Raw genomic sequence first — 41,644 nt, 5'->3', positions numbered from 1 at the left:
TTGGGCTATAGCCAAGCGGTAAGGCAACGGATTTTGATTCCGTCATGCGCTGGTTCGAATCCAGCTAGCCCAGCCATTTTGCGGGTGTAGTTTAGTGGTAAAACCTCAGCCTTCCAAGCTGATGTCGTGGGTTCGATTCCCATCACCCGCTCCATTACATAATTTTAATTAAGACTTTTCCAAGAATGGAAAACGTGGTATACTAACTTTCAGTTATCGTATCACACATACTACCATGCGCCTTTAGCTCAGCTGGATAGAGCAACAGCCTTCTAAGCTGTGGGTCAGAGGTTCGAATCCTCTAAGGCGCGTATCTCAAAACCTCTGAGTGGTTACACCACTCGGAGGTTTTATTTTGTGAGTGAAGATAATGACGAGGAGTTCAAAAAGGCGAACATTCGCGTGAAAAATCAACCCATTATTAATTTTTGCGTATATTCGCACTCGTATCTCTTGATTTTCCCGCTTAATATGCTACTATATCCGTAGAAACCTTATTGCAGTAACTGACGACAAATGTGGAAGTAACCACAAGGGAGCTGTAATGAATAAAGCCGGTCGTCTGGGCGAAGAAATAGTGATATTTCTTAACACTGTCTAGGAGGAATCAGTTCATGTCAGAATCCAAATTATTAGATGGAAAAGCAGTTGCAAATCGTGTGAAAGAACAGCTTAAAGAAAGAGTGGAAGCACTTAAAACACAAGGTGTTACGCCCAGCCTCGCAACGATTCTTGTTGGAGATGATCCTTCCTCTGAAACGTACGTGCGTATGAAGGGAAATGCATGTGAACGTATAGGGATCGTATCAAAGAAGATTCATCTGCCAGAGGAAACAACCACCGAAACGTTGCTTGAAACCATAGAAGGACTGAACCGCGATGATGCTGTCCATGGTATTTTGCTTCAGCATCCTGTGCCGTCTCAAATCGACGAACGCCTTGCATTTGAGACGATCGCCATCGAGAAAGACGTCGATGGGGTGACGAGTGAAGGGTACGGACAGACTGCTCTAGGGTTTGGTACATACCCATCTTGTACACCTGCAGCAATTATGAAGATTATGGAAGACTATGACATTAATCCTGAAGGTAAGCATGCGGTCGTTGTAGGAAGAAGTCCTATTCTTGGAAAGCCCGTTGGTGCACTTCTTTTAAATGAAAATGCTACAGTCACGACGTGTCATTCGAGAACTGTTAATTTGGCAACTCATGTTAGTCAAGCTGACATCGTAGTTGCCGCTGTAGGAAAGCCAGAGTTCATCAAGGGTGAATGGATCAAAGAAGGAGCAATCGTCCTCGATGCTGGTTACAATAAAGGCAATATCGGTGATGTCGAATACGAAACAGCAAAAGATAAGGCGTCAGCGATTACTCCTGTTCCAGGAGGCGTTGGACCTGTTACGATCGCGATGTTATTAAAACATACGGTAGATGCTGCAGAAAAATCTGTAACTAACTAACGAAAAACTCGGGTATGATCCCGAGTTTTTTTATGTAGGAAAGCACATTTCATGAGCATTTTACTAATTGGTTTGGGAATACTGTGTTAGTCTCGTAATGAAAGATCATTAGTGAAGGGAGCATGAATAATGAAACTAGAAGGTAAAGTTGTACTCGTTACAGGCGCAAGCAGCGGAATAGGTGAAGCGATCGCACGCCATATAGCTGATGAAGGAGCTAACGTGGTACTTGCTGCACGTCGAGAAGAGAAGTTAACTGATCTCGCTCAGTCTTTAAATGATCAATCGAACGGAAAAGCGCTCGTAGTGAAAACGGATGTAACCAAAAAAGAAGACATGGAAAACTTGGTTAAAGAGGCGAAAGATACATACGGCAAAGTTGATATGATCATTAACAATGCTGGTGTTATGCTACTTTCGTTCATGAAAAATGATGAAGTGGATCAGTGGACTCAGATGGTAGACGTAAACATTAACGGTGTTCTTCACGGTGTTCACGCAGTCTTACCTGACATGCTGAAGCAGGAGAGCGGCCACATCGTCAATGTTTCAAGTGTTGCTGGACACGAAGTATTTCCTTCTAGCAGCGTCTATAGTGCAACAAAATACGCTGTTCGTGCACTATCGATGGGACTCGAAAAAGAACTTTCGAAAACAGGAGTCCGCGTAACAAACATCTCACCTGGTGCAGTGGAATCTGAACTTACAAACCATATTACTGACGACGAAGTGCTAGAAATGTTTAAAGATCGAGCAGCTTCGATGAAGAAGCTTCAAGCTGATGATATCGCACGTGCTGTCGTTTATGCACTAACACAGCCTGATTACGTTAACGTTAATGAAGTGGTTGTTCGACCGATGCAGTAATAGACTGGCGAACGTAAGCTTGAACCCAATGAGAATCATTGGGTTCTTTTTTTGTTTCCGAAAACTTCCAAAAAAACCCTTGGAACATCGAATATCAATAATAATGGCTATCCGAATCCCGCTTTAATCCAAATATATCAAAATTAGACGAAAAAATTTAGGTGCTCGATCGCTTGATATAAATAGGTTTTAAAGAAAAGGTTAGATTTCCTCTCACTTAATTTTCTGAAAAATACTTTAATAATTACAGAAAGTGCGTTAGTGTAATTATTAACGGAATAAATAAGGAATATGTCCGAAAATAAAGAGGGGGAATGGCCTTGAGCTTTAATGACCAGAAAGATAGCTATGAAGTTGAAAAGAAATCGATCGTTTCAAAGGTACTTGATGGCGTGGAGCGAGCAGGTAATAAGCTGCCTCATCCATTTATGTTGTTCGTTTATTTATCAGTTGGAATTATCTTATTGTCGTTCGTTGTAAGTATGTTCGATGTGGAAGTGGTCCATCCAGGTACGAAAGAAGAAGTGGCGATCAAAAGCCTCATGTCTGGCGAGGGTCTTACGTATATCCTGACTTCCATGTTATCGAACTTTACTGAGTTTAAGCCGCTTGGGCTCGTGCTAGGAATGATGCTCGGAATAGGATTGGCTCAAAAAGTCGGCTTAATTCAGACGTTTATGAAAAAAACGATTATCAATGCACCACCACGTTTTGTAACATATGCGGTTATCTTTACAGGGGTATTAGGAAACCTTGCCTCAGATGCAGCTTTTATTATCGTACCGCCGATAGCAGCGATGGTGTTTTTAACGCTTGGGAGGCACCCGATAGCAGGTCTCGCTGCTGGATTTGCAGGAGTTGGTGCTGGTTTTACAGCAAATATTATTATCGCTGGTACAGATGCTTTACTCTCTGGTATCTCAACAGAAGTTGCCAAAAATATCAGTGATGACCTTGTCGTGACACCAGTAGATAACTGGTACTTCATGTCGTTCTCAGTCATCATGCTGATGGTTGTAGGTGCTTGGGTCACGGAGAAAATAGTTGAACCAAAACTAGGAAAATACGAAGGAGAAGTAACAAAAGAGTTAGAGAAAGTAACGGACGTCGAATCGAAAGCATTAAGGAATGCAGGGATTGCTGGTGGAATTTTTCTTACTATCCTAGCGTTAGCAACTTTCTTACCAGGCGCTCCATTAAGTAATGAAGACGGCGGATTGATTCCTTCACCATTCTTAGATGGTATTGTTCCGATCATCTTATTTATGTTTATCACAGTTTCGGTTGCCTATGGCGTTACTGTTGGCAAGATAAAAGGAACAAGCGATGTTCCACGCTTCATGGGTGAATCTATGAAAGATATGTCTGGATTCATCGTGCTTATTTTCGCGGCAGCGCAGTTTATTGCCTACTTTAATTGGAGCAATATCGGTGTTTGGATTGCGGTATCAGGAGCAGAATTCCTACAAAGTATCAATATGACAGGATTACCTGTTATCGTAGGCTTTATTTTCTTAACAGCCATTTTGAATCTATTTATATTCAGCGGATCTGCTCAGTGGGCGTTGATGGCACCCGTATTTATACCGATGTTTGCCTTACTAGACTTCAACCCAGCGTTCGTACAACTTGCCTATCGAATCGCCGATTCTTCAACGAATATCATTACGCCGTTAAATCCTTATGTACCAATGGTCCTTGCATTTATGAAAGAATACGATAAGAAAGCAGGGTTCGGTACGCTGTTCTCTGTCATGCTACCGTATACAGTCGTATTTCTTATCATATGGACAGCGATCTTTATTGTGTGGACACTACTTGGACTTCCGATTGGACCAGGAATTCACATGAAACTATAATTACTACTTGGAGTTGATGGTATGAATTTTGAACTGAGCAACAACCGTATACAAGAAATCATTGAAATGAGAAGACATCTTCACAGAAACCCTGAAGTTAGTGGAGAAGAACGAAATACTGCAACGTTTATATGTAATAAATTGAGTGAATATGGCATCCCCTTCGTCTCAGGAATCGCTGGGAATGGTATCAAAGGTATTATAGATGGAGGGAAGTCCGGTCCAACTGTAGCATTAAGAGCTGATATCGATGCACTTCCAATCGATGAGAAAACCTCTTGTGAATTTACGTCTACTACCGATGGTGTTATGCATGCATGTGGACATGATGCCCATACCGCTATGTTACTTGGAGCTGCGAAACTATTAGTCGAACGAAAAGAAGAGATAAGCGGCAAGATCTTATTAGTGTTTCAACCTTCAGAGGAAGATGCGCCAGTTGGAGGATCGCAGCCGATGATGGACGATGGCTTGTTTGAAGATGATGAGCCTGATGTTATATTCGGACAGCACGTTTGGCCAGACCTTCCTGTTGGGCAAATCGGTATATCTGATCGAGAGATGATGGGGGCATCTGATCGGTTTAAAGTTACGTTTAGAGGAAAGGGCGGGCATGCTAGTATGCCGCATCAAACGACTGATGCCATTATGATCGCTAACACTGCAATCATGCAATTGCAGTCGATCGTTAGTCGAAACATCGATCCTCTTCAATCAGCTGTATTGACAGTGGGGAAGATCGAAGCGGGGTATCGCTATAATGTTATAGCAGATACAGCTGTGATAGAGGGCACGATTCGCACGTTTGATCCATCTGTGAGGAAACAAATGAAAGAGCGTTTTTATCAAGTGATCGAAAGCAGCTCCGCTTCGATGGGTGGAGAAGCGATAATCGATTATGTTGAAGGATATCCAGCTACCATTAATCATGAGCGTTGGGCGAAACGAGTAAGGGAAACGGCAAGAAAACATTATGGAGAAGAAGCTGTTCCTTCTGTTAACCCATCTCTTGGAGGAGAGGACTTTAGCAGGTATTTACACCGGTATCCAGGAGCGTTCTTTTGGTTAGGAGTTATGCCGGACAGTGGGAAGCCGTTTCCACTTCACGATCCATATTTCGAATTGAATGAAAAAGCTCTATCGATAGGCGTAAAGATGCTTGCTAACGTTGCAGTCGATGCACTAGAGGAGCTGAAAGTAACGTGAGTAATACGTCTACTATCGAATTGAGTAAAAGGGAAGAGAGTAACCTGGTTTCATTACGCAGGGATTTTCATTCATACCCTGAATTAGGTTGGACTGAATACGTAACAACTTGGAAAATTGCAAGTGCTCTTAATAACCTTTCGTTTTCTTTGTATATCGGTCATGAATCACTCGAGCATAGTGCGAGAATGGGTCTTCCAACACCTGAACAAATCGTCTTTGAAGAAGAACGAGCGAGAGCATATGGTGTCCCAGATGACATGATGAAAAAAATGGCTGACGGCTGTACTGGATTAGCAGCTGTGCTGGATACCGGGAAGGATGGACCGCACATAGCTCTTCGATTCGATATCGATGCTTTACCGATTCAAGAAGATCGTTCAACTGATCACTTTCCCGTTCATCAAGGCTTTGCATCTACTCGAGACGATGTGATGCATGCGTGTGGCCACGATGGTCATACAGCAGTCGGAGTTTTTCTTGCTAAGTACCTAGATGATATAAAAGATCAACTGAATGGTAAAATCACAATCTTGTTTCAACCTGCAGAAGAAGGCGTTCGAGGTGCCAAAGCGATGGTTGAAAAAGGATTGCTTGATGAAGTTGATTATTTTTTAACAGGCCATCTTGGAATCATAGAGGGACGGAAAACAGGAGAAGTAACCACTTGTACGGGAGGCTTCCTTTCTACTTCAAAATTTGATATCGAATTTAGTGGAAAGAGTGCACATGCTGGAAAAGAACCTGAAGCAGGGAACAATGCGCTCTTAGCAGCAGCTTCAGCAGCACTTCATCTTCACGGAATATCCAGGCACAGTGATGGTGCCACAAGAATAAACGTGGGGACGCTAAATGCTGGCCGGGGAAGGAATGCAATACCTGATCGAGCAAATATGGAAGTGGAAACAAGAGGTGAATCTTCAAACCTAAATGACTATATGGCAAGAGAATTGGAACGAATCGTTCACGGAGCTGCTCACATGTATAACGTTAACGTTACTAGTAAATTGATGGGGCACGCATCTTCTGCTGATAGCGATTCAACATTGTCCGAAGTGGTACAAACTGTTTTGAGACACTCGAATTGCGTTCATACGGTACATGATTTCGGAGAACTAGGTGCTTCTGAAGATGCTACGCTCATGATGGATAAAGTGAGAAAAGGCGGAGGAAAAGCGGCTTATCTGTTATTTGGAGCAGAATTAACCGAAGGACACCATCACCCATCATTCGATTATGATGAATCCGCATTAAGGATTGCATTTGAAACATATCTTAACACGATTTTGAAACTTCAGGGGGAGTATAGATGTTAAAGGTCGATGAACAGTGGTTATCTGATATTACTTATCAGGTAAATTGTACAGATACCTTGCTTAAAGAAGAAGGATTCACAAGGCTTGGGTTCAGTAAAGAAGAAGAAAAAGCGATTCAGCAGTTTACAGAAATCTCAACGAACTTAGGGTTGCATACTAGACAAGATGAGGCGGGGAATGTGATTGCGAAATGGGAAGGTTCTGATTCTAAAGATGCTCCCATTGCGATCGGCTCACACCTTGATACAGTAAAACATGGTGGTGGCTTTGATGGAGCTGCTGGTGTCATTTGTGCTCTAAGTGCAATCAAAACCCTTAAAGATAGCGGTTTTACACCATCAATCCCAATCGAAGTAATTTGCTTTAGGTCTGAAGAGTCGTCAAGGTTTGGCGTCTCGACAATCGGTAGTAAAGCAATGGCTGGACTCCTTGATAAAGAGGCGATCAAGGATGTGAAGGATGAGGATGGAACATCGGTTCAAAAAGCTGTAGAAGAAGTTGGGTTAACGTGGAGCAACTTTGAGAAAGCCGAACGAATGAAATCAGAGTTAAAGCAATTTATTGAACTTCACATCGAGCAGGGGACGAGAATTGAACAAGCTGGCTCTTCGTTTGGAATTGCACGAGCAATTGCTTGTCCAGTAAGGTTGTCCATTGAACTTTCAGGAAAAGCGGGTCATACCGGAACGACTCCGATGGATAATAGACGAGATGCTCTATGTGCAGCTGCCCCTTTAATTTCTTACGTTTCTGAAGAGGCAAGTAGACGTTCTGAAGCAAGTGATTATCCTGTAGTGGCAACAGTTAGTACGTTAACTGTTGAACCGAACGTGATGACCGTAATACCTGACACTGTTCAGTTAGGAATCGATATAAGAAGCGTTGATGATGAGCTAAAGAGAGAGCTCGCAGAAGCTATTGAGAAGAAAATCATTTCACTTGCAAATGAAAGCAGGGTAGAATGCCGTGTTGAAACTCTAGTTGATGACGATTCAGTATTTCTTGATCCAGAGACGTTAGCAAGCTTAAAACGAGTGGGCGAAAATCTTGGATACAAAGGATTTGATATGGAAAGTGGAGCTGGTCACGATATTATGAATATGGCACACAAATGGCCGACCGGACTTCTTTTCATTCCGTGTAAAGACGGGGTGAGCCATCATCCTTCAGAATTTGCCAGCCAAGAGGATATGGTTATGGGTGCTGAAATCATCGCCCATTATTTAAAAAATGAAGCATAAGATCAACCCCTTCTAAGAGGAAGGGGTTTTTTCTAGTATAGAAATCTTTGGTATAGTAAAAGAAAAGGTGTTGGAGGGTGTGCGATGAGAACGAAGCTTGGAATTCTCGGACCGGAAGATTCGATCATGAGAATTAAAGAAGTAGCAGAAAAAATGACAGACCTTGACGTACTCTATTTTCCTTATGAGCACGCCGCACAGTCAGAATCGATCATAAGGGAAAATAATCATAAGATCGATCACTGGTTTCTGTCTGGACCTGCCTTGTATCACTACTTATTAAGAAAAAACTTGATTAATGAAGAGAATGCCAGCTTTCCAGACCTTTATGGAGCAAGTTTGATGGGCTCTATCGTTGAAATGATGACTACATCCCACACCTCGATCAAACGGGTAAGTCTAGATACCATTCAAAAGGCTGAAATGGAGAGGGTAAGAAGCGAGTTTGCTATCGAAAAAATAGCTTTCACTTTATATGGACAGCAAGAATTTCTGCCTGCTGAAGATGTAATTGCTTTCCATAAAGATCTTTATGAACAAGGTAAAGTAGATGCGGTGATGACGTGCATAAAAACCGTTCATCTTAAAATGAAAGAACTTGGGATACCGTGTTTTCGAATTTCACCTTCTCGACTTAGTATCGAGTTAGAACTCAGATACATAAGGGAGTATGGTCAGGCGAACTGGTATAGGAAATCTTCTCTTGGTATTGTTGGTGTAGAAGTAAATGCCAAAAGCCTTCACCAAGAACAACAATTTTATTCCTATAAGATCAAACAGCAGATTTTAGACCTTAAACGATTACTATTAAATTTCTCTGAGCAAGTTCAAGGCTCATTCGTTGAAGTTGGAGATGGCTTGTTTTTTATCTATTCTACAAGAGGAGAGCTTGAAGTCAGAGATGATCATTTCTTACCAGCAGTCGTTCTAGATGATATGGAAAAACAAACAGGATTGTCTGTTCATCTTGGTATCGGTTATGGCATGACTGCATGGGGCGCCGAACAAAATGTAAGACATGCCCTTAGATTATCGAGTAATGATGAGGAAAAACAAGCTGTCCTCGTTGATGAAGAGAAGAAAGTAACGCTCTATAAGAACGATGAACGTGTTAGCTACCAAGAACGAATTCTCGGAGACGAATGGAATGAGAAACTAAAAGAAGCAAAGCTCAGTCCTGCAGTCGTGTCGAAACTTTCTTCCTATTACCGTCACTACGGTAGAGAAGCTGTTACGGCAAATGATATAGCAGGATGGTTGAAGAGCTCCGATCGAAATGCGCGTAGAATCTTAATGGAATTAGAACGGTTAAACTTAGCAGCAGTAAAAGGTGAAGAGGCTGCCGGTCAGAGAGGCCGGCCAAAGAAGGTTTACGAGCTTTACATATAAAGAAAAGCCAGCAAATGCTGGCTTTTAAGATTCATTCTCACTCTTTTTATAGATTCGCTCCACGACTTCCTGAAGCGAATCGGGCTTATGAAACTCGATTGGAGAGAAGCCTTTTTCAAACGTAATCGAATCGGCTTCGATTGCAAGTACGTATTTTCCGTTCACTTTCGCTAAGTGAATACTTTCTCCAAAATCAGACAGCATCGCTTTAACAGAAACATGATCGAGCTTAAGCTTCCATTCTACGTCAGGAGATTGTTCCACGATCTGCGAAGTAGCTTCCACTACTTGCTCTGTGGTAAAGTGCTCTTGTAACTCTCTCTTAGGACTCGCCGCCCATTCTTCCATCACCTGTTCGAACTGTTCTTTTTCTTCGCTTTCTGGTTGGAACGTTTCTTGAATGTGGTCCTGAACGATATCCATGGTTTGTGTTTTCACGATTTCAGGCATCGATTTTTCATATTCGACCCACTTCAAGAAGTCTTCGAAGTATCTTGCGTGTGAGGACTGGTGAACTTTAACTTCGGCGCTATCGATCATGCCCTCTTCTGGCATGTAGGGGTATTGGACGGATTTCATGTTTTTTGTTGTAATGGCCATCTCGATATTTTCTATTAGCGTATCTTCGTTAGTAATTGTTGCCACTTTCGGTTCGAAGTCACATTTCATTATAAAAAGGAACGGGTCGTCGAATAGTTTAGTGAGCTTTGCGGATGCGACGATTAACACGCCGCCTCGAATCGCGCTCGTATCAAGATACATCTGTACGATTTGATCTGCTTCTGATTCAAAATCATCTGCCGTTTCAGAGTATCTTGCTCTGTGGAATAAATTAAAATTCGGATTAGATGTCAATTCATGACCAGGTTCAACCATAAAACGGCCGATTTTAGTAGGAGCTCCTTCGGATTTTGCGTGACGATCAACTTTTCTTTTTGTGATTTTCGCAAGCTCTCCATCTAAAAAAGATTTAAGGGGGCTATCGGTATATGTAACTTCATCTAGTGTTTGAAAATGTTTATACTGTGCTTCTTCATTTTCCTTCGGACCTTCTACGAGGTAAAAGGATAAATAGTTCATAGAAAATTCCATTTTATCACCTGTTTTCTTAATACGTTAATCAAGTATAGGCAAGGAAAATACATACGTCAATTGCTGAATCCAGTAATTTCTTGATATAGGCTGCTCGTCAGTTGTAAACCATAAGCATAAGAATGTTTAACCCTATAAGGAATAGGGGAAATAACGTTTAAATATGCAATATAAAATTTTATTTTTAAAAGCAATATTTGACAGAAATGTGAGGCTACATGATGAATATACAATTTGACCTAATCAACGCTCGGATAAAAACCGTATATGGACCAAGCACTCAGAACATACAAAAACTTACTTTTCATTCGAAAAATGCGACTGAATCTTCTTTGTTCTTTGCGATAAAAGGAGAAAATCATGACGGTCACTTGTATATTGAAGATGCAATAAAAAGTGGAGCAGTTGCTGTAGTAGGAAGCGATTCATCTATTTTAAAGAGATTTACCGAGAAGTATCCTGAGATAACGTTTGTAGATGTCGAAGATGTTCGCATCGCCATGGCTTATTTTTCAAAACACTTTCATAATAGTCCAGATGAACGGTTGAAAACAGTAGGCATTACAGGGACAAATGGCAAGACGACAGTAGCTGCATACGTAAGGTCGCTGCTAACTCTTCTAGGTATGCCATCGGGTTCGATCGGTACGTCAGGTATTTATACTTCGAAACATAAAATCCCTTACAAGAAGAGTACCCCGACTACCCCAGAATCAGTCGATCTTCATCAGATCTTCCATGATCTGATTGACGCGAATGATTCGGCGGTTGCGATGGAAGTTACATCGATCGGTTTGGATCAGAAGAGAGTTGCAGGCGTTTATTTCGATGTAGCGATTCATACGAACTTATCAGTAGAGCATCTCGAATATCATAAAACCTTCGAGAACTATAAGGAATGTAAACTTCAGCTGTTTCGTCAAGCGCATTCAGCAGTCATCAATGTGGATGATGAAGGCATGGGTCAAGATCTCTTAGATTTGTTTAACGGTCCTACTGTGACATATTCGTTGATGCCTGAAACAGAAGCAGATTTAAAAGCGGTTAATATCAAGCATAGTGATACAGGTACTACCTTCACACTGGAAGTCAATCAAAAGGCGTACGAGGTTTATGTACCCGTGTTTGGAGAGTATAACGTCGCTAACGTGTTGTCAGCGATCGGAACTGCAATGTTGTTAGGCTATAATATCCCTCGGATTCTTCATGTGCTGACAAAGCTTGAAAGCCCTGAAGGAAGGTTTCAAATTATCGAAGTACCACCTAATCAAAAAGTCATTTTAGATTACGCTCATACTCCTGTTGCATTAACGAGGCTCGTGGAAGAAGTTCGTAAGTTAAAGCACAGCCGATTAATCGTAATGATTGCAGGGATCGGAATCAGAGACTTTGAAAAGATGCCTAAGATGGCAAAAGCAATCGATGGGAAAGCGGATGAGATTATCGTGACGGTCGATCATCCAGGACACCATGACCCTTCGATTATCGTTGATAAAGTGATGACGGGTTTTAGTGACCCTCGGGCAACTCATATTCACCGCACAAATACAAGAAGAGAAGGCGTGCTTAAATCACTGGAACTCGGTGGAGAAGGAGACATTATTCTACTTACAAGTGGTTGTATCAACGGAGCACAAATCGTGAAAGGGAAGGAAATCCCCCATTCTGATGAAGACATTATTCACTCGTACTCATACATGACATCGTAACCCTCCTACGTGAGGGTTTTTGTGTGAAAAAAATGTAGTTGAAATAATCATGAAGGTAACGTACAATTTTATTTTTGAGATTGGTTAGAAGGGACGTAATGGAGTGACCTGGGAAATACTAAACATTATTGGAACAATAGCATTTGCGGCGAGTGGCGCCCTTGTAGCACTAGAAGAAGAATTTGATTTTCTTGGTGTAATCGTGCTTGGACTTGCGACTGCATTCGGTGGAGGAATCATTCGTAACTTATTGATCGGCGTTCCCGTCCCATCGATATGGGAGCAGGATAGGCTCATCATAGTAGCCATCGCAACGATTCTCATCCTATTCATTCTTCCTGCTTCTTGGATTAATTATTATTGGGAAAAATGGGGAAGTTTCTTTGATGCGATCGGCTTAGCTGCATTTGCCATTCAAGGTGCACTCTATGCAGAAAGTATGGGCTTACCATTCATAGCGGCTATGGTTGCAGCTGCAATGACAGGAACTGGTGGAGGAATCATCCGTGACTTACTTGCGAGAAGAAAACCGACTGTCCTCCAAAAGGAAGTATATGCCGTTTGGGCTATGATGGCAGGGCTCTTGATCGGCCTTGGCTATCCACAAGGATTAACTCCTCTCATGATCTTGTTTGGCATGATCGTCTTCTTACGAATGCTTTCGTTGAGACTCGGTTGGAAGTTACCTTACCGAACGCTTTCGTAACGATAAGTTAGCTTGTAAACGGAAAGTGAGCTAGAACTACAGAGCTCGCATATATATAAGAGCGTCGATTCGATTCGGCGCTCTTTTTTTGGCGTTTAGCAGAAGTAGAATACTTAACAAGTATGAAAAACAGTTATTTTTAAAAGTTTGTATAGTACAGAGGAAAAATTCAGGGGTGAAATATATGGTAAAATGTAGAAGTCGATCTTCTGTTAAAGAGCAGGATTGTTGAAGACTTGAGTTCGAGATAATAGGTATAGTTAAAACCTTTTTCAAAAAAATATTTAGATACGTTGCAAAACTCTCAGTCTTTATTAATAATTTATAATTTCCAATTTTTGTAGTATATTTATTATTAAGAAAATTAAATTGGAGGGAATAAAAATGGCTGATATTCAAAAACAATTTATAAGTTTTCACGATGATATTAAACTAAAACGATTTAAAGAAAACAAAGAATTACGAGAGAAGCGAGATATAATTACCTCTAAAATTAAAGAAGGAGTAAAAGTCAAATTTGAAGAAAGGGAAGAAAATGTTCCGGAAATAGAATTCATAGACCAAGGAAGTTATGCAGTAGACCTGGGCATTGTACCAGAAGATAAGGACTATGATATAGATGAAGGTGTGATTTTCAATCTTCATAAAGAGGATTATCCAGACCCCATTGAACTAAAAAAAATTATAAGAGATATACTAAATCACCACACTAACACTTCTCCAAAGATAAAGAACCCCTGTGTAACAATAACCTACTTATCAGATAATGAACCAATGTATCATGTAGATCTTCCTGTTTATTTAAAATCCAAATATACTAATGATTTGTATCTTGCATGGGGAAAGGAATATTCTAGTGATGAAAATAAATACTGGGATACAGCCGACCCAAAAGGTCTCAATGAGCATATAAGAAACTCTTTTACTGATAATGAGAAAAAACAATTTAAGAGAGTTGTTAGATATATGAAAAAATGGAAAGATATTTGCTTTCCTTCATCAGGAAGTGCTCGGCCACCTAGTATTGGCATAACTATTGCAGCAGTTGATTTATTTTCATATAAACAAACCTATGACCCTATTACAGGTGAATTTAAAGACAACGATTTAATTGCTTTAAAACACTTTGTTAGCAACTTTAAAGGCAGATTTATTCCACAGTGGGATTATGGACTAGAGAGAAATGTATATACAGTTGAATACCAATTACCTGTACAACCAAATCGGAATGTTTTTTCAAAGATGTCTAAATTGCAAATGGACTCTTTCTACCAAAAGCTAAACGATTTAGAAAGTGCACTTAATGAAGCAGAAACTATAAGTGATCCTCATGATTCATGTAAAATCTTAAGTCCTAAATTTTTTGGAGGGAAATTTCCTATACCAGTGTCTAAAGAAGCTAGATACAAACAGGTTGGATTATCTAGTGCCCCTTCTTCTAGTTCAGCTAAAGGTATTTAATTATGACAATCAATTACCAAAACCTACTCCTTGAGAAAGTTTATCTATCGGGAATTGAAAGTATTGACTCCTTTCAATATAAATTAATTTTCGAATTAAGAACTGGTTATCAAATTCCCTTAATTCTAACTTTTAGTCCTCAATTCCCAACCGAATTGCCAATCATTCACATAGATAAATCCTCTCATAGTATCCCTGATATTCCCCATGTAATGAGAAGTGGTTTAATATGCTTTTTAGATGAAGAGGGTGTTATTTGGAGTGATATACCCGAAAAAACAATTGATTTTGTTTTTGAAAGAGTAGAAAATGTATTGATTTCTAATCCTCCTCAAGAAGAATATCATCGAGAATTCAGTTATTATTTTGGCACTTTAGAAAATGTCGAATTTGTTCTTTCAGTATATCCACCTGCAGATGAACCTGAAGAAATTTCGGTGTTTACAATTGGTAAGAAAGCATTCGCTTTTTTAAAAGGTGATATGGAATCTAAAACATTATTGGGAAGGTTATTTAGTACCAACATACACTCCAGAAGTCTTGAAAAAGCACATTATATTCCTTTAGAAAAAACGTTTGAAGGAGCTGTTCCTCAATTAGATCGGTTTTGGAGTAACAAGGAAATATCTAACATTATTCGATCACATATAAATCACAAGATGCTAATTGATATACAGAAGTTTTCTATGAACAAAAGTAAGCATTATTATTTGATTAGAATACCATTGTTAAATGGTGAGCAAACAGTGATTGGATTGAAATACGAAAAGATAAATCAATCTCTTTCAAAAAGAGTTATTCCACTAATTGATGAGGATATTTCTGATGAATTTAAAGTAACCCCCTATTTTGTATTTAGAAATGATGACACAACTTTATTACAAAGAGGTGGCGGTGTTAAGAAGTCACTCAATATTTTATTAATTGGGTGTGGATCTATAGGAAGTGATTTGTTATTTATATTAGCTCGATCTGGCATCAAACAGTTTACTCTGGTAGATAACGATGAATTAAAAATCGAAAATTCGTATAGACATTTCTTGGGAATGAATAAATCGATTGGAAGAAACTACAAAGTTGAACTACTAAAAGAAGAATTTGAAAAAAGATATCCAAACGTGAAAATTAAAATAAATGCTAAGGAAGCAATAAGAACAATAAACACTGGAAAAGTAGATTTAAATGACTATGATTTGATATTAGTAGCTATTGGAAATCCAAATGTAGAAAGGAAAATTAACAGACTTATATATAATTCATCTACTCCGGCTATTTTCACTTGGGTTGAAGCATATGGTTTAGGTGGTCATGCACTAGTCTCCAATAATGGAAATCAAGGTTGTTATGAATGTTTGATAGATAATGAATTAAGAATGTATTCTTCATTTGCAGGTGAAAGCGATGTTCCTTTCACTAGAAATATGAATGGGTGTGCTGGCTCTTTTACTCCTTACGGAAGTATAGACTCCATGGAAACAGCTTTACTAGCCGCAAGGTTAGTTATGAGGTTTTTAGAAGGGGATATAGAAGGCAACCCCTTAGTTTCTTGGAAAGGTTCTTCAGAGATTTTTCGATCTGAAGGCTTTCATACATCTTGGCGATATAATAAATCATTAGATAGTTTGAAGCAGGATAACTATGATTATATTAATCCTACATGTGATATCTGTGCTGAAAAACAGATGTGGTCTATTACCCATGATTGTTATTAAATATAATGAGGACTTGATATTAATAGAACAACATGTAATAGAGTTCATAGAAGGAATGAGACAACAAAAGTCATATCATAGAGAGACAGGAGGCATGTTGCTTGGCTCAATTTTATCTGTTAACAATGGCATAGTTATAAGAGATTATACTAAACCTTTAAATGGAGATTACTGCTCTAGATTTAAGTATATTCGTCAGAAACATAGTCATAATGCGATTCTACAGAAAAAATGGAAGCAAAGTAATCATACACTAATGTATCTAGGAGAGTGGCATACGCATCCCGAAAAAGATCCACATTATTCAAAGCAAGACATGAATAATTGGAAAAACCTATTGATAAGATCAGACACTTTTTCTAATAATTTATTGTTTATAATAGGCGGAATAGATAGATATAAATTATGGAGTGGTTGTCGTAAAACAGGTGAAATAGTCTTATTGTTTGAAGGAGAATATAATGAGGATAATTAGATCAGTTGAAGGGCTATTTAAATTAATTCAGAGTGATCCTGTGACTGCAATACTTATGTTATTAATATTAATATTTTCAAGCATTATTCTCTACAAGAAGTGGGTATGGCTTCAAATTGCTTACAATTGGATTATTAATCACATTCTCCGGTTTATGAAGAGGGATTTTGTAATGTTGGCTACTTTCACCAAGAAAGAGGCAAACTTCAATAATGTGAAAAAAGAGTATCAGGAGCAGGGATGTTTGTATATCTCTCAAAATTTTTTAAGTAAAACTAAAAAAGATGGAAGCATTAACTATAAAGACCTACAAAAAATCTTAGATAAACAAAGGTCTAAAATGAATACTGCAATAAAACGCAGTAAAAATTCAAACTCATTAATATATTTAGGGTTTCCACATGTGCCAATAGCATTTTTAGATGGATATCATTTTAAGAATACTGATGAAGCAATACTTTATGAATATCAAGGAGAAGACTCTGAGTGTCTTGGTAAAGGGTTTTACGAATTGAAAAGAAAGTACAATTCCGATATGAATATTATTAGTGATTTTGATATAAACACTAATTATGAGAAGGAGGTTGCTTTAAAATTAGAACAATCATTTTCACTAATGAATGAAGAGATAAAATTAGCTTCAGGGGTAGAACAAGTTATTTCTTTAGGATTAGAAACCCCTGGACGCTGGTCTGTAACTAATTATGCTCAAATCGAACTATATGAAAAAAAATTCATAGAGTTACTTTCTAAATTGAAGAAGAGCGGAGTGAACAGGGTTCATTTATTTGCTGCAACTCCTGTATCTCTCAGTTTTAGTCTGGGAAGAATAGTTGAACACTATCACCCAGATGTAATAGTTTATAACTACAATAACAACTCTTATGATTGGGCTATTAACTTAAGGACAGAAAAAATATTAAATATTAAGGAAAAATAACCTCTAATTCGCCTGATATAAATGAGTAATAAACTTATATCGTTGGTATGAAATACTATAGCAACTGATTAAAATCCAATAGCATTACTCCATAAACGGGAGCGTTGATCTAGAAAGGATGACGCTCCTTTTGATTAACTTAATACGTATATACGAAGGAGGAAGGGACCTAATGAGAAAATCAGTAGGTATTTTATTGGTACTATCCCTTGCATTAATAGGTTGCAGTTATGGAAATACACCTAATGAAGCTTCCTCCAAAGTAAAAGAAAAATCTATATCTGAGCAGCAAGTTACAACACACTTAGTTTACCAGGATGTTGTTATATTAGAGGTGAAGAAAACCAGCATCGTAATTGCACCACCTGCTTCAGATCCTGAGGCTTCTTACCCTGCTTACCTAGTATACATTGATGAAAATACTATAATAAAAGGCACCAAAGAAAAGTTTGATGAGTTAGTTGAGGGTGATGATGTTAGTGTAAGGGTTAACAATGAAGGTGCAGAAAAAGAGGTTGCAGAAAGTATCGTTGTCTACTAGTGGGCGTTCGTTGTTTCATTAAAGGGAGCGTTGATCTAAAAGGATTACGCTCCTTTTTGTTTAAGTTTAAAAGAGAACAGGGCCAAGGAGTTATAGGTGGAGTATGCGCCATTACTACTTCTGCACTCACTTCTGGTGTTTTTGGTACTGCAGTAACTGGTACCGCTGGAGGTGTGACTGGAGGAGGAGTTGCTTCATATGGATTATCATGGGGGCAAGAATGGCTTTATAACGGATCTAAGCTAACATATAGGGTGATTATTTGTATAAAATTGTTATTGGATTTGTAATTGCTAGCATAATAGGGTTAGTTTTATCAAAAGTATCTTCTATATTAGCAATAATAACGTTTAGTGGAATTTTAGGATTAGTATTTTATTATGAATTTGATAGATATAGACCTTATCCGTGGAATCTTATTGGTGGACTTATTTATCCAATAGGTGTGTCGATAATAATGTTAACTCGATCGGATATCATATTGATTGTTATTATAGTATTAATGGCTCTTTTTTTAGCTTTAGCTCCTTCAGAAGAATAGTAAGTGAGTAAAATCTCTAGTGAAAAAGTGGGTAATGAAGAAGAAGGAAGCCTACAGAGGATTAATTGAAATTAAATCTATAACTATCATAATACGAAGTCTTTTACAATCGGGAGCGTTGCTTCAGGAAGAATAAATTAAATTAATATAATTCCAGTGCAGTTTAAAGAATATTCGAAACTAAAATGTTTGGAAAAATTTAAATTAGTATGAAAATAGGTGGCGTAATGAAACGGTTAGTTATTATCACAGTAGGTAAAACCCATAGTGGAAAAACTACATTTGCAACAATGTTAGAAAGTAAGTTAACCAATTCTTTTATAATGGACCAAGATAATAATGCTGAATTTTTAAATACATATTATAAGAGTTTACTACCAAAACAAGGACCTAACATTTTGAAACATTCTATATCAAGAGTAATAATTAATTATGCTATAGAATACACAGACTTTCATATTATAGCTAGTAGTGCTAATCGTACAAGAACAGGGAGAAAATATTTGCTCGAAGAAATATATGATGAAAATGAATTTCTTAGTGTTATTGTTCATTTCGATATTCCTGATGAAGTTCTTCATAAAAGAGTAGCCAAAAGTCAACGAAGTACCAATATACTTAGAGGAGCTTATTCTAACTTTGAGGAAGTACTAATTAGTCAACAGAGTGGGTCTATGAATAAGGATGTTGTAAATCCAGAAGAAGGAGAGTCAGATTATTTATTTGTAATTAAAGATAATAAGGAAGTTGAATCTGTAATTAAAGAAATTGTTCATTTAGCCAAACAGTTATGATTGATTTTTCATTCTAATATTAAGTTAAAGGGAGCGTTTGCTAAATAAATTGCATTGTTTTGTATTCAATAGTATGAAAGTAATAGCCTTTATTTACTGAATAAATAAAAAACGTTTTATCATTATGTTACAATTACTCAAAATATCATCTACATATGAGTTATGATAACTGACCGATAATGATCATTTCACTACCCCGAAAATATTGAGAAGTTACTAGAAATTATCTAATTTAATGGTACTGAATGTTTAGTAAGACCCTTAAAATAGTAGTAAACGAGGAGGTTCAACACCTTATGTAAATACACCCTTTTTTAATCGATAACAAAAAACGATAAAAAGGGGTAGTTAGAATGAAATTATCATCTTTTCGGTATTTATGGATAGGACAAGCCTTCGCTAATCTTGGCGATGTTTTTTATATTGTAGGATTAATCTCTATTATGTTCGCAGCCTCACAGTCAGCATTCTATTTAGCTATGCTGCCATTTATTAATACAATTGGACGGTTTATAAGCGGATACCTCTCTCCCATATTATTTAATAGGTACCCGTTAAAAACACTCTTATCCGGTTCTCAAAGCAGTAAAACCGTTGTACTGTTTATTTTGGCGTTCATCATCACAACTTTTTCTCAAGATGGAATGCTGATTATTCTGCTTTCTATTTTCATCATTGCCTTCCTAGACGGATGGGCAGCACCAGCTAGCCGTGCAATGCTTCCAAGGTTAGTAGAGAAAAAGGAAATTGTTAAAGCAAATAGTTTTTTCTCTGTTATTAATCATGTGAATCAGCTAGGTGGTTGGGCACTTGGAGGGGTATTGGTTTCCTGGATAGGAGGTCAGACCGTCATATGGGTAACGGTTATCTTATTTACTCTATCTAGTGCTATGATGCATCTGATTCAAGATCCAACAGAATTTACTTCTAGAAATGGAAAGGATCCTATAGGAGCGGTTTTGAGGCAAGGTTGGAAAACGATTTGGGAGACACCTGTATTTAGGAAAATTCATGTTGTGATCTTTATAGAATCGATAGCAAATGTTGTGTGGATAGCTGCTATTATCTATGTTTTCGTTTCTCAAGTTCTTCATAAAAGTGAAGCATGGTGGGGGTATATTAATACCACCTTCTTTATTGGTCTTCTTGTTGGTGGCTTGATTTGCACCACCTTCTCATCAGTCATTGAAAAGAATTTGAAGCAGTTAATGCTATATTCTTCAATCAGTGCAAGTGCATTAACTTTTCTTTTTGGCTTTAATGATATTGCATGGATTGCCTTACTTTTGTCTGTGTTATATGGGATCGGAGAGCAGATTAAGGGGATTACAATTGAAACTTACCTTCAGAATGAAGCGACAACCGAAGAATTGCCCAAAATTTATGGAGCACAGGGAGCCTTGACTTCTTTAACGTTTGGACTGTCCTCATTGTTGCTAGGTGGCATGGCGGATCTTTTTGGTGTACAGCAGGTATTTCTATTATCCGCAACATTATTAGCGATCGCTGCTATTTATATTCTAGCTTCAAAACAATATTTTAAAACTAAGTATGCACATAATCATCAAGCATAAAATTTTCTCTACGGGAAGACTGCACTAATCAACGGTGTGGTCTTTTCTTTAACAATCGGGAGCAAATTTGAAAGGAGTTATTAATGTGAGAGTAACCATAGCTTTAACTCATTTCTCTCCTACTCTTAATGTATCGGAGAATCTGGGAAGAATGATAGCATTAATATCCAATGCAAAAGAAAATGATATTGTAGTAATGCCCGAAGGTTGCTTATCTGGATATGACGAGAATTTGAGTTTTCTGGACTCTACTGTTGCTTTTCATATCGAGTCGTCATTCGAGCAGCTACAATCCATTGTTGATGAAAGAAATATACATTTATTATTTGGCTCATGTATTTTTGAAAGAGGAAGTTGGTACAACGCAGGTATCTATATGGCACCTCATAGAAAAAGGCATACATATAAAAAAGTAAATTTAGCCTACCAAGAAAGGGGTATGTTGCAACCAGGTAGTGAATTATCGTGTTTTGAGTTACACCTAGGAGATTCAAGCATACTTGCTTCAATACAACTATGTCGGGAGATTAGGTTTCCTGAGCAATGGAAAGCCTTGGCCCAAGAAGGTTCACAAATTACTTTCTATTTAACTAATGTAACCAATTCAGATAATCTATCTGTTTGGAATGCGCATTTAATTAGTCGTGCTGCCGAGAACCAAAGGTTTGTAGTATCATCTAATATATCTCACCCTGAGCAAGGCTGCTCCTCCATGATTGTATCTCCTAAGGGGAAAATTATTAAGAAGCTCCAAGATGATGTAGAATCCATTGAAAGAATTACTATTGATTTAAACGAGAATTCTAATTGGTATGTAAACCAAACTCGTCGGGACGTTGTTAATATTGTGACGAGTTAAACCATGCATATTAAGATAACCAATATTAATTAGAGACAGAGCGGAGGATGCACGCCATGGAAATTAAAGGACTTAACCACTTTCTCTTTTCTGTATCTGACTTGGAACGATCTATAGATTTTTATAAGCAAGTATTTAATGCTAAGTTACTTGTAAAAGGAAGAAAGACGGCCTACTTTGATCTTAATGGATATTGGCTAGCTTTAAATGAAGAGAAGGATATACGTAGGAATGACATATCAAAGTCCTACACTCATATAGCCTTTTCGATTGAGGAAGATGATTTTGATCATACAAATGAAGAGTTAAGACGGTTAAATGTAAACATTCTGTCAGGTCGGAAAAGGGATAGTCGAGATAGAAGATCAATCTATTTTACTGACCCTGATGGTCATAAGTTTGAATTTCACACAGGAACTTTGGAGTCGAGGTTAGACTACTATAAAAAAGAAAAGACACACATGGAATTCTATGATTGAGGATTGTAGAACTAGAGTGTTCAATTAAAGGGAGCATGTCAGTAATAGATAAATGTCAAAAAGAGAAAAATAAGGTGGGAATTATGCACCAATTAATTAATAAAGCACTCCAATCTTTCTTCCCAGAGTATAACGATCTGAAAGTTGAAGACGAGCTGCACATTGGAAGTTGGAATAAAGATGTGCACTATAAAATTAGTGTGAATAACAAATTTTATTCAATAAGGTTTATTGGTAACAATCGCTCCTCTAATAATGTGTTTGGAGAAATAACCGACGAAATTCTAACTGAGCAGATAAGATACACCGATTATCTAAATCAACAGGGAATACCTTTTATGGAAAATATCATTTCTATAGCTGGAGATCGATTTGTTTCCGTTGAATGGAAAGGTAGTATTTATCGCGTAGTGTTATTCAAGTGGGTTGAAGGCAAACATATAACCGCATGTACAAATAGTTTTACTAAACTTGTAGGCAATACAGTCAGAAATATTCATACTGTTACCCGGAATTTTAGCAGTTCTGTCTTTGTACAGGAATCACATTTAACGGGTTATGCCAAGTTTATATCTCAAATTAAACACAAACGTGATACTACAAAACTCTCCCCTGATATAGCCAAAAAACTAAATTCTTATCTACATATAGCTGAAAACCATATCATTCGATCGAAAACAGATGAGTTAGATTTTATTGTTCAGTCGGATTTAAATCCTTTAAATATGCTATGGAACAATAAACATGAACTCGCAGGTATTGTTGATTTTGAATCAATAGGTTACACGGATCGAATTGAAGGGTTAGCTTGGTTAATCAAATGGTACTCCAGAATCGATGGAATAGGATCAACTCAAATGTCACCAGATTTAGCTAAAACATTGTTTGATTCCTATATGTTTGAAAACGCGTTTTCTTTCAAAGAAAAGGATCGCTTACATTCTCTTTTGTGGTTATCTGGCTGCATGAATTGGAACTTTGTGAAAAAAACAATAGAAATCATAGATTTACAAGATAAGACTACCTTAAAACAACATATTAGTTTCTATATAAAGCGTGGAGAGAAGTTAAAGTCATTACTTTCTCAAATGTAGAGCAAATAAACCATAAATCCATCTGCAACAAAATGGAGCGAAGAATTAATTCTTCTATGAGGAGTGAAATGCCAGTGTTTGTCAAAGTGTATGAATATCAAATACATCAAGAAAGCATAGAAGAGTATTATCGAATTCAGCAAAAAGCTGGAGAAATCTATGAAAAGTATATCGATGTTAAAACGACTTACTTACAAAGCAAGGAAGATCCATCAAAGTGGATAGAGATTGCAAAATATGAAAGTGAAGAAGATTATCAAACGGCGATGGAACTAATAAATCAGGAAACGGAGATACAAGAATTATTTAAATCCTTCGAAGCTATCCTTTTATCCGACATAAATTTGATTAGGGATGAAGATTTCTTGGATATAAAAAAATTATCAAACTCTTAATCAACAATCGGGAGCACTTGATAATCAAGAAGTGCTCTTTTTCCGTCTCTAACAGGATAATTATTATTAAAAGTATATTTTTTATTTCCATATTGCTGAATAACATTATGTATGAATTGTACTTTCGTCGACCATACTAGAATCTAAAATAATTGATTCATGGTTTAGGAGAGTGAATGTTTTGTTGTTATCTGAAGCATGGGAAAAGTATCAGCTTGATAAGAAAATCGAAGGGTATTCGCCTCTAACGATAAAAACATATGGCTTTCAGCAGGATATGTTAAAACGATACTTTGGGGATATCGATATGAACCTTATAACGACCGATCAGTTAAAAGGTTATCTGATTGAAGCTGGTGATCAATTAAAACCTTCCAGTTTGGGTCACCGAGTTCGGTGTATTCGATCATTATTCAAGTGGACGTACGAAGAGGGATTTATTCATAAAAACCCTGCTGCTAAATTGAAAGAGCCTAAAGTTGGAAAGAGAATACCAAAGTTCTTAACCGAACTTGAAATCGAACAATTAAGGGAGGCATCCCAAGGTAGCATGGAAAATGCCTTATTTGAATTTTTCTATTCAACAGGATGCCGAATAGGTGAAGTTGTAAAGCTGAATAGAAACGACATTAACTTTTCGACGAATTCCGTTATTGTACATGGAAAAGGAGATAAAGAAAGGGAAGTTTATTTCAACACACGTTGCTCTCTGTGGTTAAAACGCTATTTGGATGAACGAGATGACGACCAAGAGTGCTTGTTTATTACTGAGAGAAGGCCTAAGAAGCGTATGAGTATTGATTTAATCAGGTATATAATTAAGCGGATATCTAGTCGGGCAGGTATCAATAAAAGCATCCATCCCCATCAACTAAGACACAGTTATGCTACTCATATGATAAATAACGGGGCTCCAATTGAAGTAATCCAAAGTCTTTTGGGACATGAAAAAAGTGAAACCACAAAAGTGTATGCTCAGCTTAGTGGGAAACTAAGGCAAGATTTATACAGCAAGTATTTCTAAAACACGTTCTTTGAGAGCGTGTTTTTTTATTTGCAAAAAAATAGTTATTGAGTAAATTTGTTAAATTTGAAATAATTGGTATTAAGTATTAACAATTTGAAAAATATGTAATGATTTTCACCGATTACTATGGAGTTTTTCCCCAATGAACATGAAAGTTACTCATCCAGAATTATAATTAAAGATTTTATTACTAGTGCCAAAGAAGTGGAATGGATATAAGTGTAATAAATAAAGATAGAAAGCTGCTAATTTTATCAATATGAATGGAGTGGTTAAATGTCACGAGGTGAATTAATTACTGGTTCACTTAAAATTGATAGATTAAGAAACAAAATATTAGAAGGAGAAGTAAAGATTCCTCCATTTCAAAGACAGTTTGTTTGGAAAAAAGAACAAGTAGTTGAATTACTAGATTCTATTTATAATGATTATCCAATAGGTAGTGTCTTGTTATGGGAAACAAATGAAGAGTTACCGTCTAATAGAAACGTAGGTGGTTATAACTTACCAGACAGTAGAGCGGAATATCCAATAAACTATATACTCGATGGTCAGCAAAGAGTAACATCAATATTTAGTGTTTTTTGTTTCGATCTTGAAAGAGTTTCAGATGAAGTCAATGATAATTCTTTTGATATTTATTTTGATCTTGATGAAAAAAAGTTTGTGCCAGGGGATGATTTGATTAATCATAATCAAAACTTACCTTTAAAACTGCTTTTTAATAACTTTGATTTTAATCAAGAGATTAGAGATTATGATCGTGAAAAGAACGAGCTAGCGGTTAACTTACAATCCTTATTTCAAAACTATGAGATTCCTACGATTACCATTAAGAAACGAACTAAAAGTGAGGTTGGTGTAATATTCGAAAGAATTAATAATACAGGTACTCCTTTATCTACACTTGATTTAATGATTGCGTGGACATGGAAGGAAGACTATCATCTAAAAGAGGAATTTAATGATATCTATGACTTATTAGAAACAAAAAGTTTTGGTAACGTTAAGCAGAAGATTATTTTGCAGAGTTTCGGTGCAATTATTAAGAAAACTGCTATTACAAAGGAAATACTAGAACTAGATCCTGAGGAAGTACGTTCAAATACAACACTTCTGAAAAAAAGTCTCGAGAAAGCCATAGATTATATGTACACCCAATTTAATATTTTTCATGAAGATTTCCTTCCAAAAGCACATCAGTTAGTGCCATTAACTTTTTTGTTTTCTAAAACAAATCATTTAGACAATACGCAAACTGAAACGGTAAAAAAATGGTTCTGGAGAACATCTCTTTCCGATAGGTATACGGCAAGTACCGATAAGAAAATAGATGAAGATATTGCTTTTTTTGAAGAAGTACTTAACCATAAATACGAAGGTATTAATAAATACCATTCTATTGTGAGTAAAAGGTTATTTACTAAACAAAAGTTTATTAAATCTAACCACTATGTCCGTTCATTTTTATTAATTTTAGGTCAGAAGAAACCACTAGATTTATCCAATGGTAACTTTATTGATCTAGGGGAGACCCTATCAACTTATAATAGAAAAGAATACCATCATGTATTTCCACGAGCATTTCTTAAAGAGGGCCTAGGCCTGGATAGTAATAAAATAAATGTTGTTTCAAACTTTTGCTTTTTACCTGCAAGTTCAAATAAGATTATTTCCGATAAGTCCCCAAGCTCATACTTCTTTGAAACAATTCCTCAAGATAAATTTGAGATTATATTAACAAGTAATATATTACCAACAAATAAGGACATCTATACTAATAATGATTACGACCTATTTATTAAAGAACGTACAAACCTCATTATTGAAGAAATTAAGAAGTTAACGGGAGAGAATAACTCTGTAGAGGTATATTAACTAACTCCATTTAGACTGCATTGTCTGATAGGTATTAAAATCCTATGAAATAAATGCCTTCTTGAAGGAAGTTTTACAATTACCTTTTGTTTACAAATACAATCGATTAAAAGAAGTAGAAGCTTCGAATACTTATAGGTCAAGTTGTTTATTAGAAAAAGTACATTATCACCTTTAGAAAATAATTTACCTTCTTCGAGAATAGGGAGTGTTAAGGAAATCAGGGTTAAAGTTATCTGAAGAAATTTAAGTAATTATAATAAAACTTATTAAAGAGGTGTGATTTCTATGGTTCAATTTTTGTATAATTCAAGTGGGAAATGGATTGCATTTAAATTAGATAACTACATTTATAGTTCGAAAGCGAAATGGATCGGATGGTTTCCTTGGAATGATGAACACGCAGTTGATAAGAAGGGGAAGTATTTAGGTAGCATCTTTGATGATGATAGATTTTATAAGTTAAACAGTTTTCAATATAAAGGGTATCCCGGATATCCTGGATATCCGGGATACCCAGGTTACCCGGGTTATCCGGGATATGGAGGATATAAATCAAGACCAAACGGAACTACTGATTTTGACCCAGAATACCTAATACAATTAGGGGAGCAATAGTTTAAAAAATTAACGAAAGATATAAGGTTAATTTATGTAAGTCTTACAATGATAGTGGTGTGAAAAGAGAAAAAACTATCGAAATATTTATAAGTGCAAATAAACCCTAAACAGATATTCAACAATAGGGAGCAAACTTGGACAAATGGTTTGTTCCTTTTTTATAGTTTGTGCCAGACTAAATATAACTAGAATTTTCAATCGTTATTTAATGGGAGTATGATGTATGTTTCAAAATGTGCTTCAAGTGTCTCAACTTGTTGTTTTACGTTTAATGACAAGATTATTATTGAAAAGAAAATTGTACAAAGAACCCAACAACATAATGAGGACATTTCATTCTCGCTTTGTAGATAAAGGATTCTTGAATGATGACTTATCGAAAGGTGCAAATTCTTCACACCAATCTATCATTCAAGATTTAGTGCATTCATTTGTATCAATGCGTCATTATAGGAACCAAGAGGGCTTTTATATTCAAGTTGCAAAGGAATGGGTTCAAGATTTACACAGCACTAATCACAGGTTTTCTTTTTTATTTGTTATCGCCTACTTTTTGTTGTTATCGAGTGCTTTCTTTAATCAATATTTTGAGGTCATACCAGGTGGACTGTGGCTGTATGGAATTTTCTTATTACCCATATTTGGTTTTGTCATTGCCCTTGGAGGAAGAGGGTGGAAAAGGTGGACCCTATTACTCGCTCACCTATTACTGTTTACTTTTTCAATAGCTATTGTCTCTTAGTTTGAAAGAAGTTTACAAGTTTCGGTATTATTCACGTTATATACGATATCAATTTTTCAACAATTGGGAGCAGGAGTTGAATAAGAGTATTTGTTTATGTCGTTTTAGAAATGAGTGTAATAAAAGAATATGGGGGCATTTAATTTGAGCAAGTACATAACAGCAGCAATCGTAGCATTTATCTTTGGAGTTTTAGGTTCAGCACTACTAGGTTCCTGGGGATTTTTTATCACCGTCATTATTGTTACTCTATACTTGATTTACGAGGAACTGCGTGAAATTAAAAGAGAACTTAAGAAAACTAGTAAGTTTTGATGAATAAATTCCTTGTTCTCTAATTGGGAGCTTATCTGCAATAAGATAGGCTTCTTTTCATTTGAATTTAAAGGTTGAGTTATGTGAGTTGGTTTGAAATAATTGGTAATAGAAGGTTTGATAAAGGAGAAGGTAGGGAGCTGAGATTAAATTGAAATTGAAAGAACTCGCACATTCTGAATGGAGATTTAGTGTGATGGTTCTAGGGGCACTTCTTGGAACTTTTATTGGAATCTCTTTCGGACGACATGAACTTAACCCAACATTTGCGATAGGGTACCTAGCTGTTTGGGTATTAGTGGTGGTTATTAATGCGATTTACGTGCTCTATAAGAGAAGTAAAAATAGAGGGACGTAGAACTAGAACCAGGAGACAAGAAAAAGTGAAGTCGAAAATTCTGATGGAATTGAGTTTTTAAATCTATTTACTTACTATAATTATTTCAAATCATATATTTCAGCAATCGGGAGCTATGCTTTACTACTTTTATGTGTTCAAACAAATAAAAGAATTAAGGTATGCGATTGAATATAAGTAAGAGGAGGAGAGTTGCAAAATGAGCAAAAGAACTAAGGATCGTATTATCTCTGCACTTGCTTATGCTGTTACTGCTATTCTCTTCGGATACTTTATATACGGGGAAATAAAATGGCCTATTGTATTAGGATTAACGATAGGTGGTTTTGTTCTTCCTGTAACAGGCAAGTTAGAGCGTAAAGACAAATCGTAAAAACCTCTATTTTTCGTTTATTAGTATCTCGACTATGAGTCTTAAACAAACGGGAGCGAATCCATAATAAATATCTTTCCCTTTTTATATCTCTTTAAATAAGGAGTAAAACAATCAAAGAAACTAAAGAGCGCGCGTATTGGATAAGAAGCGAGCGCTCTATTTATAATTTTGATAGGCTATAACAAAAGGGGGTGAAAAAACATAAACAATACATTCTATCCCAGCAAATGGGTTGGGCTTATCCCCTGTATGATAGGGTTGCTTTTTTTAGGGTTGATGCTAACAATGACAGACTCTGAAACGACTCTCTTTGGGTGGTTTTCATTTGGAGTGTCAATTATATCTTTCCTGTTAATAGGGATTTTCCATTTGAGAGGGAAAATGCAAAAAATAATATTTACTAGTGAAATCTTTAAAATAAGAAATCTACTAGATAAAGATTTGCAATATAAATGGGGAGAAATAACTTATATCACCTATACCCGAAAGTACCTGAAATTGATACCTGTGTGGATCATCATAGGAGAAACAGTATATAGTTATAAGCAAACTACTTTGGTCGGCTACAATAATAAGCAATTTATTTCTGCACTTATTACATATGCTTCAAATGCAAGAATAAACGAAAGTGTAAATAAAAGAATAAAGAAATTCAAGAAGTAAGATAAAGGTCATATGTAATTAAAGGGAGTAAGCGCGGGATAGCTAGTGCAAGCTTCTCGAACAAGTAGTAAGGGGCTGACAAAATGAAGAGCTTCATTCCTTTGTTTTTGGTTATTACTATCATACTAGCCTCTTGTAGCAAAGATCCGTTAATTACAAAGCAATATACTGAAGCTAAGGTAGTTAACATTAATTCGGGTGAGGTTTTGTATGAAACTAACAATCAAAATCGAGTTGAAGAAATAATTCGCCAGATAAATACTTCTAAGAGAACAGACACCTGGGATGCCATAGGTTCAAGTTATATGCTGGTTTTGAAAAATGGGGAAGATACTCTAGAAGCCACATACTATAATGGCACTAAACGGGTTGGTGAAGTATCAGTAAATGGTTACCACGTTAATACTAGGTTTAGGTTAATGGATGAATTCTAATCGTTAAACAATCGGGAGCGTTGATCTAAAAAGGATTACGCTCCTTTTTGTTTAAGTTAATAAGATGCCAGAATTGTGGAAGCTTTGTTAAAAGGACCAATGCTTAAAAAAACAAATTCAATTACCTGGACAGGGTGGTGTATTTAGAATGTTTAAATCAGTACAAGCTAATAGTTTAGTAAAGTTAATTGGTATGTGGCTCCTCTATGCTTTTGTCATTTACAAAAATCCACGAATTTTTGATGGGGTCGGCACTACCATCTTCTTCGCTTTGGTTACTCTTTTTGTAGTGGCAATGACTATTTATGACCTGAAAAGAATTGTAAAATAAATTTGAATGTACATTAATCAATCGGGAGCGTTGATCTAGATAAAATTACGTTTCTATTTGTTTGATTTTGTAACAGAGCAGTTATCTTGTAGAATTGATGATTCAGAATTTATAAAAATAATTTAAAGGTAGTGATTATTGTTTCTAAGGATGAGAAGTTTTTTAATAGTTGGAGTGAAACTAGGAAAAAGGGAAAGTGGAAATTTTATTCTCTTCAATGGAGTTTTCCTAGGTGGATTAGGCTACTTATTAGGTGAAGTGGTACTTAAATTATTCTTAGGTAAAGGGCTTGGCAATATGACAGAATACTTTCCTAGGGCACTGGTATTCGGAATAATATTTGGAACAGGTATTTGGTTATATACAGAAAAGAGGTACAAAAAGTACATAGAGAATAACAATTAACTATTCAACTAATGGGGGCGAATACGAATAGAGGTGAACATATAACTTGAAATTCACATGTAATTGTTGCGGATATAAAACATTGGAACAAGAACCACCAGGTACTTATGAGATCTGCAGTATTTGTTTTTGGGAAGATGACGAATATCAGTTTTTAAATCCAGATGATAAGGAAGGGGCAAATAATGTTTCCTTAAGGCAGGCACAGAAAAATTTCCTTGAATTTGGTGCTTGTGATGAAGGAAGCATTATATATGTAAGAAGACTTAATCAAGAAGATATTAAAGATCCAAACTGGGTACCATTACAACAATGATAGTTTATTGTTAGGTATTCAGTTCAACAATAGGGAGCACTTGCTAAATAAGATTAAGTCAGAGAAAAGGTATTTCATAAAAGTAAATTCCACTAAGATGAGGGTTGATAGGATTGAATGAAAAGGAGTTTTTATCAGTCAACAAACAATCTACAAATGTTAGATACGAGTATTTTATAAAAAAAGTTGTGGATCTTGAAGAAGTTTGGGGATTGTATAGCGATGGCTGGGCAACATCTCAAGATGAGGAAAAGAAAATTCTTTTACCATTATTCCCCAATAGAGAAATTGCTGAAAGCTGTGCTAGAAAAGAATGGGCAGGTTATAGTGCTAGGTCAATACCATTAGGAGAATTTATAGACAAATGGCTTACTGGAATGGAGAACGATGAAATACGACCTTCAATCTTTCCTAATGAAAAGGATACAGCGGTCGTAAGAATTGAAGTTCTTAGGAAAGATCTAGAGAGAGAACTGGAGAATTATTAGAAAGGTACATCAACATATACATTCAATTATAGGGAGCGATAGATGTACAACCACTTTTTCCAGTGGTGGAAAATTGCTTTGGCACAAGAGGAAAGGATATCAATAATGAAAATACGCAGCGTGAAAAGTTCTGATTATTACGCTATCTCACCTTTGATCAATGAATGGTGGGGTGGTAGGCAAATGTCAGACATGTTACCTAAATTGTTCTTTGATCATTTTAATAATACTAGTTTCATTGCTGAAGAAGACGGACACATCATTGGCTTTTTGATCGAATTTTTGTCTCAATCTAATTCAGATGTCGCTTATATTCATTTTGTTGGCGTTAATCCTGTCTACAGAAAAAATCATATAGGAAAACAGCTTTATAATAATTTTTTTAACGTGATAAGAGAAAACAATCGAAAGGTCGTTCGTGCAGTAACTTCCCCAGTAAATAAGGTTTCGATTGCTTATCACACTAAGATGGGTTTCAGTATTGAAAATGGTGATATAGAAATAGACGGAGTGCCAGTAGTTTCTAACTATGATGGCCCGAATAAAGATAGGGTGTTATTCGTTAAGAATGTAGATTAATACCGTTGATTAAAGAAAGCATATTTGAAGAAATAGAGAAAGCTTTATTAAAGGTAGGTCTTATAAAGTGAGAAAAGTAGAAGTTCGTCCTTATGATGTGAACTGGCCGAAGATGTTTAAACAAGAAGTGACTAACCTAAAATGCATTTACGGTAATAGAATAGTTACTGTCCATCATATTGGTAGCACCTCAATAAAAGGTCTAAAAGCTAAACCAATAATTGATTTATTGCCAGTGGTTAAAGATATTACAGAAGTTGATAAATTTGATGATCAAATGAAAGCACTTGGATATGAACCAAAAGGTGAAAATGGAATATCAGGTCGAAGGTATTTCCAAAAGGGTGGGGATGCTAGAACTCACCACGTTCACATATACCAACAAAATGACTTGCAAATAGACCGACATCTAGCATTTAGGGATTATTTAAGAGTAAATAGTAAGCTAAGAAATCAATATGGAAATCTAAAAGAAGGATTATCAAAACAATTTCCATATGATATTGCATCATACATACAAGGTAAAGAGGAGTTAGTTTCTAAAATTGAGAAAGAAGCTTTAAATTGGTATAGGTTAACTAAGGATGATAATTTTAATCAAGAATAGGGAGCAATTTCTGGAATTAATGAGCCGATGAGAAGGAGAACAATACATAAAAAAAGGACGCCTAACTTGTACAAGGAAAGCATCCTTTTCTATATTTAAATACTCAGGTGCAAGATATGTTGTGGTCCTTTAGGACCGTTATATATTTCATTATTGTCCACAAATCCAGTTTTCAGATAAAGACTGATAGCTGCTTGGTTTTTTTGATTAACGCCAAGTACCACTTCGTTAATGTCAGGGAAGTTATTGCTGATGAAACTTGGTAGCATTTTAAGCCCTGACTTTGCTAAACCCTGGCCTTGGCTTTCTTTATTAATTGAAAATGCAGTTAATAGCCTTGCATTTTCATTACTACAATATTTTTGCAATTTCGAACCTTGTTCTAGAGCAAAATAACCTACTGCCTTTTCATCTTTTAGAATCAAAATATGTATGGTTTGGTCTGAAAGCTTAGGATCATTAATCTTCTGTAAGGGTAAAGCTGTGAACATTAATTGGTCATCTGGAAGGTGAAAGTTCGATAGATCTCTATCATAATTGCTATTGTATTTAATTAGTCGAACAGTAGTATTTGTAGTGGTCGAATCCAATATTTTACGCCTCCATTATTTGTAATATAATTCGATTATAGTCTTGTCAATCTCAAGTTACAAACAGCTTTTGAGAATATGATAATAATAAATAGATTCAGTATTAAGCAAACTGGAGCGTTGATCTAAAAGGATTACGCTCCTTTTTGTTTAAGTTAATAACTGGGCAGGTTACTTGAAGAAGGAATCTAAATACCAAATAGTCAATATACGAAAGGCTGAATAAGTCATGTTAAAAAAAGAAGCACCGATAATTCAAACAGAACGATTGGTTTTACGTCCGAGAGAGGAAAAAGACATTCCCAATATGCTTAAAATGTTTAACAATGATGAAGTAAGAGAATTTCTTGGAATTAATCCTCCTCGTGATGAACACTCAATGTTTGAAATGGTTAGGAATCGTACTGAAACAAAATGGACGGTCGCATTAAAAGATACTGATGAGTTTATCGGTGATGTAATGATTCCAGAAATAGCAGAAGATTATCTTGGCGAAATTGGTTATCGCTTCATGAGGGAGCATTGGGGGGGCGGTTTTGCGTATGAAGCGGTTTCCGCGGTCATTGAGCATAGTAAAAGCACATTAAACCTTAAACGACTATCTGCTACCATAGATAATAAAAATACTAAGTCAAAAAAGTTAATTGAAAAACTCGGATTTACTTTGGTAGCGGTCTTGCCTGAATCGAATTTACTCGGCAGAGTTACCGATGTAGCTTACTATTCTCGCATAATATAAGCATCTTTGATTGATTAAAAAACTAATAATAGATGGTATTTTTGAAAGAGTATTTAGTCGTTGTGAATAATAGGCTTATTCTACTAACGGGAGCGTTGATTTATAAGGGTTGGTGGAAGAACTAGGAGGGCATTTAATGAAGAAAAATCTATTGATTATGATGCTACTTTTAATAGCTCTATGCGCCTGTTCAACTAACGAATTAGAAAATGTTGAAACATAAAAGCGCGCTATTGGATTGGAAATGAAAAATCTCCAGGAGAAGTAGAGTTTGATAAGAACCAAGAGGTAGGAATATTCATTGATGCTACCACTAATGCAAAAAAATTGGATGAACAAAAGTTTATTAAAACCCCTCCGTTATTAACCTATGATCTTATTGGTGAAGGAAGCAATAATAAATCATTTCATCTATGGATAGCTGAAGATGGAGAAGGGTTCATACAAAGTCTTGTTCCAAAAGAAAGTCAAACTTACCGATTGGAAGAAGATACGATAAAAGATCTAACAAACATTTTAGAAAAGCATGAGAACGCTCCCCTTCTAACAAAAATCGAGTTCGAGGATTAATTTAATTTGAAGTATTCCTTTAAAGGGAGCAATTCAATAGTGAATTTTAAGTTTAGGGAGGGAAGTATGGAACTAGTATTTATACGACACGGTCAAGGAGAACACACATTAGATACACCTAATAGTTTACATATGAAAAATCCTTCTCTAACGAAAGAAGGTAAGGAGCAAGCATATTTATTAAGGGATACTTTTCCTTTAGATAGCGAAGACATGGTTGTTATTAGTCCTACTCAACGAACGCTAGAGACTGCTCAAATATTGATGGGGACTGCGGAAGTTAAAACAAATGTTAGCCCTGTGGTTTCTCCGAGAATGTTTCCACAAAAGCAAAAGTGGAGGACGCTTCCTTGTGACGTAATGATGAAACGGGAGGAAATTGAAAGGGTGTTCCCTACATTCTCCATAGATCATAACTGTCCTGATGAACTTTGGAAAGATGGTATAAATACTATGCCAGAGAAAGAGTTTCGTATTATTGGTAAAGCATTCTTGAATTGGTGTAAGCAGAAAGAGAAAGGCAATATTTATGTCGTGTCTCACGATGGAACAATTACGTCTTACCGGCAGTTAACTTCAAAACGATTACTTACTAGAGATGACTTTCCGAAGGATGCAGGTTGGGTAAGAATGCAGTATTAAGCAATCGGGAGCTTGATTGCTCAATAGAGTGCACTTCTTTAAAGCTAGTGTGATAACTGGTGGAACTGCGTTAAGAATTTGAGCAACTACATAATGGATTTAAACTAAAAAGGCGTGGTTTTTTTGTTCAAGATACTATTTGGTTTTATTTTGGCTAGTTTGGTTGGAATATTTTTATTTGAAATATCTCAACTTTTAGCAGCGATTGTAATAAGCGGTATAATGGGCTTGGTTATTTACAAAGTTACTGAAAGTAAAAGGCCATTTCCTTGGAACATCATTGGGATTACTATTTACACTGTTGGTATCTTTATTATCGCTATGTTTCAATCAGAAATAACTTTTATTATTATTTTTGTTATTATAGCATTATTCGCAGTAATCGCTCCGTCTAATGAATAATAGGATATTATCTAACTAATTAGTGAAAAGAAAGCCGGCATTAAAAATGTTAAAATGACATGCTAAAGAATACAGTGCCTTTTTGAGAAATTCTAGTTTATTTGAGAGTTATCACATTAATAAGTTGCTAAAAGGTCGGTTTTAGCTAATATTGGTGAACGATTTGGATTTTAATTACACCTTCTCTCAAACCTTCATTGCGAATAGGTTTTAGATGATCTTCAGCTAAAGGGAGCGTTGATCTAAAAAGGATTACGCTTCTTTTTGTGTAATAAGTTTAAGGAGCAGTAATGTTGAAGGAGAGAGGAAATAATGGCACAATCACTAATCTTTGATATGGATGGAACACTATTTCAAACAGATAAAATACTTGAATTATCACTGGATGATGCTTTTAGCCGTTTACGGTCATTAGATAAATGGGATAAGGAAACGCCTATTGATAAATACCGTGAAATTATGGGGATTCCTTTACCAAAAGTATGGGAGACTTTGTTACCTAATCATTCCGTTAAGGAAAGAGAACAAATGGATACTTATTTCCTAAATAGCCTAATTGAAAATATAAGCAGTGGTAAAGGTGCTTTATATCCTAACGTAAAAGAAGTTTTTAGTTACTTAAAAGAGAATGATTTTTCAATATACATAGCAAGCAATGGTTTAACGGAATATTTAAAAGCGATTGTCAGTTATTATCATTTGGATAAATGGGTTACGGAAACATTCAGTATCCAACAAATTGAATCGTTGAATAAATCGGACTTAGTCCAAAGTGCTATAAAAAAATACGGTATCACTAATGGAGCAGTAGTTGGAGACCGACTTTCAGATATAAATGCAGCCAAAGATAATGGTTTAGTTTCAATTGGATGCAACTTTGACTTTGCACGAGAAGATGAACTTTCTCAGGCTGATATGGTCATTGACGATTTAACAGAGCTGCAAACAATATTAACTAAATTAAACAAATAGCTTATTGAACTAAAGTGTGCTTTGTTTAGTTAGAGATCTATTACAAGGTATCTTGAAATCGAGTCTTATACTAACGGGAGCATATCTGTCATCAGATACGCTCTTGTTTTTTAAAGTATGATTGAAAAATTTCCTTCATTTTGAAATGATTGGTGTTGAACAGTGTTGTAGGAAGCTAGGTGTAATGAAATGAATATTATGAAATTAGTAATGGTGTTAATGATGAGTTTAACTATTTTAGGTGGATGCGGGAACGGAGCCGATACCATTGAAATTGAGGGGGATTATAGATTTATCCTCATACAAGGTGTAAATAGTAAGGAGATTGCCAGTGATGAGACCAAAAAAGAGGTAAAGGATATTGAGAAGATTAGTACTTTGATACAAAAGTTAGAAAGTGTCGAAGTGACTAAACAAAAACCAGAAAAAATTAATGAGAAGAATAAGTTATTAAATGAAACTAGTAACTACATAATTGCTTTATCAGAAAATGAAAAATTGCAGGGGAAAACCTATTTTATTAATATGTTTGAAGATGGTTCTTTCATTTACCAAGATCCTTCTGGTAACAAGCTTAAATATGTTTCGACTGAAAACCATCCTAAGTTGTATGAAGAGGTTAAAGAGCTACTGATGATTTCATTTTAGTAATAATTAATAGTCTATGTTCAATTATCGGGAGCTTATCTTTAGAAAGGTTGCTCCCTTAGAATTAATTCTTTTAGTTGTGTTTGCATTTTTTTGAAAGGGATACAGTTTTGCTTCTTTCTATGTCTTTACTTACTATGTCCCAAGAGGCAGTTCCTCTTCTCAGGGTTATCTTGACGTTGGATCCGTCGATTTTCTTATATATAAAATATCCCACAAATGAATTATCATATTTTGGCGGTAATGGCTCCATTCCACCTACAATTAATAGCATTTTCTCACCTTGTGAAGCACCACTATACAAAGGTAATAAAGATTTAAGATGTGAGGATTCGGTACCTTCAATTATTAGTGCTTTTTGTAAGTCATCTATCGAATAGCGAAGTGAATTGTCGTCTTTTAGGTAAGGAATTAATTCTGGGTAACTACTCGTAATGTCTTTCACTACTAACTGGTTGATATTACACGATCGACTTTCGTCACTATCTGAAAAGGCATACGTGTTATAAGAAGATAATAGTGAAATAAAGAGAAAAGGTATACTTAGTGCTGAAACTTTTGAAAACATAATTACATCCTCTCATAACATAATGTTATTAATTTCACCTAAGATAAGATGAATTATCACTAATTGTATAGAGAAATCGTATTCGAGGTCATCTTCCTTAATAGGGAGCTTTTAATAAGTAAAAGTTTTACTAGAAATAGCTCAATATATTATTAATTTGAGGTTTTTTGCAGAAAAAAGCACCGCTTTTTGCGGTGTTTAGTTGTGATATATTATCAAGATTCCTTATGTAAATTGAATTTTTAAAATTGCTAACTGGAATTATTTCACCATTCTTTTAACAGGTTATTTTAAATTATTTCGCACGAGCTAAAGCATTGGTGGATTGGCGTCTAATCCATCTCCAATCATCACGATCTAGATGAAAAAATTCGCTTTTTTCAGTGGGATCATTTAGATTAATATATCTTTTTGTTTCAAAGTACTTATGGAATTTCCTTTCCGTTTTTTCTGGATGATTAGTACGAATTAAGTGAATGACTTCCACATTATAAGAGGTATTCACACCCCCAAATATTTGAGTAATGCGTTTAAAAGGATCTTTCTTAGTTAAACCGATTTTAGTAGTTCCATCAGGTGTTTTAACAAAGTAAACATATCCTAAACCGTTCATATTCAATAAATTATTATAAATACCCTCGTTTTCTTTTCGATGGCGATTCGATTTAAGCATTTCATTCATCACTTCTATCATTTGTTGGGTTTGATTTGAAGTGGGATCTTGTTTAATATGATGCCATCGTTCAAAAGAAGCTTTTTGTTTTTCTTCTTCGCTTAATTGAATAGATTCGTTACCTGGTTGTTCAGTATAAGTGGATGTAGGTTTATTTTCTACTCTAAATATAAGTTTCAATATTATAGGCACAATAGTAATTATTACAAGACAAATTAAAATTATTTCAATATGATTATGTACCCAAATCCCTATGAAATTAAGCAGACTAAGAAACCAATTCCATACAGCATTAAGCCCGGCAATAATTAAATGATAAATGAAATAAATAGCCATAAGTCCAGTAATCATATTAGTTAATTGTTTATTCATTTTACTTATCACCTCGTTAGTAAATGATCAAATGTCTTTAACAATATGAGTGAAATTGGTGATCTAGACTATTTAAATTATCTATTTAACACTTCTTATTGTACGATTATTTGCACTTTCAAATTGAACTTACTATTAACAATCGGAAGCGTTGATTTAGAAAGGATTACGCTTCCTTCCTGTGTATTTATTTTAAGGGGCGATAGGAACAGGCTGTTAATATGAGTTGGAATGAACTTTCTAGAGAAAATGACAAACTATACAATGCTCACGTGTTTCATATCGATAGTTTTTTTTGATTCATTTTCAGAATTTAAAGAAAGAGACAAAGTGAGAGTATGGGGGAGAGGTGGAGCAAATGAATTTTATCCTCCTCAATGTCTTGATTTTGATTCTTCAATTAATGGGAGCGATGATCTAGAAGGGTTACGCTCTTTTTTGTTTTATTATCTTAAGTGGAACTATATTTATATAAGTTAAAGTAATTGGTAATGGTATATTGGGTAGCAAAAAGGAGTAATGATGATGGAGTATCCAGGAGAGTTAAACCTAATATCAGTCTTCGAAGCACTGCCTGAAAGAAACGATGAAACAGATGATTTATATAATGATAAATCAACATTTTCTTTTGAGAATAAGCACGAAGCCTTCGAAGTAATTATTTCACCTTTTTATCAGAAGTTTTCATTAAGTGTGAAGGATAAGAAAACAACTAACGTTTTGTCTTATATTGAATTTCACTCAGTAAAGAAGCTAGAAATTGTAGAGGATAGGAAGGATAGTTCAATAATTCGATTGATACACGGAGCATCAGAGAGATTTGAAAACATTATTGAGATTACACTAAAGCCTAAATATAAGTTTATTTTCAGAGAACAGTTTCGTTAAGTATTGAGAGTAGGCTATTCCAAAAAAGGGAGCAAATGCTAAATACAAAGACTCTTCAATTGACGTAGCAACTGATGAATAAGGATTAATTGGAGGGAATTGAATGACCATAAGATATAAAATTAACATTACTCTTGGTCTAATCACATTTATTGTTTCATTCTTTTTATTATTCTATAACTCCATATTCTTAGAGCAAGCAATGGATGGAGGTTCTTGGACTTTTTTGATATTAATGACACTGGGTCTATTGTTAGCTTATTTTCCTTTTTATTTAGTTCGCAACAAGGAGTAGATTGTTTCATTATAGGGAGCAGATATTTAATTAAGAAATAGGACCTTAAAGTTAGAACGAGCCGAGTTTTGAAAGGTAAATAAACGCACTAACAAATATTCATATGAGGAGAAATTCTATTGAACAAAAGTACATTAGATAACTATTCACCACCAAAACATATAGTCTCGGCAGCAGCTATTGTCATCAATGAACAGAAACAGATTTTATTAATCAGGGGACCTAGGAGAGGTTGGGAAATGCCTGGCGGACAAGTTGAAGAGGGAGAATCTCTAATTGAGGCTGTGATAAGAGAAACAAAAGAGGAAACAGGTATCGATATTGAAGTGGATAAATTCTGCGGGGTATTTCAAAATGTTCACGGATCAATATGTAATACACTGTTCTTAGCAAAATCAGTAGGAGGTAAAATAGCCACTTCACCAGAGAGTTTGGAAGTAGGTTTCTATCCTATTGAAAAAGCGCTAAAAATGGTAACATATAAAAATTTCAGAGAGAGAATTGAATATTGTTTGGATGAAAGTTTACAACCATTCTATATAGATTTTTAAAATGTTTTATTCCATTATCGGGGGCGATTGTTCAACAAGAGCAATCGCTTTTTTGTTCAATATTGGTTATACCTTATTAAAGAATAAGATTAGGTTTAGAAGCTAATCATGAAGTTGTGAGTTTCATATATCGAAACCACAACTTCTTTTTTTGATATTCACTTTTCGGCGCTATATGATAACAACTGTGCAAAGGGGGCACACACTCATGAGTCAATATGAAGTTTCAACGTTGAAAAAAGGATTGATCATTCTCGATTTGCTGATGGAGAGCGGGGGAATGACAATGAACGAAGTGATGCATCACATGAAGCTCAACAAAACGACGGCCTTCCGCATGCTCCATACTCTAGAACACATGGAATATGTAGAGAAGAACGGTCAAGTTTATCGGGTTTCTTCTAAGCTAGCGGAATTCAAACAAAACCACAATCCTTTAGTGGATTGGGTGTCGGTTTCTCCTCTGTACGAACTAAGCCAGGAGCTGGGAGAAACCGCATATATTGGGATATTGGACGGGACGGATGTGGTTACGACTCAGGTAGTCGATGGTACACATGCTATGCGCATTCATTCTGAGGTCGGGGATCGTGATCCTGCGCATGGAAGCGCCCTTGGGAAAGCCATTGTCGCTTTTTTTGACGAATCAAAACAAAGGAAATTCCTGAAAAAGCTACAGTGGAAGAAGCAAACGGAGAATACATTCGATGATGAACAATTGTTTCTCTATCACCTCAAAGCCATTCAAAATCAAGGCTATGCAGTGGATGATGAAGAAACGGAAGTCGGGCTTCGTTGTATCGCTGCTCCCATTTATCGAAACGGAGAAGTGGTGGCTTCTTTGGCATTATCTGGACCGGCTAGTAGAATTCCAAAACAATACG

General features: G+C 35.9%; 47 protein-coding genes, 3 tRNA genes and 1 riboswitch (1 of these 51 running past the window's edge). Of the genes, 46 read left to right on the top strand and 4 right to left on the bottom strand.

Annotated elements, in window-relative coordinates:
* Position 1: 1 nt before the first annotated feature.
* The 10 genes from PFZ69_RS17405 to PFZ69_RS17360 all read left to right on the top strand — a co-directional run bounded on the left by PFZ69_RS17405 (position 2) and on the right by PFZ69_RS17360 (position 9,338).
* Positions 2-76, top strand: a tRNA-Gln gene (locus PFZ69_RS17405).
* A 4-nt stretch (positions 77-80) separates the two neighbouring features.
* A tRNA-Gly gene (locus tag PFZ69_RS17400) sits at positions 81-154 on the top strand.
* 83 nt (positions 155-237) lie between these two features.
* Positions 238-311 (top strand) — tRNA-Arg (locus PFZ69_RS17395).
* Between the two features lie 181 nt (positions 312-492).
* Positions 493-575: riboswitch (ZMP/ZTP riboswitch) on the top strand.
* A 39-nt stretch (positions 576-614) separates the two neighbouring features.
* A complete protein-coding gene (locus PFZ69_RS17390) occupies positions 615-1,460 on the top strand; it encodes a bifunctional 5,10-methylenetetrahydrofolate dehydrogenase/5,10-methenyltetrahydrofolate cyclohydrolase (RefSeq protein WP_270182362.1) in 846 nt (281 codons plus the stop codon).
* A 126-nt stretch (positions 1,461-1,586) separates the two neighbouring features.
* Positions 1,587-2,327: an SDR family oxidoreductase gene (locus PFZ69_RS17385; RefSeq protein ID WP_270182379.1), complete on the top strand. Its 741-nt coding sequence runs from the start codon at positions 1,587-1,589 to the stop codon at positions 2,325-2,327.
* A 368-nt stretch (positions 2,328-2,695) separates the two neighbouring features.
* The gene (locus tag PFZ69_RS17380) at positions 2,696-4,186 is read left to right on the top strand and encodes an AbgT family transporter (RefSeq protein WP_442865208.1); all 1,491 of its coding nucleotides are present in this window, start codon (positions 2,696-2,698) and stop codon (positions 4,184-4,186) included.
* Positions 4,187-4,207: 21 nt separating this feature from the next.
* Positions 4,208-5,392 carry a M20 metallopeptidase family protein gene (locus tag PFZ69_RS17375; RefSeq protein ID WP_270182360.1) on the top strand — a complete coding sequence of 395 codons (1,185 nt, stop codon included), beginning with the start codon at positions 4,208-4,210 and terminating at the stop codon, positions 5,390-5,392.
* Complete coding sequence (locus PFZ69_RS17370) at positions 5,389-6,708, top strand: amidohydrolase (RefSeq protein WP_270182359.1); 1,320 nt, start codon at positions 5,389-5,391, stop codon at positions 6,706-6,708. The genes PFZ69_RS17375 and PFZ69_RS17370 overlap by 4 nt, the downstream gene beginning before the upstream one ends.
* Entirely contained in the window at positions 6,702-7,949 is a 1,248-nt protein-coding gene (locus PFZ69_RS17365) for a M20 family metallo-hydrolase (protein ID WP_270182358.1), read from the top strand. Before PFZ69_RS17370 ends, PFZ69_RS17365 begins: the two co-directional genes overlap by 7 nt.
* Before the next feature lie 84 nt (positions 7,950-8,033).
* Entirely contained in the window at positions 8,034-9,338 is a 1,305-nt protein-coding gene (locus tag PFZ69_RS17360; protein WP_270182357.1) for a hypothetical protein, read from the top strand.
* A 24-nt stretch (positions 9,339-9,362) separates the two neighbouring features.
* Here the strand turns inward: PFZ69_RS17360 and PFZ69_RS17355 are convergent, their stop codons facing one another.
* Positions 9,363-10,430, bottom strand: a complete 1,068-nt coding sequence (locus tag PFZ69_RS17355) for a DUF3900 domain-containing protein (RefSeq protein ID WP_270182356.1) — start codon at positions 10,428-10,430, stop codon at positions 9,363-9,365.
* A gap of 221 nt (positions 10,431-10,651) precedes the next feature.
* On the opposite strand from PFZ69_RS17355, the gene PFZ69_RS17350 reads away from it, so the two are divergent.
* The 27 genes from PFZ69_RS17350 to PFZ69_RS17220 all read left to right on the top strand — a co-directional run bounded on the left by PFZ69_RS17350 (position 10,652) and on the right by PFZ69_RS17220 (position 32,850).
* A complete protein-coding gene (locus PFZ69_RS17350) occupies positions 10,652-12,139 on the top strand; it encodes a UDP-N-acetylmuramoyl-L-alanyl-D-glutamate--2,6-diaminopimelate ligase (RefSeq protein WP_270182378.1) in 1,488 nt (495 codons plus the stop codon).
* Between the two features lie 103 nt (positions 12,140-12,242).
* Positions 12,243-12,845 (top strand): trimeric intracellular cation channel family protein, encoded by a 603-nt coding sequence (locus PFZ69_RS17345; RefSeq protein WP_270182355.1) that lies wholly within the window; start codon positions 12,243-12,245, stop codon positions 12,843-12,845.
* A 384-nt stretch (positions 12,846-13,229) separates the two neighbouring features.
* Positions 13,230-14,306, top strand: coding sequence for a nucleotidyltransferase domain-containing protein (locus tag PFZ69_RS17340; protein ID WP_270182354.1), 1,077 nt, complete (start codon positions 13,230-13,232; stop codon positions 14,304-14,306).
* Between the two features lie 2 nt (positions 14,307-14,308).
* Positions 14,309-16,018 (top strand): ThiF family adenylyltransferase, encoded by a 1,710-nt coding sequence (locus tag PFZ69_RS17335; RefSeq protein WP_270182353.1) that lies wholly within the window; start codon positions 14,309-14,311, stop codon positions 16,016-16,018.
* Positions 16,005-16,493: a Mov34/MPN/PAD-1 family protein gene (locus PFZ69_RS17330; protein ID WP_270182352.1), complete on the top strand. Its 489-nt coding sequence runs from the start codon at positions 16,005-16,007 to the stop codon at positions 16,491-16,493. Before PFZ69_RS17335 ends, PFZ69_RS17330 begins: the two co-directional genes overlap by 14 nt.
* Positions 16,480-17,433, top strand: a complete 954-nt coding sequence (locus PFZ69_RS17325) for an SAVED domain-containing protein (RefSeq protein ID WP_270182351.1) — start codon at positions 16,480-16,482, stop codon at positions 17,431-17,433. Before PFZ69_RS17330 ends, PFZ69_RS17325 begins: the two co-directional genes overlap by 14 nt.
* Positions 17,434-17,605: 172 nt before the next feature.
* Positions 17,606-17,974 carry a hypothetical protein gene (locus PFZ69_RS17320; protein ID WP_270182350.1) on the top strand — a complete coding sequence of 123 codons (369 nt, stop codon included), beginning with the start codon at positions 17,606-17,608 and terminating at the stop codon, positions 17,972-17,974.
* Positions 17,975-18,236: 262 nt separating this feature from the next.
* Positions 18,237-18,515: a hypothetical protein gene (locus PFZ69_RS17315; RefSeq protein WP_270182349.1), complete on the top strand. Its 279-nt coding sequence runs from the start codon at positions 18,237-18,239 to the stop codon at positions 18,513-18,515.
* A 227-nt stretch (positions 18,516-18,742) separates the two neighbouring features.
* Positions 18,743-19,309, top strand: coding sequence for an AAA family ATPase (locus tag PFZ69_RS17310; RefSeq protein WP_270182348.1), 567 nt, complete (start codon positions 18,743-18,745; stop codon positions 19,307-19,309).
* Positions 19,310-19,662: 353 nt separating this feature from the next.
* Positions 19,663-20,883: an MFS transporter gene (locus PFZ69_RS17305; RefSeq protein WP_270182347.1), complete on the top strand. Its 1,221-nt coding sequence runs from the start codon at positions 19,663-19,665 to the stop codon at positions 20,881-20,883.
* 85 nt (positions 20,884-20,968) lie between these two features.
* Complete coding sequence (locus PFZ69_RS17300) at positions 20,969-21,742, top strand: carbon-nitrogen hydrolase family protein (RefSeq protein ID WP_270182346.1); 774 nt, start codon at positions 20,969-20,971, stop codon at positions 21,740-21,742.
* Between the two features lie 56 nt (positions 21,743-21,798).
* The gene (gene fosB / locus PFZ69_RS17295) at positions 21,799-22,221 is read left to right on the top strand and encodes a metallothiol transferase FosB (protein WP_270182345.1); all 423 of its coding nucleotides are present in this window, start codon (positions 21,799-21,801) and stop codon (positions 22,219-22,221) included.
* A 35-nt stretch (positions 22,222-22,256) separates the two neighbouring features.
* Positions 22,257-23,315, top strand: a complete 1,059-nt coding sequence (locus PFZ69_RS17290) for a phosphotransferase (protein ID WP_270182344.1) — start codon at positions 22,257-22,259, stop codon at positions 23,313-23,315.
* Between the two features lie 68 nt (positions 23,316-23,383).
* A complete protein-coding gene (locus PFZ69_RS17285) occupies positions 23,384-23,710 on the top strand; it encodes a hypothetical protein (protein WP_270182343.1) in 327 nt (108 codons plus the stop codon).
* 181 nt (positions 23,711-23,891) lie between these two features.
* Positions 23,892-24,734, top strand: coding sequence for a tyrosine-type recombinase/integrase (locus PFZ69_RS17280; protein WP_270182342.1), 843 nt, complete (start codon positions 23,892-23,894; stop codon positions 24,732-24,734).
* A gap of 279 nt (positions 24,735-25,013) precedes the next feature.
* Positions 25,014-26,615 carry a DUF262 domain-containing protein gene (locus tag PFZ69_RS17275; protein WP_270182341.1) on the top strand — a complete coding sequence of 534 codons (1,602 nt, stop codon included), beginning with the start codon at positions 25,014-25,016 and terminating at the stop codon, positions 26,613-26,615.
* A 288-nt stretch (positions 26,616-26,903) separates the two neighbouring features.
* Positions 26,904-27,233 (top strand): 4-fold beta flower protein, encoded by a 330-nt coding sequence (locus PFZ69_RS17270; RefSeq protein WP_270182340.1) that lies wholly within the window; start codon positions 26,904-26,906, stop codon positions 27,231-27,233.
* 226 nt (positions 27,234-27,459) lie between these two features.
* Positions 27,460-27,978 carry a hypothetical protein gene (locus tag PFZ69_RS17265; protein WP_270182339.1) on the top strand — a complete coding sequence of 173 codons (519 nt, stop codon included), beginning with the start codon at positions 27,460-27,462 and terminating at the stop codon, positions 27,976-27,978.
* 144 nt (positions 27,979-28,122) lie between these two features.
* Positions 28,123-28,293: a hypothetical protein gene (locus PFZ69_RS17260; protein WP_270182338.1), complete on the top strand. Its 171-nt coding sequence runs from the start codon at positions 28,123-28,125 to the stop codon at positions 28,291-28,293.
* Positions 28,294-28,444: 151 nt separating this feature from the next.
* Positions 28,445-28,651: a hypothetical protein gene (locus PFZ69_RS17255; protein WP_160920889.1), complete on the top strand. Its 207-nt coding sequence runs from the start codon at positions 28,445-28,447 to the stop codon at positions 28,649-28,651.
* Positions 28,652-28,850: 199 nt separating this feature from the next.
* A complete protein-coding gene (locus PFZ69_RS17250) occupies positions 28,851-29,024 on the top strand; it encodes a hypothetical protein (RefSeq protein ID WP_270182337.1) in 174 nt (57 codons plus the stop codon).
* Positions 29,025-29,773: 749 nt separating this feature from the next.
* Positions 29,774-30,124: a hypothetical protein gene (locus PFZ69_RS17245; protein ID WP_270182336.1), complete on the top strand. Its 351-nt coding sequence runs from the start codon at positions 29,774-29,776 to the stop codon at positions 30,122-30,124.
* A gap of 469 nt (positions 30,125-30,593) precedes the next feature.
* Positions 30,594-30,860, top strand: a complete 267-nt coding sequence (locus PFZ69_RS17240) for a hypothetical protein (RefSeq protein WP_270182335.1) — start codon at positions 30,594-30,596, stop codon at positions 30,858-30,860.
* A 46-nt stretch (positions 30,861-30,906) separates the two neighbouring features.
* Positions 30,907-31,176, top strand: a complete 270-nt coding sequence (locus tag PFZ69_RS17235) for a CPCC family cysteine-rich protein (RefSeq protein ID WP_270182334.1) — start codon at positions 30,907-30,909, stop codon at positions 31,174-31,176.
* A 113-nt stretch (positions 31,177-31,289) separates the two neighbouring features.
* Entirely contained in the window at positions 31,290-31,664 is a 375-nt protein-coding gene (locus PFZ69_RS17230) for a DUF2750 domain-containing protein (protein WP_270182333.1), read from the top strand.
* A 105-nt stretch (positions 31,665-31,769) separates the two neighbouring features.
* The gene (locus PFZ69_RS17225) at positions 31,770-32,243 is read left to right on the top strand and encodes a GNAT family N-acetyltransferase (RefSeq protein WP_270182377.1); all 474 of its coding nucleotides are present in this window, start codon (positions 31,770-31,772) and stop codon (positions 32,241-32,243) included.
* A 67-nt stretch (positions 32,244-32,310) separates the two neighbouring features.
* A complete protein-coding gene (locus PFZ69_RS17220) occupies positions 32,311-32,850 on the top strand; it encodes a GrpB family protein (protein WP_270182332.1) in 540 nt (179 codons plus the stop codon).
* A 95-nt stretch (positions 32,851-32,945) separates the two neighbouring features.
* Here the strand turns inward: PFZ69_RS17220 and PFZ69_RS17215 are convergent, their stop codons facing one another.
* The gene (locus tag PFZ69_RS17215; RefSeq protein ID WP_270182331.1) at positions 32,946-33,440 is read right to left on the bottom strand and encodes a GNAT family N-acetyltransferase; all 495 of its coding nucleotides are present in this window, start codon (positions 33,438-33,440) and stop codon (positions 32,946-32,948) included.
* A gap of 229 nt (positions 33,441-33,669) precedes the next feature.
* On the opposite strand from PFZ69_RS17215, the gene PFZ69_RS17210 reads away from it, so the two are divergent.
* The 6 genes from PFZ69_RS17210 (at position 33,670) to PFZ69_RS17185 (ending at position 37,413) form a co-directional block, all read left to right on the top strand.
* Positions 33,670-34,179 (top strand): GNAT family N-acetyltransferase, encoded by a 510-nt coding sequence (locus PFZ69_RS17210; protein ID WP_270182330.1) that lies wholly within the window; start codon positions 33,670-33,672, stop codon positions 34,177-34,179.
* A gap of 327 nt (positions 34,180-34,506) precedes the next feature.
* Positions 34,507-34,749 (top strand): hypothetical protein, encoded by a 243-nt coding sequence (locus tag PFZ69_RS17205; RefSeq protein ID WP_270182329.1) that lies wholly within the window; start codon positions 34,507-34,509, stop codon positions 34,747-34,749.
* Between the two features lie 66 nt (positions 34,750-34,815).
* Complete coding sequence (locus tag PFZ69_RS17200; RefSeq protein WP_270182328.1) at positions 34,816-35,391, top strand: histidine phosphatase family protein; 576 nt, start codon at positions 34,816-34,818, stop codon at positions 35,389-35,391.
* A 123-nt stretch (positions 35,392-35,514) separates the two neighbouring features.
* Positions 35,515-35,793, top strand: a complete 279-nt coding sequence (locus PFZ69_RS17195; RefSeq protein WP_270182327.1) for a hypothetical protein — start codon at positions 35,515-35,517, stop codon at positions 35,791-35,793.
* A gap of 312 nt (positions 35,794-36,105) precedes the next feature.
* Positions 36,106-36,765 carry an HAD hydrolase-like protein gene (locus PFZ69_RS17190; RefSeq protein WP_270182326.1) on the top strand — a complete coding sequence of 220 codons (660 nt, stop codon included), beginning with the start codon at positions 36,106-36,108 and terminating at the stop codon, positions 36,763-36,765.
* A gap of 189 nt (positions 36,766-36,954) precedes the next feature.
* Entirely contained in the window at positions 36,955-37,413 is a 459-nt protein-coding gene (locus tag PFZ69_RS17185) for a hypothetical protein (protein WP_270182325.1), read from the top strand.
* Positions 37,414-37,486: 73 nt separating this feature from the next.
* Here PFZ69_RS17185 and PFZ69_RS17180 read toward each other — a convergent pair whose 3' ends face one another.
* Both PFZ69_RS17180 and PFZ69_RS17175 read right to left on the bottom strand, forming a co-directional pair.
* Complete coding sequence (locus PFZ69_RS17180; protein ID WP_270182324.1) at positions 37,487-37,981, bottom strand: hypothetical protein; 495 nt, start codon at positions 37,979-37,981, stop codon at positions 37,487-37,489.
* Positions 37,982-38,276: 295 nt separating this feature from the next.
* Positions 38,277-39,026 (bottom strand): GIY-YIG nuclease family protein, encoded by a 750-nt coding sequence (locus tag PFZ69_RS17175; RefSeq protein WP_270182323.1) that lies wholly within the window; start codon positions 39,024-39,026, stop codon positions 38,277-38,279.
* A 525-nt stretch (positions 39,027-39,551) separates the two neighbouring features.
* On the opposite strand from PFZ69_RS17175, the gene PFZ69_RS17170 reads away from it, so the two are divergent.
* From PFZ69_RS17170 to PFZ69_RS17160, 3 genes are all read left to right on the top strand, one after another.
* Positions 39,552-39,914 (top strand): hypothetical protein, encoded by a 363-nt coding sequence (locus PFZ69_RS17170; RefSeq protein WP_270182322.1) that lies wholly within the window; start codon positions 39,552-39,554, stop codon positions 39,912-39,914.
* A gap of 414 nt (positions 39,915-40,328) precedes the next feature.
* On the top strand, positions 40,329-40,760 hold the full coding sequence (locus PFZ69_RS17165) for an NUDIX hydrolase (RefSeq protein WP_270182321.1): 432 nt from the start codon (positions 40,329-40,331) through the stop codon (positions 40,758-40,760).
* Between the two features lie 208 nt (positions 40,761-40,968).
* Positions 40,969-41,644, top strand: the 5' portion of a protein-coding gene (locus PFZ69_RS17160; protein WP_270182320.1) for an IclR family transcriptional regulator. The gene runs 59 nt beyond the window's last position; only the first 676 of its 735 coding nucleotides appear in the window; its start codon is at positions 40,969-40,971; its stop codon lies beyond the right edge, outside the window.

The organism is Alkalihalobacillus sp. CinArs1 (assembly GCF_947387515.1).
Classification (GTDB): domain Bacteria; phylum Bacillota; class Bacilli; order Bacillales; family Guptibacillaceae; genus Guptibacillus.
The sequence above is the reverse complement of the archived record's forward strand: the minus strand, read 5'-3'. Positions and strand labels throughout refer to the sequence as shown.

Excerpts from the sequence above, each read along its gene's own strand:
- PFZ69_RS17335 (WP_270182353.1), top strand. The coding sequence starts at position 14,309 with ATGACAATCAATTACCAAAACCTACTCCTTGAGAAAGTTTATCTATCG.
- PFZ69_RS17285 (WP_270182343.1), top strand. The coding sequence starts at position 23,384 with ATGCCAGTGTTTGTCAAAGTGTATGAATATCAAATACATCAAGAAAGC.
- PFZ69_RS17225 (WP_270182377.1), top strand. The coding sequence starts at position 31,770 with ATGAAAATACGCAGCGTGAAAAGTTCTGATTATTACGCTATCTCACCT.
- PFZ69_RS17325 (WP_270182351.1), top strand. The coding sequence starts at position 16,480 with ATGAGGATAATTAGATCAGTTGAAGGGCTATTTAAATTAATTCAGAGT.
- PFZ69_RS17390 (WP_270182362.1), top strand. The coding sequence starts at position 615 with ATGTCAGAATCCAAATTATTAGATGGAAAAGCAGTTGCAAATCGTGTG.
- PFZ69_RS17290 (WP_270182344.1), top strand. The coding sequence starts at position 22,257 with ATGTCAGTAATAGATAAATGTCAAAAAGAGAAAAATAAGGTGGGAATT.
- PFZ69_RS17180 (WP_270182324.1), bottom strand. The coding sequence starts at position 37,981 with ATGTTTTCAAAAGTTTCAGCACTAAGTATACCTTTTCTCTTTATTTCA.
- PFZ69_RS17340 (WP_270182354.1), top strand. The coding sequence starts at position 13,230 with ATGGCTGATATTCAAAAACAATTTATAAGTTTTCACGATGATATTAAA.
- PFZ69_RS17200 (WP_270182328.1), top strand. The coding sequence starts at position 34,816 with ATGGAACTAGTATTTATACGACACGGTCAAGGAGAACACACATTAGAT.
- PFZ69_RS17320 (WP_270182350.1), top strand. The coding sequence starts at position 17,606 with ATGAGAAAATCAGTAGGTATTTTATTGGTACTATCCCTTGCATTAATA.
- PFZ69_RS17250 (WP_270182337.1), top strand. The coding sequence starts at position 28,851 with ATGAGCAAAAGAACTAAGGATCGTATTATCTCTGCACTTGCTTATGCT.
- PFZ69_RS17210 (WP_270182330.1), top strand. The coding sequence starts at position 33,670 with ATGTTAAAAAAAGAAGCACCGATAATTCAAACAGAACGATTGGTTTTA.
- PFZ69_RS17305 (WP_270182347.1), top strand. The coding sequence starts at position 19,663 with ATGAAATTATCATCTTTTCGGTATTTATGGATAGGACAAGCCTTCGCT.
- PFZ69_RS17355 (WP_270182356.1), bottom strand. The coding sequence starts at position 10,430 with ATGGAATTTTCTATGAACTATTTATCCTTTTACCTCGTAGAAGGTCCG.
- PFZ69_RS17175 (WP_270182323.1), bottom strand. The coding sequence starts at position 39,026 with ATGAATAAACAATTAACTAATATGATTACTGGACTTATGGCTATTTAT.
- PFZ69_RS17330 (WP_270182352.1), top strand. The coding sequence starts at position 16,005 with ATGATTGTTATTAAATATAATGAGGACTTGATATTAATAGAACAACAT.
- PFZ69_RS17245 (WP_270182336.1), top strand. The coding sequence starts at position 29,774 with ATGAAGAGCTTCATTCCTTTGTTTTTGGTTATTACTATCATACTAGCC.
- PFZ69_RS17365 (WP_270182358.1), top strand. The coding sequence starts at position 6,702 with ATGTTAAAGGTCGATGAACAGTGGTTATCTGATATTACTTATCAGGTA.
- PFZ69_RS17190 (WP_270182326.1), top strand. The coding sequence starts at position 36,106 with ATGGCACAATCACTAATCTTTGATATGGATGGAACACTATTTCAAACA.
- PFZ69_RS17375 (WP_270182360.1), top strand. The coding sequence starts at position 4,208 with ATGAATTTTGAACTGAGCAACAACCGTATACAAGAAATCATTGAAATG.
- PFZ69_RS17270 (WP_270182340.1), top strand. The coding sequence starts at position 26,904 with ATGGTTCAATTTTTGTATAATTCAAGTGGGAAATGGATTGCATTTAAA.
- PFZ69_RS17185 (WP_270182325.1), top strand. The coding sequence starts at position 36,955 with ATGAATATTATGAAATTAGTAATGGTGTTAATGATGAGTTTAACTATT.
- PFZ69_RS17360 (WP_270182357.1), top strand. The coding sequence starts at position 8,034 with ATGAGAACGAAGCTTGGAATTCTCGGACCGGAAGATTCGATCATGAGA.
- fosB (WP_270182345.1), top strand. The coding sequence starts at position 21,799 with ATGGAAATTAAAGGACTTAACCACTTTCTCTTTTCTGTATCTGACTTG.
- PFZ69_RS17350 (WP_270182378.1), top strand. The coding sequence starts at position 10,652 with ATGAATATACAATTTGACCTAATCAACGCTCGGATAAAAACCGTATAT.
- PFZ69_RS17265 (WP_270182339.1), top strand. The coding sequence starts at position 27,460 with ATGTTTCAAAATGTGCTTCAAGTGTCTCAACTTGTTGTTTTACGTTTA.
- PFZ69_RS17310 (WP_270182348.1), top strand. The coding sequence starts at position 18,743 with ATGAAACGGTTAGTTATTATCACAGTAGGTAAAACCCATAGTGGAAAA.
- PFZ69_RS17275 (WP_270182341.1), top strand. The coding sequence starts at position 25,014 with ATGTCACGAGGTGAATTAATTACTGGTTCACTTAAAATTGATAGATTA.
- PFZ69_RS17170 (WP_270182322.1), top strand. The coding sequence starts at position 39,552 with ATGGAGTATCCAGGAGAGTTAAACCTAATATCAGTCTTCGAAGCACTG.